Origin of the sequence: Enterococcus sp. 5B3_DIV0040 (assembly GCF_002140755.1) — a bacterium.
GTDB classification, from domain to species: Bacteria; Bacillota; Bacilli; order Lactobacillales; family Enterococcaceae; genus Enterococcus_D; species Enterococcus_D casseliflavus.
The window spans coordinates 1,773,502-1,831,172 of the sequence record NZ_NGLC01000001.1 but is presented as its reverse complement, the minus strand read 5'-3'; the positions used below and the strand labels follow the sequence as shown (position 1 = coordinate 1,831,172).

Genomic DNA, 57,671 nt, shown 5'->3' with positions numbered 1-57,671 from the left:
ATACAGTGGAAGGTTTGCTAAATAATAGTGGTTCAAGTCACTCTTCCAGCTCGGCAAGAAGTGATGGTGCCAACCATAATCAGCAGAAGCTTCTCCCGCAGACGGATGAAGTCTTGAATGATCGGTTGATTTTCTTAGGGATAGTCATACTGTCTATCGTTACCTATATGACGCTAAAAAAATCAATGGGGAAAAGTCCCTTCAACAGATAACAAAAGTCTACAACGGGCAAAAACAAGCATAATTATTCAATGGGGACTTGGGTTAGCAGAAAACAGAATAAAAAGTAGTGACAAAACCGTTCATGTGTTTTGATCGACTGATTCAGTAAAATTTAGTTCTTTTTGCTGAAAGAGGTCATCAAGGGCATTATCGGTTTTTTTTTGCTATTTTCTCGATGGGTTGACCTACCGTTTTTACGCTTGTAGCCCGTCGATTACAGAAAAAATTTGGCTGTTTTGGAATTCTTAAAATGGTTTCTGTAACATTTATCAAGCAGAAACGATGCGGATAACTATCTCACATACCCTTTTTATTCGCGAAGAATATTTGTATTCTTAGAGCAAGTTAATGATCATAAACCGCTTCCATACGCTGACGCTTTTTCGACATATGACTGGAAATGTGCGAGAAATATCAGAAGTTCCCTTAGTCTAGTTAGTGTTTCGGACCCTTCTTTCTAGAAACTGATTTTTGTTTCGATTGCTCGAAAAATGAGCAGAATTCTTCAAAAACATTTACTGACCAATGGATTGTGATTTTGTTAACAAGAATGAGCGAAGAAGGGTTTAGTGGTATGCACAGGAAGCAATTTATAAAAACCTAAAGCGTTTTGATTACGAAGCAAGTTTTTCTTCAAACTGAACAAACCAATAATAATAGAGAAGGTGGAATGAATATGAGTAAAAATGGTTCTCCAAAAGTGACAAAGATGCAGGTGTTTCCGATTGCTGGTTATGACAGTCCGACCCTTACCTTAAGCGGGTGTCATGCACCTTATTTTACGAGGAATATTGTTGTATTAGAAGACGAAACTGGGATTAGAGGCATTGGTGAGATCCATGGCGGTGAAGACATCACCAAAATGCTGGAGAGTTACATTCCTTTTGTCGTGGGTCAAGAAATTGCCAATTATCGTAATGTGATTACAACGATTCGCAAAAATGCAGCGGCGATGAAAGGAAACGGTGGGGAAGGACTTCAAGGGTTGGATTTAAAAAATCTGAAATTTGTCGTCCAAGCGGAGGCAGCGGTTGAATGTGCGATGCTGGATCTGCTTGGCAAGTTTCTAAATAAACCGATGTGTGCATTATTAGGTGATGGTCAGCAGCGTAATGAAGTTGAAGTGTTGGGGTATTTGTTTTATATCGCCGATGCAGGGAAAACTGATCTGCCTTATCGCGTAGAGGAAGAGCCCAAAGATGAGTGGGAGCGCATTAGAAGACAGGAAACCTTAACACCAGAGGGAATGGTGCAGCAAGCAAAAGCACTTGAGGCACGCTATGGGTTCAAAAATTTCAAAGTCAAAGGTGGCGTGCTGAAGGGAACAGAGGAAATGGAAGCAGTAGTTGCTTTACATGAGGCGTTTCCAGAAGCGCGAATCAATATTGATCCTAATGGTGCTTGGTCGTTAGCAGAGGCTATCGAGCTTTGCAAAGACAAACTTGACACGATTTCTTATGTGGAGGATCCATGTGGTCCTGAAGCAGGTTTTTCAAGTCGTGAGATCATGAATGAATTCAAAACAGCCACGAGACATCAAGTGGCAACAAATATGATTGCGACCAACTGGCGACAATTTTATCATGCATTAAATTCAAAAGCAGTAGATATCGTTCTGGCTGATCCGCATTTCTGGACATTAAACGGAAGTGTTCGCATGGCCCAAATCTTGAATGACTGGGGATTGACTTGGGGTTCTCACTCCAATAACCATTTTGATATTACGTTGGCAACATTCGCACAGTGTGCCGCAGCTGCACCAGGAAATATTACACCAATCGATACACACTGGATTTGGCAGGATGGACAAGAACTTTGCGATGACACTGTCTTGATTCAAGATGGCGTGATCAAAATCACCGATAAACCTGGCCTAGGTATTGAAATCAATATGGAGAAATTGCTGGAAGCACATCAATTGTACCAGTCAATGGACCCCAAATACCGTGATCGTGATGATTCAATTGCGATGCAATACTTTATTGAAGATTGGCAGTTTGACGCAAAAAAACCTTGCTTTGTGCGCTAAAGGTATTTATTGAAGGACTACTTGATGTCAGAGATATAGCTGAAATTTTTGCTTGAAGTTTCAGCTATATTCCTCTTTGACTGATCTATTATTCGGAGGGATATAAAAAATGAGCTATTTAGCTATTCTTGGCTTTGTCATGATGACATTGATCACGGGTTTATTACTAAGAAATAAAATTAATATACTTGTCTGTTTTGCATTGATACCTGTCGGATTTTCTTTCTTAAGCGGGGCAAGCTGGACAGCGACGGAAGGATATATCGCTGACGGTCTTGATATGACACGAGACATCTTTTTGATGATCATGTTTTCATTACCTTATTTTTCTCTGATATCTGATGCAGCAGTCTTCGATATTATGGTATTCAAGTTTTTGAAAAAAGTAAAAATCAAAGCACCGATTCTCTGCAGCTTGACTGTGTTTATTTCGGTGATCACCACATTAGATGGAAGTGTCATGTCGACCTATCTAATTGCGATCCCGTTGTTTTTGCCGCTATTTAAGAAGTTGAAAATCGATCCGGTGATACTCGTTTTTCTTTGCTCAGTCGGTATCATGTTAGGATCGATCACACCATGGAACGCACGGATCTTACGGGCTGCAAGTCTGCTTCCAGATGTACCCAATGCACCGATGACCTTATTTACCACCTTGCTACCTGTTTGGATCACTGTCTTTATCGGAACGATGATCCTTGGTTATTTCTTAGGTTTAGGTGTCCATAAAAAGCATCTGGCAAATGGAGAAAAATTTGAAGGGATCGCTGATTCATTAGCGAAAGAGCAAAACTATGGACCGCTTGCTCGTCCCAAGCTATTTTGGTTCAATCTGATCTTGACCATCCTCTTAGTGATCGCTTTGTCGTTTTCAAACCTGCCTTCTTACTATATTTTCGCAGCTGGTTTAATCATTGCTTTGTGCGTGAACTATCCAGACTTCAAAGATCAAAATCAATTGATCAGTAAATATGCTTCAAAAACATATCCGATTGCGCCCATCGTTTTGCTTTCTGGGGTTGTCGTAGGGATCTTGCAAGGAACGGGCATGATGGATGCGATGGTTCAAGTTCTCGTGAATATTATTCCCGCAGCTGTTGGTCCCTATGTTCATATTGCGATCGCTATCTTCAGCACACCATTGATGCTGTTGTTTACCAACGATACTTGGTTTTTTGCGCTCATTCCGATCATTGCAGCTTTAGCAGGAGAATATGGCGTTGCTCCAGATATTGTTGCCTTGACATTATTCTTTAATATTGGTGCGTTTGCTTCACTGATTGCCCAACCACAAATCATCATGGCTTGTGATTTAGGGGAAACCAATGTACGAAAATTCTTGCGTTATTCCTTCTTTAAATTCTGGGGAATCAGCTTGGCATGGACGCTAGTAGGGATCTTATTGGGGATCTTTATTTAAAAATGTTCTTTAGCACATAAATTCACTGTTTTTCGACGAAAAGTCTGCACTCGATACTCTGTATTCTTTTTTGGGGAAACAGTATATTAAAAACTATCAATTTGACTAGGAGAGATTTTGATGATTCCAAAAATCGTAAAAATGGAAGTTGTCCCTGTAGCAGGACATGACAGTATGCTACTAAATCTAAGTGGAGCCCATGGCCCTTTCTTTACTAGAAATATCGTTATTTTAACTGATGACACAGGTAATACAGGTTTAGGAGAAGTGCCAGGTGGTGAGAAAATTCGTCAGACATTGGAAGACTGTCGTGAATTAGTTGTGGGTCGGACTTTGGGCGAATACAAAAACATCGTGAAAGAGATTCACGAACGTTATGCGCAGTTGGATGCTGGTGGGCGCGGGAACCAAACATTTGATTTGCGAACGACGGTTCATGTTATGACTGCTGTTGAAGCGCCATTGTTGGATTTACTAGGACAGCACATGAAGGTGCCCGTTGCCGCTTTGTTAGGTGAAGGACAAGTGCGCGAATCAGTGAAGTTTTTAGGTTATCTGTTTTATGTAGCAGATCGCAACAAAACAGACTTGCCTTATGCTTCTGACAATACGCTCGATGATTCATGGGGAGCACTACGTCGTGAAGAAGCGATGACCCCAGAAGCAATCGTCAAGTTAGCGAAAGCTGCCTATGAGCGCTATGGTTTTGAGGACTTTAAATTAAAAGGCGGCGTGTTATCAGGGCAAGAAGAAGTACAAACCGTCAAAGCGTTGAAAAAAGAATTTCCCAATGCTCGGATTACCCTTGATCCGAATGGCGGATGGTTACTAGATGATGCAATTGCGCTTTGCAAAGACCTTCACGGCGTATTAGCGTATGTAGAAGATCCTTGTGGTGCAGAAGGTCGCTTCTCTGGTAGAGAAACGATGGCAGAATTCCGCCGAAAAACAGGATTGCCGACGGCGACGAATATGGTAGCAACGGATTGGCGAGAAATGAAAGCAGCGATTCGCTTAGATAGTGTGACGATTCCGCTGGCAGATCCGCATTTTTGGACGATGCAAGGCAGTGTACGTGTGGCGCAGTTATGTCATGACTTAGATTTGACTTGGGGTGTGCATTCCAATAATCATTTTGATATTTCTTTGGCGATGGTCGCTCATACTGCAGCGGCAGCACCTGGGGAAGTAAATGCCGCAGATACCCACTGGATTTGGCAAGATGGCGAAGGCTTGACCAAAAATCCGCATCAAATCAAAAACGGTGAAATTACCATTCCAAGAAATTCCCATGGCCTTGGGCTGGAACTTGACCGAGAAAAGCTAGATGCGGCGCATCAACTGTATTTAAAAGAAGGCTTAGGGGCGCGCAATGATGCGATTGCCATGCAGTACTTGATTCCTGGCTGGACATTTGACAATAAGAAACCAGCTTTAGTCAGAGAGTAATCGAGCGAATACAAATTAATCGAAGCTTTGAGTGAGAGGATTGACCATAATGGAAAAAGAAAAGATTAAAGGGATCATTGTTCCTTTACTCACGCCAGTGAATGAAGAAGAAATGATTTGCGAAACTAAGTTGCGAAAGATCGTACGGCATGTGATCGATCATGGTGTTCATGGCATTTTGGCTTTTGGCAGTAATAGTGAGTTTTATATGTTCGAACATGATGAAATGCTTGCAGCAACAGAAATCATTTTAGATGAAGCCGCTGGAAAAGTACCTGTTTTCTTTGGGATGGGCCCAATACGTACGAAACATGCGGTGGCACTTGCCAAACGGGCAGCAAAATTGCCGATCGCTGGTATTTCCGTTTTACACCCAATGTTCATCAAACCCACAGAAGAAGCACTGTACAATCATTTTAAAGCAATCGCAGACGCGGTTTCCGATACGATGGTGCTTTTGTATAACAATCCAGCAAGAGCTGGGTATTCGTTGAGTCAACCATTGATCGAAAAGCTGGCGCATACCGTTGAGAATATCGTAGGGATCAAAGATTCAAGCGGAGATTTGACCTTCCTAAGCGAATTGGTTCGACGGAATGCTGATGTTGGCTTTCGGGTGATTGCAGGAAAAGATACCATTGTTTATCCTTCACTCTGTGTGGGAGCAGTCGGCGGTGTGTGTTCAACGGCAAATATTTATCCTGAATTGGTTTGCGGTATTTATGACCAGTACGTATCTGGTGATTTCCAAGGCGCGCTAAAGAACCAATTTACCCTGAACCCGATCCGTTTATCGCAAGATGCAGCAAGTTTCCCTTCAGCTACCAAAGATATGGCAAACTTGATGGGCTTGAATGTGGGACCTTCGATCTTGCCGACGGAAGCAAGTAAGGGCGTTGTCTTAGACAAGATGATTGATGAAATGAAGAAGGCGGGTTTCTTATAATCAAGCCTAACTATAGAAAAGGGGGTGGATTCATGGAAGAACAGCGAATTGTGATTGCAGCAGATTCTTTCAAAGGAAGTGCCTCCAGTAAAGATATCTCAATGTGGTTAGAAAAAGGGATTCGTCGGGTTTTGCCCCATAGTCCTATCGATAAATTTTCAGTCGCCGATGGTGGAGAAGGCACAGTCGAAGCTTTAGTTGATGCCTTGGCAGGAAAACGAAAAAGGATAACTGTTCAAAATCCATTGGGAAATCCTGTGAAGGCGCAATATGGTGTTTTACCTAATCAAATCGTCGTATTAGAAATGGCAGAAGCAAGTGGGATTACTTTGATCGAGCAAAATGCTGAGAATGCCTTAAATGCTTCGACTTACGGGGTAGGGGAGTTGCTTTTGGCAGCCCTCGATGAAGGCGCAAAAGAGATCTACCTTGGCATAGGCGGCAGTGCAACAAGTGATGGCGGGACTGGAATGGCAAAAGCATTAGGGGTCTCCTTTTACGACGATCAAGGAAAGGACATCCCGAGAGGATTAGCTGGATTAGCAAAGCTTGCTTCGATAGATATTTCTAAGATCGATCCACGATTAAAAGATGTAAAAATCAATATTTTATCGGATGTAACGAATCCGTTAGTCGGTGAAAAAGGTGCCATTGCTATCTATGGTCCTCAAAAAGGCATTCCGATTGACCAAACGAAAACCTATGATCAGTGGATGAAACGTTATGCCTCTGTGATCAAAAAAGAGATGCAGATTGATATTGCTGACGCACCAGGTGCAGGGGCAGCAGGCGGTCTAGGGGCTGCATTGCAAGTGTTTTGCCAAGCCAAAACGTGCAACGGTATTGAAACGATCTTAGATTTAGTAGAAATTGAAAAAAAAATTGCCCAAGCTGCTCTCGTCATAACTGGCGAAGGCAAGCTTGACCAGCAATCGCTGAACGGCAAAGTTCCTGTGGGAATTGCCGAGCTAGCCAAAAAGCACCATAAACCGGTGATTGCTGTGGTCGGTAGTCGGGAGAAAGAGGTTTCGGCAGCTTATGCCGCTGGAATTGACCTTATTTTGCCAATTATCCATCGACCAATGAGTTTGCAAGAAGCAATGACACAAGTAGAGGAAAATGTGGTGATCGCTGGAGAAACCGCGATCCGAGCATATTTATTAAATCAACGAAAGTAGGAGATGGTATTGATGAAAGTAGGATTTGTCGGTTTAGGAATCATGGGAAAACCAATGGTGAAAAATATAGTAAAGAATGGCTATGAGGTTATTGTGTTTGATTTTAACCAATCCGCAATCGATGAAGTTGTTTCAGCTGGTGCACATGCAGCCGAGTCAGGCGCCAAGGTGGCAGAAGCAGCAGAAGTGATTATTACGATGCTGCCGAATTCTCCAAACGTAGAAGCGGCACTATTCAATCCTGGAGGGATCGCTGAAGGCTTGTCAGCTGGTAAAACAGTCATTGATATGAGTTCAATCGCGCCAAAAGCCAGCCAAGACTTTGCGGCTCGTTTGAAAGAACAAGGAGTCCATTTTATTGATGCGCCTGTCTCTGGTGGAGAACCAAAAGCCATTGATGGGACGATCGCGGTAATGGTTGGCGGAGAAAAAGCAGTTTTTGAGAAATATGAAGCTTTATTGAAGACGATGGCTTCTTCTGTGACACGAGTCGGTGAAGTAGGAGCTGGAAATATTACGAAACTTGCCAATCAAATGATTGTAGCAATCAACATCGCAGCTATTTCTGAAGCTTATTGTCTAGCCAAAAAAGCAGGTGTTTCTCCTGAAGCAGTTTATCAAGCCATTCGGACAGGTTTGGCAGGAAGCACAGTCATGGATCAAAAATCAGAAAAGATTTTTTCTGGTAACTTCGATCCTGGTTTCCGTATCGAATTGCATATCAAGGACTTGCAAAATGCATTAGACACCTCACATGATAGTAATGTTTCTACACCATTTACAGCATCTGCAATGGAGATTATGCAATCATTGAAAGCCTACGGATTAGAAAAAAGGGATCATTCTGCAATCGCAAACTATTATGAAACGATTAATGATTTAAAATTGCAAGGTTAACAGTAACAAATCGAGGTCATTTGTTTTCCTTTTCACTGAAAAGAGAGCACAAGCTGTTCACAACTAAAAGACATAATAAAAGAGCGTTTCTTCTCAGAGGAGCGCTCTTTTTGTTATGTGTATTGAAACTCAAAAATACAGTGTAAAAACAATTTTACGTCAACTGGAAGACAGAAAACAGGGAAACGTTGCTGGTGCTATGAGTTAGGCTGTTGATGGATGATCAGGCTGATTGGAAACAGATGACTTGAACAACAAATGATACCATCGATTTTAAATGCGAAGTTTGTTACGCTGAAGCATTTGCTTGTTCAACAAATCATCTCTCTAGATTAGACAAGCGATAACTCATAAAAGCAGCCGACAACACAGTAAAATCACTCAAATTACGTGGATTGTAGCCCGTCTTTTCCGTGATGCGATTCAGTTTGTTTTGAAAAGTATTCTTGTGTAAAAAAAGTGCCTCGGCACACTTCATAATACTACCATTGTAGCGTTTATACGTTTCAAAGATCAATTGGAACTGCTCAATCTCCTCAACTGTCAGACTGCCAAGCACTTTCTTTTGCAATTGTTTATTATCTTCTGTAGAAATCCCGACAAAGAGCAACCCGTAATCCATTTCTTGATAAGAAGAGATGGTCGCACTTTTTTGATTGATCAACCAATTGACGGTTTTTTGCGCCTTTTCATAACTAGACCAATACTCATCGATGGTTTCTGCTAAACCGCCGATCCCAAAGGACATTTGACGATCAAAACGCTTAGAAATATCCTTTTGCATTTGCATCAGTAGGGGGATCAGCGAAGCTTCTTCCTGCTTTTCGAAAAACAGGCAAATTTCTTGATTGATCAACGAGAAGAAACTACCTGGAAAAATGTGCAAATGCGATTGGATGGTATGGAGCAGTTTTTCATAATTCAGATTATTTTTTTCTCTAGTAAAAAGGAATTTCCCTATCACGAGGATGCGAGGTCGTTCCAAATCAATATCCAGGAGCGAGGCTAAATAAGCCGCCAAGCTATCATCTCTTTGAGGAGCGATCAGCATCGTAGCTAGACTGTGGTAGTTTTGCCGTTGATGGAAATTTGTCAATTGAATCCAGTTTTCTCGGATCAAAATCTCCGTCATTTTTTTGATAATATTCCCCAAAGGCTCTACCTTTGTACGCTCGCCAGTAATTCCAATAATTGCTACAACGGATTGATTAAAAAGGACCGGGATATTGATTCCTTTTTTTGCTCCTTTAAACTGATTGTCATGTTCAATCGTTAATGTCTGTTGATTTTTGGCTGCTAAACGGGCGCCTTCATGACTGGTACCAATCCGCACGGTATCTGTACTAGCTATGATCGTACCCGAGGTATCAAAAAGATTGATTTCATGGTTGATGATATCTTTTAAGCTTTTAACAATCAATTTTGCTACTTTTGGCTCTAATTCCATCGATCACGTACTCCTAAAGGTTGATTTGCTTATACCTGAATTTTAGCACAAAAATAGTCATATATTATATATAATATATATTTAAATGATGAATAATAAACTGTTTTATTGGCGGTTTATTTTGTTTAGGGTTCAGTTTATCTAAAATTTCTATCGTGTTTTTATGTATGGAAACATTTCCTGATGTTTGCTGAATCGCTGAATCCCAGTTAGCAAAACTACCGTTGTATTTTCTCTATCGTGCATAAAGAGATTATTCATTGGCACGTGTATACTAACGTTTTATGTATAAAGGAGCGAGAACTTTTCAAATACCTTTGTGGGAATTGGATACACAAAGCTAACTTTTCATATAAATGATTCGTTCGTTTTTATTTGTTATCGTTAGATGGAATGAAAAATGAACAATCAAAAAGTCGCTGAAAACAATATAGTTTCAACGACTTTTTGATTGTTCATTTTCTTTCAGGGATTTGTAGTATTTGTTTCGGTATTGTTGCGGAGACATGTTGACCCACCGCTTAAATTGCTTGCTGAAACTTGCTAGGGAGTTAAAACGCAGTTGTTCACTGATTTCCTCAATCGAAAGGGAGTGGATCTTAAGCAAATTTTTTGCTTCTTTTAAAATCAAGGATGATTCATATTTTTTTGGAGAAAGACCATACACTCTTTTAAAGAGAGTACTGCCATAAGATGCTTGGATACCAATCTCTTCAATCAGCTCCTTGATTGATATATCAGATAAACAGCGCTGCTTTTGAGGATCTTTCCAAATTTTCTGTAATTCCAACTGAATTTTTTTTGAAATAGTTTTTGCATAGTGAATCGTTAAGTTGCTGTTTTCTTGGAAGAGCTGCTGTTGCTTTTTTTTCTCAATCTCATGATTCAATATAAGCAGAAATTGGGATAATAAAATTTGAATGTGCATTTTCTTCTCGAATTCTTTGATAGCGGGGTTATTGATCAATTGAATCCAACGTTGAATCACTTCTTTGATTGCTATAAAAAAACTACTTTGTGGTGTAATCTTAATGTCGCTGTAATTGATCATGTCAGAGACGAAATCTGGGTCGTCAATATCAAAATGCGTGCAAAAATAATGAAGCTTAGGACCGGCCTGGATTTTGTGAAGGCTGTTTGGGGGAATAATGACCATGTCACTTGCTTCTAAGTGGTAACAAGTCTTATCTATAATAACATCTTCACTTCCTTGAATGACATAGATCAATTCAAAAGCCAAGTGCTTGTCCTCAGCTACAGACCATCCCTCATCGACTTCTTGTGTATGCCCCCCGAAGAACGATAATTTCCAATCAATTGCTGGTAATCGCTTAGCATCTTTTAATATACTCATAGATCCACCACCTGAAAAATGTACAAATTCTCTAAATATTTGTCCATATACAGATTAGCAAATGTTTTATAGAATGTAAACACAAATATAAAAGCGGTTTCAAAGAGAGGGGAAGTTTTATGAGTAAGATTCACTACGGCGTTGCTTATTATGATGAGTATATGCCCTACGATCGATTGCAAAAAGATATTGAAATGATGAAAGACGCGAATATCAATGTTGTGCGAATCGCGGAAAGTACTTGGAGTACCCACGAACCACAAGAAGGAGTTTTCGATTTCGAATCGGTCCATCGTGTTTTAGATGCAATGCATGCAGCCGGAATTGATGTAATCGTAGGAACACCGACATATGCTGTACCGACTTGGCTAGTAAAAAAATATCCGGAGGTATTGGTTACTACGAAAGAAGGTAAGAAAACGTACGGCGCGCGACAAATTATGGATATAACAAATCCTCAATACCTTTATTACAGTGAACGAATTATACGAAAGCTGATTGAGGAAGTCATTGATCATCCAGCGGTGATTGGTTTTCAGGTAGATAATGAAACGAAACATTATGGAACTGCAGGAGAAAATATCCAGATTCAATTTCAAAAATATGTAAAAGAAATGTTCAGTCATGATTTGGAGGCAATGAATCAAGCCTTTGGTTTGTCTTATTGGAGCAATCGCATCAATGCTTGGGAAGATTTTCCCTCTGTTAATGGTACGATCAATGGGAGCTTAGGCAGTGAGTTTTCAAAATTCCAAAGAAAACTTGTCACTGACTTTTTAGCATGGCAAGTTTCGATCGTCAATGAATATAAGAAAGATCATCAGTTTGTCATGCACAACTTTGATTTTGAATGGCGTGGCTATTCTTTCGGCATTCAACCAGACGTCAATCATTTTGAAGCTGCAAAACCTCTCGATATTACTGGAATTGATGTTTACCATCCTTCACAGGATGAACTCACGGGCAGAGAGATTTCATTTGCGGGGGATGTTGCTAGGACAACAAAAGATCAAAATTATTTTGTTGTTGAAACAGAAGCACAGGCCTTTAAGGAATGGGTTCCTTATGAAAATCAATTGCGATTGCAAGCGTTCAGCCATATTGCTTCAGGTGCATCAATGATCTGTTATTGGCACTGGCATTCGATTCATAATTCTGCTGAAACCTATTGGAAAGGTTTGTTAAGCCATGATCTGCAACCAAATCCAGTTTATAACGAAGCGAAAATTATTGGCTCAGAGTTGAAAAAATATCAAAAAGAACTTTCTGGGTTACAACAGAAAAATCAAGTTGCCTTTGTTGTCAGTAATGAGAGCTTGACAGCCATTAATGACTGGTTCCCGTTTTCTGGTCATGAATTATATAATAACGGTGCGCATGGCTACAATGATATTTTTCGTCAACTATATGATGAACTTTATAATTTGAATGTTGGCGCTGATGTAATAAGTGTTGGTGATGAACGAATCAACCGTTACAAGTTGCTGATCGTCCCAGCTTTATACACTGCTTCTGACACAGAACTGGCACAGTTAAATCAATTTGTGGAAAATGGAGGACATATTCTTTACACCTTTAAGTCTGGCTTTACGGATGAGCATGTGAAAGTTCGGACCACCGCTCAGCCAGGTTATATCTCGGAAGTTTGTGGGGTCCACTATCAGCAATTTGTTAAGCCAAAGAATGTGACTCTGTCATTCGCGGATGACGAAGCAACAACGTATGATATTTCTGAATGGATGGAACTGCTGGTCCCAACTACTGCAGAGACGATCGCTTCCTACAATCATCAGCATTGGGGAAAATATGCAGCTATCACAAAAAATCATTATGGAAAAGGCACAGCAACATATATTGGGTGCTTTGCTTCAAATAAAGTGATTCGTAAATTACTCATTGAAACGTTGACCCATGCTCAAATTGAAAGACCCTCAGAAGCTTTCCCTGTAATTATCAAAAATTGTTTAAATGACCAAGGACAAAAAGTATCTTTCTACTTTAATTATTGTAATGATCCTCAAAAAATTTGTCTCACCAAAGAATATTATGACCTTTTTGAAAATAAGACAACGATTGCCGGAACGAGTGTTGAGCTAAACCCTTGGGACGTCAAAATATTCATTCAAAAGTAATAAAAGCAATCAAAAAAGGAGTGTTTTTATGGAGAAAACAAGTCCGAGAAGTGCCAGCTTTAAGCTAGCACTTCTCTCAATTTCATTGATGCTACAATCGGGCGGAACAATTGCCATAGCGGTCTCTAAAATGAAAGAAACCTTTGTTGATCATTCGGCGACTGCCGTTGAATCCCTAGTAACTGCACCAAATATTACGATCATGATCTTTGTCTTACTAAGCACATTTTTAGTTAGAAGTTTAGGGACAAAGACGGTTGTATTATTAGGATTGACGATTGCTGGGATCAGTGGGATGGTGCCCATGATTACAGAAAATTATACAATTGTTTATCTGTCGCGTTTAGCGCTTGGTGCAGGGTTAGGAATGTACAATTCATTGGCTGTGAGTCTGATTGATTATTTTTATGAAGGGGAGCTTCGTAATAAAATGCTAGGCTATCAAACTGCTTTTCAAAGTTTAGGTCAGATGATTATGACCTTTTTAGCAAGTCAGTTGGCTGTGATCAGTTGGCAGTATGCATACATCGTTTATGGTTTAGCCTTGGTACCAGTTGTTTTGTTTCTTTTCTTTATTCCAACAATTCACACGAAGACTGAAGGCGATGAGAAAGATAAGGGAACGATCAAAATAAATTCTTTTACCATTCTATCGGCGCTAGGCTTCTTTTTCACCTTTGCATTTATTATGAATTTATACACGAAAGCAACAACGTTTGTTTTAGAAGCAAATTTTTCGAATGCCGAGTTTTTAGGCACTGCTCTATCATTGGCGACGATCGTCGCATTTATTTGTAATTTTTTGTATGGAAACATTGTAAAGTACACGAAACATTACACAATGCCTATTAGTTATCTTATTTTGGGGATCTCATTCTTTTTAATCTCGAACAGTTCGAGCATGTTCTCATTGACCGTAGCAATCTTTTTAGCCAGTGCGGGAGCAGCATTATATACACCCTATTCTTTTGGGATACTAATGCAAAAAGCACCGAGAAATGCGGCAAATTTAGCAGTATCAATTGGCATGGTAGGCGTTAATTTGGGTGTTTTCTTTTCCCCGTATATTATGTCTGCTATCAGCAACTTTTTTACTAACCAGTCAGCAGCATTCAGTATGCTTTCGTCAGGCTATGCCTTTACGGGCTTTGCTTTGATCACATTCTTCTTTAGTAAACAATTGAGAGTGTCAGAAAACTAACAAACTGAACGATTAGTTATGAAATTTAAAAACCAGTTCGATTAAAGAGCAGGAGTGGATAGATGAATTATTTAGGAATTGATGTTGGTGGTTCAGCAATCAAATATGCATTGATCGACTACACAGGAAGCATCGTGGAGAAAAAACAACGTGTAACCCCGAATGATCTGACCGATTTCCTCGAAACGATTTCTTCTATTATTCAAAGCTATCATGACCAAATCAAGGGGGTAGGCATCAGTCTACCAGGTAAAATTGATACCAAAAAAGGAGTTGTGTATTTCGGGGGAGCACTAACGTATCTTCATGAATACCCACTAAAAAAATATATCGAAGAAACACACGGACTTCCTTGTGCATTGTCAAATGATGGAAAAGCCGCCGCGTTAGCAGAATGGTGGATTGGAAATCTAAAAGACTGTTCACACGGGGCAGCGATTGTCTTGGGTACAGGCATTGGTTGTGGTTTGATTCTCGACAACGAGCTTTATCAAGGAAGCAACTTTCAGGCTGGTGAGATAAGTTTTTTAGCAAATATGACTGGAGAACTATCTTTGGAACAACTAATTGGGTTGAAAGGTTCCGCTGTAGGCTTCGTGCAAAGTGGGGCAGCACTTTTAAATATGGACGATCAGTATGACGGGAAAACTGTTTTTGATGAACTAGTCAAAGGTGAGAATGTGGCGTTAAAGAAATTGTTTGTGGACTATTGTCAGCTGATTGCACGAATGATTATTAATTTGCAGGTGACACTTGATCTTGACAAACTAGTGATTGGTGGTGGCATTAGTGCCCAACCGATTTTAATACAAGAAATAAAACACCAGTACCGTTCAGTTCGAAAACAGTTACCACTTTTGGAAATGAATTTTAAAGAAATTAGCATCGAAGCTTGTCTTTACGGGAACGAAGCGAACCTTCTTGGTGCGGTTTATAATTTATTACTATCTATCGAACAAAGGTTTTCTTGAATAGTGGTTTCGATTAAATGGACGTAGAACAATCGTAAAATGTGTGAATAAGCACGCCCAATTTGATTCCGTGGAAGATTATCAACAATTTCAGATGCTTTATAGCAAAGGGAAGATGCCATTTTATGGCCACTTTCCTTTTTTTTTCGGCGCATGTTTTCTCTGAGAATTTATTATAATTTCCTTATCAAGTTATCTTGAAATATTCATTTAGGAAGTGAGGAAATGAGAAAACTGGTTGGAATTGTGTTGATTTTGCTGTTAGCGGGATTATTGCTGCTGGTGTTTGGTTTCGATCATACTTCAGCAAAAGAACGAGCCGGAGGGAATTTATCGTTTTCTGTTCAAACGAACCGTGTGATCTATGATGAAGCCTTGAACGTCATTACGATCCCGGTACGGCCGAACAAAACGCTGACTTCACAAAACGTTTGTATCCGTTTAACTTATGGTTGGGATGGCAATGGACACAGTGAAAAGGTGATTGGTGAAACGTATCTAACAAATGTCGATTGGTTTTCAGGTGTTGAAAACTACTTAAGGATCTATGCTGAGATGGCCATCGATGAGATCAAAAGTGTGGATAAAGTAGATTTAGTTGTGATTTATGACGGTGAAACAACGATTACTGAAAACTTGAAGCCTAGTCAATGGCAGGTAATAACACCCCCGAGCTCTAGTGAGCGCACGAACTCTGAGATAAGCACAAGCGCTAAGGTGTCTGAAGAAACAAGCTCTTCCTTTAGTAGTATCGAACCGAAATTTAGCGACTCTCAATCGACGGATCCAAGGACTTCTACTACGGAAAACACAAGTCTGGATTCTCAAAGTATCGAAAGTAGTCACAATGCAAGTGAGTCAGAAAATTTGAACACCCAACCAGTTAGTGAGAGTGAATCGAGTCAGACAATTAGGAGTCAAGAAACCACCGCAACAACAGGAACAACGACCGTCAGTGAAGCGGCATATGAGAATCTTTCAGATTCAGAAACGAAACCAAACAAATTAGCGCCGAACCAAAGTCAGTCAAGCAAGCGAAGTGTTTCCTCCAATGATCCCGCAGGCAAACAACTCGCTAAAGCATCGTCTTCAGTGAAAATGCAACAGGAACAACGTACGGAGACAAGCAGCGCTAAGGAGGTCAATGGAGCCTTACTACCGAAAACCGGTAGCAAAAATACAAGTATTCGCTATTTACTCTTTGGTCTAGGCGTGGTTATCCTTACTGTCTTCCTTTACTGGCTGAATCGAAAGTTATTTTCTGAGGAGAGGCAGTAAAGAAAAAAGCCGAGGATAATGAGAGAATTGATAACCCACGATTGGAATTTTCTTCCCCAGAAAGCACAATCACGTTTTGTTTTACCGTTTTTAACAAAAAGTCTGACGATCGTTTTGAGGCGTCAGACTTTTTTTATGAAAATATACAGATAACGAAAGGAAAATTTGTTAAAAGTGATTTGACAGAAAAGAGCGCACGGTGGTACGATCACCAAACACTGCCAGCTTACAATTTTGTAAGATGACAAATTTAGGACAAAAACAGCGTTTGCTGATTATACAAGCGAGGGAAATTTCATGTTACAGGCACTTTTGGATACGACAGAAAAACAAATATATGCGTTTCTAAGTTATTGTTACGAAACGAACAAGAAAGACTATACAATTAAAGAGCTCTCAGGTGTTTTCGATAGGAAAACCAACAAAATGCAGTCGATCGTTCAGCAAGTAGAGGTGTTTCGTGCACGCTATCCTCAGTTTACTTTGACCTATGATCGGTTGGAAAAAGAAGTGTCGATTGCTTTTTCTCCACGATTTCTATTGAGCCAAGCCTATAGTGTATTGTTGCAGGGAACCGTTGGGTTTATCTTGCTGGATGCACTCTTTCAGGGGGATTATCATTCCCTTGAACAACTCAGTCACAAAACCTTTAGCAGTCCCCGCACGATTCAACGAAAATTGCAGGAGTTAAATCATGTTTTGGCGAACTATCATTTGTCCTATAGTTTAAAAAAAGGTGATCCTTTGGCAGGTGATGAATATGCGATCCGCTATTTTTATCATCTTACCTATTGGCAAATTTTTGATGAGAAGGACTCACAAGTCTTGGCATCGATCAAGGAGAAAGAGCAGGCTGAAGCGTTGTTTGAAACCCATGCTTCTTATATGAGAAAAATCGATATCGATAAATTTCTTCATCTATTCGCTATCTCCGTGCAAAGAATCCATCAAAAGCATCCGCTTTCGTTTTTACCAAACGAAGTACTTACCTTTGAGCACCCATTAATTGAAAAAAAACAGTTTGATCAGGTCTTTTTGAACCCATTGTTTAACAGGAGTCATCTGCCGTTTTCTGAAATTTCGGAGGTTGAACGCAGCTTCTTGTATTATATGTTCGGGGTAATGAACACCTATCTTGAGGAGGATCTCGATGCTGCTAACATCTCGTGGCTGACTCAGCCAAAGTACCAGCAAGAAGCGCAGCTCGTTGAAAAACTAGCCGTGTATTTTCGGTTGACGTTTACAGAAGCCGAAAAAAACTATTTACTGGTTAATCTGGTCATGATCCATTCCGCCTCTGGCTGTTTTGGTACGCGACAAAAAAGCGATAGTTTTGGCAAAACAACCGACGAGCAAGAGCTGCAAGCCGCTTTTCCAGTGCTTTATCCAACCATGAAACGGTTTTTTTTGGAAGCGACTGTTTCTTTACCAGAGTTGCGTAGATTACTGCAAATAAATGATCGCTTGATTTTCCAATACTGTATGTTACTGAGAGTTATTTTTATCAAATATGAACAGCCGGTCACGTTCTCGATCCATTCGAAATACGGAAAAACGCAAGAGCTTTGGATCAAGAACCGCTTGATGAATGCCACGCATCGAGCGATGGCCCATTATTCGCTGTCTCAAAAACCAGATTTGGTGATCAGCGATTATCCGATCCATCAGGAATTTTCCGAGGAAGAACAGCCTTACCTCTTTTATTGGAATGGTCACCCAAGCGCAAAGGAATGGAAACAGCTCAAGCAAGTGATCAAACAGATCAGAAGTGCCAAGAACAAGGCAGCGTTCGCCCAGCTGGCATTCACCCAAACGGAGTGAGCCCGCTATAAGATCGAGCCAATAGAACTTATAATTTTGCCAAGCGTTTGACTAGCAGCAATAGGGCAAACGTGAAAAGCAACAGTGATAAACGAAGTTGTCAAGAAGCAAAAACAGGAGCATCGATGTTCCTTTTTCGCTTCTTGACTTTTTTTTACAGAGATGGCATGGTATACATATTATCATAACGTTTTTTATTTAAAATCGTTGCAGAAATGGTGTTAGGAAGAAGGGGTAACTTTGACAGAAGTATTAGCACTGCAAAATGTTTCCAAATTGATTGGAACCAAACGAATCATTGATGATGTTTCCTTTGTGGTGGACCAAGGACAAGTCGTTGGTTTATTAGGGCCCAATGGGGCTGGGAAGACGACGATCATCCGAATGATCGTTGGCTTGATGAAGCACAACACAGGATCGATTGCCATTATGGGAAATTTATTGGATTCTTCTTTTAAAACAGCGATTGCCTCAGTCGGAGCGATCGTTGAGAATCCTGAGTTTTATAATTATATGACCGGTTATGAGAATTTGATGCAGTATCAGCGTATGGCGAAGAAAAAAGGCACAGCCTCTGAGCTAGAAGCCCTGATCCGTCAGGTGCATTTAGAAGGACATATCCATCAAAAAGTCAAAACCTATTCATTAGGGATGCGTCAGCGTTTAGGTGTTGCCCAGGCATTAGTCCATCAACCAGACTTATTAGTTTTAGATGAACCGATGAATGGCCTGGATCCTAAAGGCATGCGGGAGTTTCGGGAAATGATTCTTTCTTTGCGAGCAAAAGGGGTCTCTGTTTTAGTTTCCAGTCATCAGTTAAGCGACATCGAACAAATTGCCGATCATTTGATCGTGGTGCAAAAAGGAAAAGTCACCCATCAAGTAGCAATGGCAGAGTTGAAAGCAGAGAAAAATGTGTTGATCATCAAAACCGATGATCACTTGCAAACCGAAGCACTGTTAAAAGCTTCCTTTGACGTCGAGGTCTTGCACGTAGAAGACGAATTGCAAGTCACGTTGCAAACAGATAAGCGTTCAGAAATCGCTGCAGCGATCGTGACGGCGGGTATCGGCTTAAAAGAACTACGGACAAAGCAATCTTCTTTAGAAGATACATTCTTGGCTTGGACCGAAGAAGGAGGTTTGTAAGCATGCTGACATTGATAAAAAATGAATGGATCAAATTAACCAAAAAGCGTTCTACTTGGATCATGCTGCTTTTATTGGTTTTAATGACGTTTGGCTTGACCTATGTTGTACGCTTAGGTAGTCCAGAAATTGGGGCCAATGATTTATTTGCTTCTTTAAGCGATATGACGTCGTTCTTAAACTTATTTGTAGTGATTGTGGCGGCTTCTTCAGTGGCAGAAGAGTTCAGTCGTGGAACGATTAAGTTCTTATTGATTCGGCCTTTTTCCAGAAGCCAAATCTTAGCAGCAAAAGCCATCAACACGTTTTTATTTGCGCTGTTAGGGACCGCTGTTTTACTCATCAGTAGTTTAGCAGCTGCCAATTTATTTTTAGCTGCTGAATCACCTTTTGCTGCTACTGGCTACAACGGGCTAGCGGCGATTCTCGTTGCCCTTGTTTTTGCGGGAACCAACTTGCTATTGATCGTCTTTTATATTGCATTGACCATCTTTATCTCAGCCGTCATTCGCTCTCAAAGCCTGGCGGTAGGCTTAGGCTTGGGTATGTTGTTTGGAAGCAGCATCATCAACTCGATCATGCTTTTTGCGCAAGAAAAATACCCATGGCTGAAGTGGAATCCATTTAATTTTATGAATATCAAAGAGCAGATACCGAGTGTATTAAATAGTCCTGACATGCAGATGACTGCTTTTGATCCGGGATTGGGCTATTGGGAAATGGCGATCGGGATCCTTGTTTACAGTGTTTTAATCTACCTTTTAACAAATTGGTTATTCAACAAAAGAGATGTCGCATTAAGTTGAGGAAACGAGTGAAAGTTTTTGGATAAATCCAGCTTTCACTCTTTCTTTTTGTGTTTTTTTCTAGTAAAATGATTCATTGAGAGTACAAGAGAAAGGAGAGTTTTCGAATGGTTAGTGTAGGAATCGTAATCGTGATCGCTGTTGTTGCAGCATTACTAGGCGCTGTCGGCGGCTTCTTTTTGGCGCGTAAATATATGCAAGATTATCTAAAGAAAAATCCTCCCGTTAATGAGGATATGCTTCGCTCGATGATGATGTCAATGGGTCAAAAACCTTCTGAGAAAAAAATTCGTCAGATGATGCAGCAAATGAAAAACCAAAAGTAGGTTTTTTCTAAAAAGCGGGCTGATTTTATCAGCTCGCTTTTTATTGCGGAAAAACGCAGTAACGAATAAAAAATGTCCCCAAGCTGCTTTTTCTGTTTACGTTCTGTAAATAACGGGGAAGCAATCGAATCTGAATCCAATGAATATTCGGAAAAATCGCAAAATTTAGGCAACAGGTCATAAAGAAATGGAGAGTGTTATGTCAATATTTAGGAAGTTAGGTTGGTTTTTTAAACAAGAAAAGAAACATTATTTGTTAGGCGTAGGCTCTTTAGTCTTGGTCGCCTTGGTACAGTTGGCACCTCCCAAAGTTATCGGGATCATCATCGATGAGATTGCGGAAAAAGAGATCTCGATGCAGACGATCTTTTTTTGGGTCATGATCTTGATTGCTTCAGCCATCGCTCAATACGTGTTTCGTTTTGTCTGGCGAACGCATATCTGGGGCAGTGCCGCTCGGCTAGAAAAAACGTTACGCAGACAGCTATTTGCACATTTTACAAGGATGGATCAGTTGTTTTATCAAAAGCATCGGACAGGTGATTTGATGGCCCATGCCACCAATGACTTGAATGCCATCCAAAATGTGGCAGGGGCAGGGATCTTGACCTTTGCCGATTCCTTCATCTCGGGAGGGGCAACCATCATTGCGATGGTTCTCTTTATCGACTGGCGGTTAACGATCATTGCTCTATTGCCGCTGCCTTTCTTAGCAGTCATGGCACGGGTTCTTGGCAGCAAATTGCATGATGCGTTTCGTGACTCGCAAGAAGCCTTTTCTTCCATCAACGACAAAGCCCAAGAAAGTATTACTGGGATGAAAGTCATCAAAACCTTTGGACAGGAAAAAGAGGACATCGCTGATTTTCAAACCAAAATCGACCATGCCATCATCAAAAACCGCAAAGTCAATTTTCTGGATGCCTTGTTTGATCCGTTTATTACGATCATTATCGGAATCTCCTATGTGCTGACGATCATCGTTGGCGGCAATTATGTTATGGATGGTACCATCTCGATCGGTCAATTGGTATCCTTCATCAGTTATATCGGTATGTTAGTTTGGCCGATGTTTGCCATCGGACGTCTGTTTAATGTGCTGGAACGAGGCAATGCTAGTTATGATCGGGTTGCCGAATTGTTGGCGGCAAAGACCCATATTATTGAAGCTAAAGATGCGGTCGATGCCCCAGCCCAAGGAACGGTGAACGTTCAAATCAATGATTTTCACTATCAAGGAGATGATTTTGCCCTGCAAGACATCCACTTTACTTTGCCAGCGGGTCAGACACTAGGTGTCGTCGGGAAAACCGGTGCTGGAAAAACCTCTTTGATGAAGCTCTTATTGCGAGAGTATGATTCATTTGACGGGGCGATCACCTTCGGGGGCATTGACAGCAAGCAATACTCCTTGAATGCTCTTTTGGGGTCGATCGGTTATGTTCCGCAAGATCATTTCTTATTTTCCATGACGATTCGAGACAATATCCGCTTTGCGCAACCACGGGCTTCTCAAGCAGAAGTGGAAGCAGCTGCTGGATTGGCAGTGATCCACGAGGATATCAGTCAGTTTCCTGAAGGGTACGAAACGATGGTGGGGGAACGTGGTGTTTCTCTTTCTGGCGGACAAAAACAGCGGTTATCCATTGCCCGTGCTTTGATCACTGATCCCGAATTATTGATTTTAGATGACGCCCTTTCAGCAGTAGATGCCAAAACGGAAGAAGCTATTTTACAACAGTTGCGGACGTTCCGTCAGAATAAAACAACGATCATTGCTGCCCACCGCCTAAGTAGTGTCAAGCACGCAGAAGAAATTCTGGTGATCGACAATGGGAAAATCAGTGAACGTGGGACCCATGAACAATTATTGGCTGCAAATGGCTGGTATAAAAAAATGTGGGACAAACAGCAACTAGAAGCCAAAATCGAAGGGAGTGAAGCCTAATGCAAGAATCAGAATGGAGTAAATCGATTCCCTTTAAAGAGCAAAAAAACATCATCAAACGAATGTTTCTTTTTGCCAAGCCATTTCGGAAAACCTTCTATGCAGCGATCTTTTTTGCTTTTGTGTTATCGATCGTCAATATCCTGTTGCCTTTGATCATTCAAACCTTTATGGATAATTATTTGACCAATCAAACGGCGACCCAGCAAGTCATTTATTTCTTTGCTGCATTGTATTTCTTTGGGGTGTTAGTAAAAGCTGTGATTTGGTTTTTCCAATGGTTCCTTTATTCGATGGGTTCTTTAAAAACCTATCAGTATATTCGAGCAAAATTATTTGAAAAATTGCATAGTCTTGGGATGCGCTATTTCGATCAGACGCCAGCGGGTTCGATCGTTTCACGGGTCAGCAACGACACAGAAACGTTGTATGAATTTTGGTATGTCTTCTTGATGGTATTGACAGGAATTTTTGCGGTGGTTTCTTCTTTTGCCGCCATGTTCCGCATCAACGTCAAAATTGCCTTACTGAACTTGATTTTTCTGCCGATCCTAATGGTAGTCATCTGGTATTATCAAAAATTCAGCTCTCGTATCTATCGTCAAATGCGGGAAAAACTGAGTCAGCTGAATACGAAATTGAATGAATCGATTTCTGGTATGCAGATCATTCAGCAATTCCGTCAAGAGGCGCGGCTGAATGAAGAATTCGAAGCGACCAACGATGATTATTTGAAAACTAGATACGCTATGATCCGCACGAATGCGCTGCTATTATCACCAATCATTAGTTTGTTGTATGCCTTAGCGATCGCCTTGTCGTTGACGGTCTTTGGGTTTGATGCCTTAGAATCGCCCATTGAAGTCGGGTTGATTTTCGCCTTTACGACCTATATTCAAGGATTCTTTAATCCCATGACACAGATGATGGATTTTCTCAGCGTCTTTACTGATGGGATGGTCGCCGGCAGCCGTATTCTAAAGATTATGGATAACGAAGAATACACGCCGCAGCAAAACCCCGATGCTAGTCAAACCATCACCAAAGGAAAAATCGAGTTTCGCGATGTCAGTTTTTCCTATGATGGTAAAAACAACGTATTGAATCATATTTCTTTCATCGCCTATCCAGGTGAGACCGTGGCTTTAGTCGGTCACACAGGAAGTGGCAAGAGCTCGATCATCAATGTGTTGATGCGTTTTTACGAATTCGGGGAAGGGCAAATTTTGATCGATGATCAAGATATCCGCGACTTCACGATGGAAGAGCTTCGGAAAAAAGTCGGACTCGTATTGCAAGACGCCTTCATGTTTTATGGGGACATCGCTGACAATATCCGCTTATTGAATCAGGACATTCGTGAGGAACAGATCGAAGCAGCAGCAAAATTTGTTCAAGCAGATGCCTTTATTCAAAAATTACCTGGTAAATACCACGCCAAAGTGATTGAACGGGGCGCCAGCTATTCAAGTGGGCAGCGACAATTGATTTCCTTTGCCCGCACCATGGTGACCGATCCGAAAGTGCTGGTCTTGGATGAGGCGACTGCCAATATCGATACTGAAACAGAAGGACTGATCCAAGAAGGGTTGGCAAATATGCGTCAAGGGCGAACCACGATCGCGATCGCCCATCGATTGTCTACCATCCGCGATGCCGAGTTGATTTTGGTGCTTGATAAAGGCTCGATCGTCGAACGAGGCACCCATGATGAACTTTTGGCTCAAAAAGGGTTGTATGCCGATATGTACCGTTTGCAGGCAAGTGAAGTTTAATAGTTTTGATAGAAACGCTAACCTTAAAGACTTTCGTTTTTAAGGTTTTTTTGTACGAAAAAAGAAAGAAGGGATGAATATAAAAATAACGAACAAAGATTGACAGCGCTTTCTACCTTTGCTATGATAAAGATAATAAAACTGGTTCTAATGGATAGTGATTGTTGATTTTTAACAAGCTAAACCTGATGAAGCTGCGGTATTTGCGCTGCTTTCATGAGGTTTTTTCTGTGTTGACTGTTGGCTCAGCAATAAAGACAAGCAATGAACCATATCCGCAATGATAAAGTAAGTGGGGGTAGGACATGAAAATCAGTAAAGTGTTAAACAATAATGTTGTGATCACTACCGATCAAAGTCAAAACGAGATTATTGTTATGGGGCGGGGGATTGCATTTAAGAAAAAAGTGGGAGATGAAATTTCTTCAGAAACGGTCGATAAAGTGTATCGCTTAGAAAATCAGACGATCTTATCTCAATTTCAAGAGCTGCTTGCTGACTTACCACTGGAATATCTTGAATTATCCAATGAGATCATTGAGTATGCTCGGCGAGAATTGTCATCCCCAATCAATGATTCCATTTACATCTCGTTGACGGATCACATGCACTGTGCCATTGAACGATCGAAAAAAGGAATGACGGTCAAAAATGTCTTGTTGTGGGATATCAAGCGTTTTTTCCCCGATGAGTACCAAATAGGTTGTAAAACAGTAGAGAAAATCAAAGAACATTACGGGATTCAGCTGCCAGATGACGAAGCTGGCTTTATTGCTCTGCATCTCGTCAATGCGCAAACTGAGAATGGTGACCAAGGCAATATTGCTGAACTAACCCAAACGATGCAAGACATCATAAATATTGTTAAATATTTTTTCAAAACAACCTTTGATGAAGAGTCCGTTTATTTTTATCGCTTCACTACGCATTTGAAATTTTTTGTTTCAAGAATGCAAAACCATACTACTCATGTGGATGAAACCGATGAAGATCTTTTGGCTATGGTCAAAGTGAAGTATCGAAATGCGTATCAATGCGTGCAAAAAATCGCTGAGCTATTAGAAAATCAGTATCAGTATCAAATGTCCAGTGACGAAAGTTTGTATTTAACGATTCATATTGCCAGACTTGTGCAAAAAAATCGTTGATTGAAAAAAACAAGAAAGGAGAAGGATTTTTTGATTCATGAGAAGGTGTCGAAAAAGAAAAATTTCTTCGCAATGATTCTTATCAAACATCAGCTTCAAGACATCTGACCATGCAGCAAGAAATCAAAATAAGAAAACATTTTGGATAGTGACATTCAGTTGGCTAAACCTTCAATACAAAAAAATTGGAGGAATCAAAAATGGGAAAATATCGTGAATTAGCAGAAAAAATCGTAGCAAATGTCGGTGGAAAAGAGAACATTAATAGCTTGACGCATTGTATCACACGCCTGCGTTTTAAATTAAAGGATGAAGGCGTCGCAAATGATGAAGTCTTAAAGAACATGGATGGGGTAGTGACGGTCATGAAGAGTGGCGGTCAATACCAGGTGGTTATCGGAAACCATGTACCTGATGTCTATGCAGAAGTGATCGATGTAGCAGGAATCAGTGGTGATGCTGAAGAAACAGCTTCAGGTGGCAACTTGTTTGATCGTTTGATCGATATTTTGAGCGGCTGCTTCCAACCCTTCTTAGGGGCTTTGTGTGCGGCGGGGATGATCAAAGGACTAAACGCACTGTTGCTTTTTATTGGTACAACAGGCTTGATCGATTATACAACGACGACTGGTACCTATGTGATGTTTAATGCGATCGGCGATTCGATCTTCATGTTTATGCCAGTGATTTTAGGATATACGTCAGCGAAAAAGTTTCGCTTAAATCCAATGGTGGGAATCGTGATCGGGTCAGCGCTTTGTTACCCAACAATTCAAGGATCTGCTTTGCAAGCCGCATTTCTTGCAGGCGCTGGCGAGGGAGCTGCTGCACCGTATAGCTTGTTAGGCTTGCCTGCGTACGAAACGTTTTTAGGAATTCCGTGGGTTGGCGCAACGTATACTAGCAGTGTGGTGCCGGTCATCTTTATCATTGCCTTTGCTGCGCAAGTTCAAAAATTTGCGAAAAAAATCATTCCTTCTGTTGTCCAAACGTTCTTAGTGCCGTTCTTGGTTCTCTTGATTGCATTGCCAATTGGTTTTTTGGTGATTGGACCTGTGATCAGTATGTTGACGGATCTTTTGAGCGCAGGATTTGAAGCGCTGATGGACTTTTCACCAGCTGCCTATGGCTTGTTGCTAGGTTTCTTCTGGCAAGTACTGGTTATTTTCGGTTTGCATTGGTCAGTTGTTCCGCTACACATTATGCAAGTGACACAACTAGGCTACAGTCAGATTTTGGTAGCATCATTTGGTGCCAGCTTTGCTCAAACAGCTGTAGTGATGGCGATGTACTTTAAACTGAAAGATAAAAAACTGAAAGCACTATGTCCACCAGCTATTATCTCAGGGCTTTTCGGTGTAACGGAGCCAGCGATTTATGGGATCACGTTACCGAAAAAAATGCCGTTCTTCTACTCAATGATCGGTGGTGCGGTCGCAGGTGCCTTCTTGATGATCAATGGAACAACGAGCTACACCTCTGGTGGGTTAGGGGTCTTTGGCATTTTCAACTACATCACTCCAGAAGGCGACGCTAGTGGCATGTGGTTCTCTGTCTTCGGAATCTTGATCGCTGCAGCGATTGGCTTTGGTTTGACCATGGCTTTCTGGAAAGATGATGCAGTGGAAGAAGAAATCGCAGAAGGACAACCAGCGATGACTGTTCGAAAAGAAGTGATCACTTCTCCAGTAGAAGGAACGATCGCGCCACTAAGCAGTGCCAAAGATGAAGCCTTTGCTCAAGGAGTGCTAGGAAAAGGCATCCTGATCCATCCTTCAAAAGGCGAAGTTGTGGCTCCTTTTGATGGTACTGTGATGACATTGTTCCCAACCAAACATGCCATCGGGTTGATTTCTGAGAATGGTTTAGAACTTTTGATCCATATTGGTTTGGATACTGTTCAATTGAATGGTGAGTTCTTTGAAGCGCATGTGAAGCAAGGCGATAAAGTCACTCGTGGGCAAAAATTGATCAGCTTTGATAAAGATGCATTGATCAAAGCAGGATTCAATATTGAGACCCCAGTGCTAGTGACCAACTCAGCGGATTATTTGGATATCATCGAGTCTGACAAACGAGAAGTTGGTTGTTCCGATGACTTGATCACGGCTTTAGTTTAGGAAATGTTTACTTGCAAAACAGCTATATAAGGATAAAAGCGATCGGTCGTGAAGGCTCGATCGCTTTTTGACAGTCATTTAATTGGGAAACAGTGAGTCTTTATAATGAAGGTTTTTATCATAGGTTGGTTCAGCGATTATCGTTGATGAAGTGGGGCGCTTATCATACGCCATCCCAATATCGATCAAATGCTGCAGATTTTTCTCATAGTGCTCCGAAAAGACGACTGCATACAACAAATCTAGCAAGTAGCAAACTGAGGTATTGATCGTAAAATTCGCGATCTTTGAATACAGCCTTTCTCTTGTTGTGATATTTAAGACACAATCGCTTAATTTCGCTAACGCATTCTCGCCAATACTAGTCATCCCAATGATGGAGACCTGCCGTTCGGCGAGGATCTTACCGATTTCTTTAACCATTTTGTTTTCACCTGTGTAAGAAATCAAAATCGCGGTCGTATCGGAGGTACAGTTGGATGCCTCATAGGCACTTTCGCCGAAGGTATCGCAGACGTGGATACTTTTTCCTAAACGCCGCATCTTCAAAACAAAGTCTTGAGAAATCAAGGTGTTGGCATTGCTGGCGAAAATCCTGATATGATTGGCATTGAGCAACGATTGTTTCGCTTTTTGTAATTCATCATGATGGATCAAGGAAAGCGTATCTTCGATCGTTGTTTGTTCAAGCTTTGCCAACTTTTTGGCGATGGTCATAATCCCGTCATGGGAAGAGAAGGGAAAGTTCGCATCCACATCGGTAAAATGGCTGCTCATATATGTTTGCTCTTCCACAAAGGCCGTTTTTAAGTCGAGCCAACCATTGAAGCCTAATTTTTTGGCGATCCGAATAAAAGTAGAAGGATGAACATAGGTTTTTTCAGATAATTCCTTGATGGTTTGATCCGCCATCGCGGTCGGATTGGCTAATAAATAATCAATCAACGATCGTTCGGCGGGTGCTAGTTTGATTTGGCGCATTTTTTCTTGTAACAACATGGTATATATGCTCCTTTTTACATTTTTTTATTATTATTTGTAAATGGTTTTTACAGAAATTCGTTTTTATTCAGTACCTAGCAAATCGTTTACATCCTAATTATTCCTTATTTTATGCTCTTTGTAAATCTTTTTTACAAAACACCTGCAAGCAGAAGCAAGATTTGCAAACGCTTTTTCTAAATATGCTATTTACATTGAATCAAATGTTTTTATGAATGATAATAAGAATGTAAATAAAATAGCAAAGGAGCAATACAATGACAAAAGGAATTAAAATTGCAACCATTGGTGGCGGCAGCAGCTATACCCCGGAGTTAATGGAAGGCTTTATCAAACGCTATGAAGAATTGCCGATTCGTGAGATTTGGCTAGTAGATATCGAAGCAGGAAAAGAAAAATTAGCAATCGTTGGTGCGATGGCACAACGGATGTGGGATGCGTCACCCTACGATGTAAAAATCCACATGACATTGGATCGAGAAGAAGCGTTAAAAGATGCTGATTTCGTTACGACTCAATTCCGAGTAGGATTGCTGAATGCCCGTATCAAAGATGAACGAATTCCTGCCTATTACGGCATGATTGGTCAAGAAACCAACGGCCCTGGTGGTATGTTCAAAGCGTTTCGTACGGTTCCAATCATTCTTGAAATCGTTGAAGACATGAAACGCTTGTGTCCCGATGCCTGGTTGATCAACTTTGCGAATCCAAGCGGTATGGTGACTGAAGCAATCGTGCGTTACGGAAAATGGGACAAAGTCATCGGGTTGTGTAACGTGCCTGTCATGGCAACGATGGTTGAACCTGCGTTGCTTGGCAAAGAACCTGACGAATTGATTTACAAATTTGCAGGATTGAACCACTTCCACTGGCACAAAGTTACCGACTCACACGGCAATGACGTTACGATGGACATTATTGATAAAATGTATGAAGAAGACAATGGCTTACCGAAGAATATCTTTGATGTACCATTTTACAAAGAACAGCTGGAACAAATGAAGATGATTCCTTGCGGGTATCACCGTTATTACTATCGTCAAGAAGAAATGTTGAATCATGCGATCGAAGAGTACAAGACTGTCGGTACACGCGCACAGCAAGTGAAACAAACCGAAGCCGAATTGTTTGAGTTGTACAAAGATCCTGAATTGGATCATAAACCTGAACAGCTGCAAAAACGTGGTGGTGCTTACTACTCAGATGCAGCGTGTGAAACGATTGCTTCCATTTATGCTAATAAAAATACCCAAATCGTCGTTTCAACCAAAAATGAAGGCGCCGTTCCAGATCTTCCTGCCGATTGCGTAGTCGAAGTAACAGCTTACGTTGGCGGACAAGGTGCTAGAAATGTTGCCTTTGGTGAGTTACCGACAGCTGAAAAAGGTTGGTTACAGGTAATGAAAGCAATGGAATTATTAACGATCGAAGCAGCTGTGACGGGGGATTACAATATCGCATTACAAGCCTTCACCATCAACCCATTGGTTCCATCAGGTGATACGGCAAAACGTGTCATGGACGAACTGTTTATTGCCCACAAAGATCACTTGCCTAAATTTAAGGAAACGATCGCACGTCTTGAAAAAGAAGGCGTAGAAGTACAAGATGAAGTAGCCCGCGAACTTGATCGCGAACTAGTTAAATAAAGAGAAAGTAGGAAAGAAACATGGCATTTAGAAAAGACTTTTTATGGGGCGGCGCAACAGCTGCCAATCAATGTGAAGGAGGCTACCAAGAAGGCGGACGCGGCTTGGCAAACGTTGACGTGGTACCGATCGGCAAAGATCGTTTTCCAGTCATTACTGGTCAAATGAAAATGTTCGATTTTGATGACGAACATTTCTACCCAGCAAAAGAAGCGATCGATATGTATCATCGCTACAAAGAAGACATCGCGCTATTTGGCGAAATGGGCTTTAAAACCTACCGTTTGTCGATCGCTTGGAGTCGGATTTTCCCTAAAGGGGATGAAACAGAACCAAATGAAGACGGCTTGAAGTTCTATGAAGATCTTTTCAAAGAATGCCACAAATATGGGATCGAACCATTAGTAACGATCACTCACTTTGATTGCCCAATGCATTTAGTTGAAAAATACGGGGCATGGCGTTCTCGTGAATTGGTCGGATTCTATGAAAACTTGTGTAACGTGATTTTCAACCGTTACAAAGGATTAGTAAAATACTGGTTGACCTTCAACGAAATCAACATGATTCTCCATGCGCCATTTATGGGAGCAGGTCTTTACTTTGAAGAAGGCGATAACGTTGAGCAAGTGAAATACCAAGCGGCTCACCATGAGCTATTGGCCTCTGCGATTGCAACGAAAATCGCTCATGAAGTCGATCCTGAGAACAAAGTAGGCTGTATGTTAGCTGCTGGCGCATACTATCCATATACAAGCAAACCAGAAGATGTCTGGGAATCACGCAAAGCAGATCGCGAAAACTATTTCTTTATTGATGTTCAATCACGTGGGGAATATCCACAATATGCGCTGAAAGAAATGGAACGCAATGGGATCGAAATCAAAATGGAAGAAGGCGACCTTGAGCTGTTGAAAGCTCACACCGTAGACTTTATTTCCTTCTCTTACTATTCTTCCCGCGTATCAACCACGGACGCTGAATTATTAGAACAAACGGCTGGCAATATTTTTGCCTCTGTGAAAAACCCATACTTGGAAGCAAGTGAGTGGGGGTGGCAGATTGATCCACTTGGTTTGCGCATCACAATGAATGACATTTATGATCGCTACCAAAAACCATTGTTTATCGTTGAAAACGGCTTAGGAGCTGTGGATACACCAGATGCAGATGGCTATGTGGAAGATGACTACCGGATCCAATACTTGGCAGAGCATATTCAAGCAATGAAAGATGCGGTTGAACAAGATGGTGTCGACTTATTGGGTTACACGACTTGGGGTTGTATCGATTTAGTTTCAGCTGGAACAGGTGAAATGAAAAAACGCTATGGTTTCATTTATGTGGACCGTGACAATGAAGGAAATGGCACCTTGAAACGAACAAAGAAAAAATCATTTGATTGGTACAAACAAGTGATTGCTTCAAACGGTGAAGATTTATCGAATAACTAATTGTAAGAAGCTGCAGTTGATCCCTTAGAGAAATCTAAGTAGATCGACTGCAGTTTTTTTAAAGTCTTTTTAAAAACTATTGAAACGAATGATTTGTATAAGTAGAAATGGCTGTTCAGAGATTATTGATAACCGACAATGAAAATGCTGTAAAAGGCTTGCGTTGCAGCAATTACAAAAAAAGGCGACCTTAAGCATGACATGTTTTGTCCTTAAGGTCGCCTTTATCCATTTTTTAAAGAACTTTTTCAATTTCTGGAATCATTTTTTGAGGATTGGTTTGTGGAGCAAAACGCTCCACGACTTTACCTTGGCGGTCCACCAAGAATTTCGTGAAATTCCATTTAATGGCTTTGCCTAATGTACCCGGTGCTTCTGCTTCCAAATAGCGAAACAAGGGATCTGCGTCTTTGCCATTGATCACCGTTAACTTGTGCATCGGAAAATCAACACCATAGGTGGTTCGGCAAGCGGCTGCGGCTTCTTCGGCTGAGTCGACTTCTTGTTTGAACTGGTCAGAAGGAAACCCTAGAACGACCAACCCTTGGTCTTTATAGGTTTCATAAAGACTTTGTAATTCTTTGAACTGCGGGCTCAACCCGCACTTTGTAGCTGTATTGACGATCACCAGCGGTTGACCTTCGTAGTTTGCTAGCGAATAAGTTTCGCCGTTTTCTAATGTTGCTTGGTAGTCATAGATTGACATAGCAAACGCTCCTTTTAATGTAAATCATAGTCGATAGTTTCTGAGATAAGTATAGAGCAAAGTCTTCAAAAAAACCAAGCAAACTTCTTGGCGCATTTTATTTCTTATAAAAAACAAAAAATCCAGCGGCCGTTGGGACCACTGGACTCTTATTATGCTTCTGGTAAGACTTCTGGTTCTGCTTCTTGTGGATGAACGACAGATTTAGTTTTCCATACCCCAGAATGCCAGCGATAGATCATTAAGACGCTGCGCAATGCTTCGTCAATGGCATAAGCGATCCAAACGCCGATCAAGCCAAATTTAAAGACGATGGCCAGTGAGTAGGAAAACGGTAAGCTGATGACCCATAGAACAATTAGGCTGCAGATCAATGGGAACTTCACGTCACCACTTGCATTTAATGAACCAACTAGGATCATATTGACTGCACGCGCTGTTTCTAAGACGATCTCTACTAAAAAGACACCTTTAGCAATCTCGATTACTTCGGTATTGGAAGTAAAGATCCCCATGATCGGTTCAATAAATAGATAGGTCAATAAGCAGATCGTTACCGAGGCGATGATCCCGATCACCATCGTGCGCATGCCTCGCTGATGCGCACGATCGAATTCACCCGCACCGACATTGCGGCCAATCATGATTTGGTTTCCTTGACTTAATGCGGAGGCGATCAAATAAACAAATTGGGTGATAGCTGTTACGTAAGATTTTGCAATCAAGACACTTGCGCCAAGTTGAGCCACGATCATCGTCACCACGACTTGCGCTCCTTGATAGGAAAGAGACTCGCCAGAAGAAGGCAATCCGTAAGTCAAAATGTTTTTCATCACGCCCCAAGAGACATTCGAGAAACGGGCAGATAAAACAGAAAAATTCACATGTTTCTTCAGCAACATGGCGGCAATTAGTAAACCGATCGAATTACCAAAGACGCTAGAAAATGCCAATCCAGTCACACCGAAATTCGGTAAACCAAAGGGGCTGTATAAGACAAAGTAATTGCCAATGACGGCTAGGATACTAGCAAACATCGGTACCAATAACGCAGGTTTTGTGAAACTGTGGCTACGCATGACAGCAATTATGACCGCCGTGATCGATGAAAGGAACAGACTTCCGCCATACACTTTTAAGTATCCATGACCTAAAGCAACTAATTCAGCATCTAAGCCCATGAATCGCAAAAGGTAGGTTGAGCCGAAAAGGAACATCAAGCTGATCAAAATCCCGATGAACAATGACCCAAAAAGAGCGGTATTGATGACTTTCGGTATCTGGTCGCGTTTTTTCGCACCAATCAATTGTGCGATAATGATCTGAGTACCCACGGTGATGAAACCGTAAATAAAGACCGTTAAATTCAATAGTTGATTGGCAGCACTGACGGCCGCTACTGCTGGCTCGGAATAATGAGAAATCATCCAAACGTTGACATTCCCAATAACGACCCGCAAAAATAGCTCAACAAAAATCGGCCAGCTGAGAAAAATCAGTTCACGGTCTGATTTTCCTAAAAGTTTTTTCTTATTCAATTGTAAGGACTCCTTATTTTCTATATAATAGACGTATCGTGAAAATTTTACAAAAATTGAAAAGAAAGTCAATGTAATTTTCAAAAGTAAAAGCAGGAATATCTTATTATTTTTTGTAAGCAGATGAGTTGAAAGAATTTGCTTTTGAAAGTAAAGTATGGGTAGTCCAAATTGGAGGGAAATATATGTATGATGTAATTATCATCGGCGCAGGCCCTGCGGGGATGACAGCAGCGCTTTATGCGTCAAGATCGAATTTATCAGTACTAATGATTGAACGAGGAGCACCTGGCGGACAAATGAACAATACGGCTGAGGTTGAAAACTATCCTGGCTTCGAATCAATATTAGGCCCTGAACTAGCATTTAAAATGTATGAAGGTGCCATTAAATTTGGTGTTGAAAATGCCTATGGGATCGTTCAAAGCATCACGGATCAAGGTGAGTTCAAAGAAGTTGCCACCGAAGACAAAACCTATCAAGGGAAAACAGTCATCATTGCCACAGGATGTGTACATAGAAAGTTAGGCGTCAAAGGCGAAGAAGAATTCGCAGGACGCGGAGTTTCATACTGTGCGGTTTGTGACGGTGCCTTTTTCCGTAACAAACGCTTGATCGTTGTTGGTGGAGGCGACTCAGCAGTCGAAGAAGCTATCTACTTAACGCAATTTGCTTCTGAAGTAACGATCGTTCACCGTCGTGATGAATTACGAGCACAAAAAATCATCCAAGACCGCGCATTTGCCAACGAGAAAATCTCTTTTATTTGGGATTCTGTTGTGGAAGAAATCAAAGGCAATGAGATGGTCGTAACTGGCGTGCAAATCAGAAACGTAAAAACGGATGAAGTGACAGAAGAAGCTGCTGGCGGTGTCTTTATCTATGTTGGTTTAGATCCGTTGACAGAACCATTCAAAGCTAGCGGTATCACGAATGATGCTGGCTGGATCTTAACAAATGATCAGATGGAAACTTCAATTCCTGGTGTTTACGCGATTGGCGATGTTCGTGAAAAAGGCTTGCGTCAAATCACAACGGCAGTCGGCGATGGCAGTATTGCTGGTCAACAAGTGTTTGATTTTATTGAAACACAAAAGGATGCTCAATTAACAAAATAATCTAATGGGGTTAGCTGTTATTTTTAAAGTGTAAATCACTTTTGATAGCAGCTTTTTTTATTTTTCGTTTGGTTATTCTTTGAGAAATCTGTAAGTAGTGTTATACTAATTTTAGAGCATTTTAACGGAAAAAGGAGAGGTTATTTTATGGCATGGGAACAAACATTTAATCAATGGAAAAACAGTGAACACTTAGATCCACAATTAAAAGAACAATTGACCGCATTAGAAGCAGATCCTGCGATGTTAGAAGACGCTTTTTATATGCCTTTGGAATTTGGGACTGCTGGCATGCGAGGGATTTTAGGACCTGGTATCAATCGGATGAACATTTATACGATTCGTCAAGCAACGGAAGGCTTGGCTCGCTTTATGGATACACAAGATCCCGAAACAAGACGTCGTGGCGTAGCGATTGCCTATGATTCCCGTCATTTTTCACCTGAGTTCGCGATGGAAGCAGCAAAAACATTGGCAAAACATGATATTCCAGCCTTTGTCTTTGAAAGCTTACGTCCGACGCCAGAATTATCTTTTGCTGTGCGTTACTTAAAAACCTTTACTGGAATCATGATCACTGCTTCTCACAATCCAGCCGAATACAATGGCTACAAAGTATATGGGGAAGATGGTGGGCAAATGCCACCAGCAGATGCGGATGCATTGACAAAATTTGTTCGGGAAATTGAAAATCCGTTGGAGATTCCTGTATTAAGTGAAGAAGAAGCCAAAAACAGCGGCTTGATCTCTATTATTGGCGAAGAAATCGATACTGCCTATCTGAAAGAAATCAAAGAAGTCACGATCGATCAAGAATTGATCGATACGGTGGGCAAAGATTTGAAACTTGTCTATACACCACTTCACGGAACAGGGCGGATGCTTGGCGAGAAAGCGTTGAAACAAGCTGGTTTCCAACAATTCATTATTGAACCCTCTCAAGCGGTTGCTGATCCAAACTTCAGCACAGTAAAATCACCGAATCCAGAAGAGCACTCTGCCTTTGAATATGCGATTGCTTTAGGAGAAAAAGAAGGTGCTGACCTATTGATCGCAACAGATCCAGATGCCGATCGCTTAGGGGCTGCAGTAAGAATGCCAGATGGCAACTACCAAGTCTTGACAGGTAACCAGTTAGGTGCATTGATGATCCGTTACATTTTAGAAGCCCATAAAACAGCTGGAACATTGCCAGAAAATGCAGCAGTCTTAAAATCGATCGTTTCTAGTGAATTGCCAACAGCGATCGCTAAAGCCTACGATGTTGATATGATCAATGTTTTAACTGGCTTTAAATTTATTGCCGAAAAAATCCAACAATTTGAAAAAGACCATTCTCAAACTTTCATGTTTGGCTTTGAAGAAAGCTATGGCTACTTAGTTAAACCATTTGTACGGGACAAGGACGCGATCCAAGCGCTCGTTTTATTAGCAGAAGTGGCTGCTTTTTACAAACAATCAGACAAAACATTGTATGATGGTCTGCAAGATATTTTTGAAGAGTACGGCTACTATGCAGAAAAAACGATTTCTGTAACGATGAGCGGTATGGAAGGGGCAACTAAGATTGCTGCCTTGATGAAGACTTTCCGTGAAAAAGCACCTTCTGTCTTCGCAGGAACCCCTGTCGTGCAAACAGAAGACTTTAAATTGTTGACTCGTGTGGGCTTAGATGGTCACCAACAAAAAATGACCACACCGCCTTCTGATGTTTTGAAATACACCTTGGAAGATGAAAGCTGGATTGCTGTTCGTCCTTCTGGGACCGAACCTAAAATCAAGTTTTATATTGGTGCAAAAGGCGAAACGGCAGAAGCAGCAGAACAAAAAATTGCTGATCTGCAAGCAGCGATCGAAGAAATCACAGGTGAATAAAGTCATCTGATGTCTTCATAATCAAAAAAATTACAATTGGCTGAATGATCCGAGTGGTAGAAAAAGAAGCGTTCGCTTCCCTCAGCAAACAGCGGTTGAGGGACCGAAGCTTCTAAAGGGAATTTTCTGACGCTTGGATCTATTCTTGTCTTTTAGCTCGTTTCTTCTCCTTGATCGTCGAGCATTGATTGACAAGCTGTCTATCAAGGGCTAAAATGCAAAAGGAAATAAGAGAGGATGTGGCGCGATGACTACGCCGAAACTAGAAGAAATTCAGCAAGTAACACAGATTTTTAAAATGCTTAGTGATCCCACTAGACTAAAAATTTTGTTGTCTCTTCAAGAAGGAGAGCGCAATGTCACTTCGATTGCAGAACAAGTACATATGGAACAATCAGCAGTTTCTCATCAGCTGAAACTTTTGAAAGATAATCGGATCGTAAAGTCGGAAAGACAAGGAAAAACCATCCTTTATAGTCTTGATGACAAACATGTTGTGGATATTTTGCAAAAAACATTCGAACATATCCATCACCGTTAAAACTAGGGCGAGAATTTCTCAAAAGTCCTAGTTTTTTCTTATTGTTTTTGGTATGCTAGTGGAAATATTAAAATTAGATGAACGGTTTTTAATAACGTTTTCAGTTAGGGGGCATTATGGGTAAGCAATTGAACATTGGATTATTAGGAATGGGTGTTGTCGGCAGCGGGGTATGCCAAGTGTTGGCAGAGCAAAAAGAAGCCATTCTGGCACGCACAGGAGTCAGTGTGCAAATCACGAAAGCATTAGCTTCGCCTTACGAGGATAAGTCTGCGTTAGCGGCTAAGTACGGGTTTGCGTTGACGAATGAGGCAAATGAGTTGTTTGAAGATGAGACCATCGACGTAATTGTGGAATTGATCGGGAAGATCGATCCGGCAAAAGCGTTTATTTCAGCTGCTTTAGAAAATAAGAAGCACGTTGTGACGGCAAATAAAGACTTGATTGCCACCCATGGACCTGAACTGCTGGCAATCGCTGAAAAAGCCGGGGTGTCTCTTTATTATGAAGCCAGCGTGGGTGGTGGCATTCCGATCTTGCGTACATTGAGCACCCACTATCTGCCTGATACCATCACAGGAATTTTTGGCATCGTCAATGGGACGACCAATTATATGCTGACAAAAATGACGGAAGATGGCATGACCTATGAAGATGCTTTGTCACAAGCCCAAGTAAAAGGTTTTGCCGAATCAGATCCTACTAATGATGTTGACGGTATCGATGCAGCTTATAAAATGGTGATCCTGACTAAATTTGCTTTTGGGAAAACGATCTATGTTGCTGATGTGGCAACAAAAGGCATCCGCGGCTTAGCTGTGGCAGATATTAAGCAGGCACAAGCCATTGGTTATGAAGTGAAGTTGATCGGTGCAGCACAAAAGACAGTTGACGGTTCCCTTACTGTGTCAGTTGGACCTGTATTAGTGCCGAAAAACCATGCGTTAGCGACGATCCAAAACGAGTTTAATGGCATTTTTATCGAGAGTGAAGGCATCGATCAATCAATGGTTTATGGACCAGGAGCAGGATCACGACCGACGGCCACCAGCGTGGTAGCGGATTTGACCGTTTTAGCAAAAAATAAAAGCTTTGGGATCGTTGAACCTTTTCTAACTTTTGAAAAAGAAACAGCATTAGCATCTGTAGAAGAAGTTCCTAGCCGGCATTATGTGTCGTTTTCAAGTCAAGAGATCAAAGGGAACGCTCTTCCAGAATGGTTTGCGTTTGAGCAAACGGTGTTCAACGAAGCAGAGCAACGAATAGCTGGAATCACCAATCTAATGAGCGAAAAAGAGCTAACAGAAAAACTCGCAACTTATACCGATGCACAAGACATACAAATAATGAAAGTGATGGAGGAATAAACATGTATCAAGGATTATTGCATCAATACAAGGAATATCTGCCAGTCAACGAAAATACACCAGCATTGTCGCTGGCTGAAGGCAACACGCCGTTGATTCCCTTACCAAGCCTTTCCAAGGAATTAGGGATTCAATTGTATGGAAAATACGAAGGGCTGAATCCGACAGGCTCTTTTAAAGACCGAGGGATGGTCATGGCGGTGGCAAAAGCGGTGGAAGAAGGTGCCAAAGCAATCGTCTGTGCATCGACAGGAAATACCAGTGCGGCAGCAGCAGCTTATGCGACCAGAGCGGGGATCAAAGCCTATGTTGTTATTCCAGATGGCAAGATCGCTATGGGAAAATTGGCGCAAGCGATCGTTTATGGAGCCGACATCATTTCGATCCCAGGAAACTTTGATGAAGCGTTAAAAGCAGTACGAGATATTGCAGAAACCGAAGCCGTGGCGCTAGTAAACTCAGTCAATCCTTATCGTTTAGAAGGACAAAAAACAGCGGCCTTTGAAGTATGCGAACAATTAGGACAAGCACCGGATGTTCTTGCGATTCCTGTCGGTAATGCAGGGAATATCTCGGCATATTGGAAAGGGTTCAAAGAATGGCATGAGAAAAAAGGCACCGCGTTGCCAAGAATGCATGGGTTTGAAGCTGAAGGTGCTGCTGCGATCGTCCGTGGTGAAGTCATCGAACAACCAGAAACGATTGCTACAGCGATTCGGATCGGCAATCCAGCCAGCTGGCAGTTGGCAGAAGCCGCTCGTGATGAATCAAATGGACACATCGATGCAGTAACCGATGAGGAAATTTTGAATGCTTACCGTAAAATTGCTGCGCAAGATGGTGTGTTTATTGAACCAGGCTCAGCTGCCTCGCTAGCTGGTGTCATCCAGCACGTGAAAGCAGGGAAAATCAAACCAGGTGAGACTGTCGTTGCCGTCTTTACTGGAAATGGTCTGAAGGATCCTGATACAGCTATCAAAGCGACAGAAGTAACCATCAATAAGATGAGTGATTTAGAAGAAATGCGTCAGCATCTTCGTGAAGGAGTTGCCAATCTATGAAGATCCGCGTTCCTGCAACCAGTGCGAACTTAGGGCCTGGTTTTGATTCCTGCGGGATTGCCCTGTCAAAGTATTTGTTCATTGAAGTTTTAAAAGAAAACGATACGTGGGAAATCATCCATGAGCTAGGTTCAGAGATCCCAACGGATGAAACCAACTTGCTTTTGCGTGTGGCACTGAAATTAGCACCAAACATGAAGCCTTTGAAAATCCGAATGAGTTCGGACATTCCTTTGGCAAGAGGCTTAGGCAGCAGTTCCTCGGTGATCGTCGCCGGGATTGAACTAGCCAACCGCATGGCCCACATGAATCTGAGTGCAGCACAAAAGCTTGAGATCGCAACTGCCATCGAAGGGCATCCTGACAACGTTGGACCAGCGATTTATGGAGATTTTGCGGTTGCTGCTTACGACCATCAGCACAAGCATACGTATTTAGTCAAGCATCATTTTCCAGAGTGTGAGATCATTGCCTATATTCCTCATGAAGAACTGTTGACTGAAGCAAGTCGTCAAGTCTTGCCGCAGACCCTTTCGCACGAGCAAGCTGTCGAAGCCAGTGCGATCGCCAACGTGATGATCGCAGCGGTCATCAATGGCAATCTGCCTCTTGCAGGAAAATTGATGCAACAGGATCGTTTTCATGAAGCCTATCGGGAAAAGCTTGTGCCGCACTTGTCGACCATTCGCCAAATCTGCGAAGAAGAAGGCGGCTATGGCTGTTTCTTAAGCGGCGCAGGTCCTACGGTCTTAGCGATCGTCCCAGAGGAACGGGCAGAACGAATCTCAAAACTTTTGCATGCCTTGGAGAGCAATGCGTATATCGAACAATTACAAATCGATCGTGAAGGGCTGCAAGTGTTCTAAAAGAGAATAATAAATGAGCCACAGACCAAAAATGGTGAGCAGAAGATTTTCTGCTCACCATTTTTCATTGCTTCATCGAGGTTAGTCTTTCGTTTCTGACGTGTAATAACTATGATCTTCTAAGTTTAATGCATTTAAAATCATAGAGGCGGTTTCTTCGATGGAAAGAGAAGCGACATTGATCACGACACAGCCTAGTTTTTCATACAGATCATTGGCAAACGTCAGCTCCGCTTTGATTTTTTCTATATCGGAATACGCAGAATCTGGGTTCAAGCCGTAGGAGCGCATCCGTTCTTTGCGAATACTGTTTAACACATTCGGATCGTTTGTTAGCCCGACGATTTTTTTCGGATCGATTTCCCAGAGCTGTTTTGGGATGTGGGCTTGCGGTACTAAAGGCAGGTTAGCAACTTTTAAATTTTTGTTTGCTAGAAATAGACTCAAAGGTGTTTTTGACGTCCGAGAAACCCCTAGTAACACGACATCTGCTTCCAAGAAGCCACGAGGGTCTTTCCCATCATCGTACATGACCGCAAATTCCATGGCTTTGATGCGTTTGAAATAATTTTCGTTCAAGTGGTGCAAAGCCCCTGGCTCTCGTGAAGGTGCTACGCCAGTTCGGCGTTCTACTTCACTTACTGGAGGGGTCAATACGTCGAAATGGTAAAGGTCAGCTTCTTCACAAAAATGATTCGTCAAATCCACAAGTTCTTCTTTGATCAAGGTATGAAGAATAATGGCGTTGTGTTTTTTTGCATCAGACAAAGCTTTGATCAAATGCTCTTTTGTGTGGATAAATGTGCGTCTAAAAAGGTTAAATTCGACGCTGGGGTATTGGGCCATTGTCGCTTGTGCAAGCTTCGATGCCGTTTCGCCGGCAGAGTCCGACAACACGAACATCGTCACTGCGGCACTGGTTTGCAATTTTTCTTGCAAGTCTGGTTGTTCAGGTTCAGTTGGCTTCATAAGAAAAATCCTCTCTTGCTTTTTTATTGATTTCATTATACCATACTTAAGATCGATAGAATCGGAATGATTTTGATTTATCAGGAGGGCCTACGATGAAAAATCAAACACTTATTGAGCATGCCATGACTACATTGAAAGAAAATGGCTTTAAATACACCAAAAAAAGAGAAGCGATCATCACCTATTTAGTGAAACGCAATCGCTATTTGCCAGCCAAGGAAATTCATGAATACATGTCAGAAAAGTATCCTGGCTTGAGCTATGATACGATCTACCGTAATCTGCATGATTTTTCTGAGATCGGTATTTTAGAAGAAACAGAGCTGAACGGGGAGATGAAGTTTCGCTATAACTGCTGTGCAGAATTAGAGGACCATCATCACCATCACTTTATTTGCACGGTTTGTGGCAAAACAAAAGAACTGCATATTTGCCCGATGGACTTCTTCCAAGAACAGCTTCCTGGCTGCTTGATCGAGGGACATCGCTTCGAGATTTTGGGCCGTTGTGAAGAATGTCAATGAAAACCCACACAAACTTGATGGGATCGAAGACTTTTTTAACAGAATGCCTTGACACTTTTTCAGGGGTTAGCTATAATTTTTAAAGGACAGTCGTGTTTTTTGGGATTTTATTTCAATAACAACTACGGTTACTTTTTAAGCTCGGAGGGAGGGAATTTACATGTCAAAAACAGTCGTTCGCAAAAACGAATCACTTGACGATGCTCTTCGTCGCTTCAAACGTTCCGTGTCAAAAGCGGGTACTTTACAGGAATCTCGTAAACGTGAATTTTACGAAAAACCTAGCGTAAAGCGTAAGAAAAAATCTGAAGCAGCTAGAAAACGCAAAAAATTCTAATTTTCTACTGTTTTGAGAATTGGAGCTGGTAGTGTGACACTACTAAGTACACTGAATGATGACATGAAGACAGCGATGAAAGCCAAAGACAAGGAAACCTTGCAGGTGATCCGCATGTTGAAAGCATCAATTCAAAATGAGCAGATCAAAAAAGGTTCTGACTTGAATGAAGAAGAAGAGTTGACCGTTTTGTCTCGTGAGATGAAACAGCGTCGTGATTCTTTAAATGAGTTTGAGAAAGCTGACCGAAATGATCTAGCAGAGAAAGTCAAAGTTGAAATTGCAGTTGTTGAAAAATATTTGCCAGCACAACTCGATGAAGCGGAAATCCGCCAAATCGTCGCTGGAGCGATTGAAAAGACTGGTGCTTCTTCTTCCAAAGAATTTGGAAAAGTGATGGGTGCTGTAATGCCACAAGTTAAAGGCAAAGCAGACGGCAATCAAGTCAATGCGATCGTTAAAGAATTATTGGATCAAATGTAAGCTCACGCCGCAAGTATGGATGACATGCTTGCGGCTTTTTTTTCTGATTTCGAAAACTTAAAAAAAGCATAAGGACAAGGGGAAACGACTGTTGTACTTGATAAGTAATTTTTCTTTTTTCCATCTTATGTTATTATTAATAAGAACGCCAAAAAAGGAGCTGTAACATATTTGACAGACAAAACAATAACGATCGAGATAACACTTAGTGAAAACGATGACGTTCGTTTATTATTAGGTGCCCACGATAAGAACATCAAAATTATTGAAGACTCCACAGGAACGGTCATTCACACTCGTGGTGAGCTGATCCAAATCGTAGGAGAAACTGAAGCCGCTGAAAAGGCACAATCCGTGATTCGGGCTTTGCAAGAGTTGATCAAACGAGGCATCAATATCAGTACCCCTGATGTGATCACTGCATTGAATATGGTGAATAAGGGCAGTCTTGATTATTTCAAAGATATGTATGAAGAAGAGATCATCAAAGACCGTAACGGCAAACCGATCCGAGTGAAAAATGCTGGACAAAAAAAATATATCGAAGCCGTCCGTAAACATGATGTAGTGTTTGGTGTCGGCCCCGCTGGAACCGGAAAGACCTTCTTAGCAGTCGTAATGGCAATTGCAGCTCTAAAGAAAGGCCAAGTGCAAAAAATCATTTTGACACGTCCCGCCGTTGAAGCAGGAGAAAATCTAGGTTTCCTACCAGGAGACTTGAAAGAAAAAGTCGATCCTTACTTACGCCCCGTTTATGATGCGTTGTATCAAATTTTTGGGATGGATCATACGAACCGTCTCATGGAACGAGGCGTCATTGAGATCGCACCATTGGCATATATGCGTGGACGTACGCTAGAAGATGCCTTTGTCATTTTAGATGAAGCGCAAAATACGACGATCGCTCAAATGAAAATGTTTTTGACCCGTTTAGGATTCAACTCTAAAATGATCGTCAATGGCGATACCAGCCAGATCGATTTGCCAAAAGGGACTTTAAGCGGCCTGATCCACGCCGAACGAACGTTACAAGAGATCCCTAAAATTGCTTTTGCTAATTTTGAAGCAGGAGATGTCGTGCGGCATCCAGTTGTTGCCGAGATCATTCGCGCATATGAAGAAGCAGATCTTAAAGACAAGCGCTGATCGTCTTTTAGGAGGAGAACTATGATCATTCAACCACTACGGAAATTTAGAGAAAGACTTGGGAAATTCTATCTACCAGTTTTGATGTTCCTTTTCTTTCTTTTTTCGATTGGTATCATGTACACCAGCGTCAAACAAAACAATGTCGATTATAGCGAAGGTCAAGTGGCGGAAGAAAATATCCGTGCCAATAAAACGATCGAAAATACCGCTGCGACGGAACAAAAACGTAAACTGGCTGCCGAAGCTGTACCACCAGAGTACACGTATCAGGATACACTGGCGCAAACGCAGCATGATCGTATCGATCATTTATTTGACTTAGTTGCTTCAGTCAAAAAATCAGTGGATGAAGCCCATGAAAAAAAAGTGGCTGAGGCCGATGAGGATGAAAATATCCCTAAACCTAGTACAGATGAATATATCGCAGCCTTAAAACAAGAATTTGAAAAAATGAGTGATGATGAACTGGATTTTTATCAGTCATTTACCAATAATTTTTTGACGACGATGTTCTCATTAAGTGATGATGAATTAAATACAGTGCGTACCTATGCGCTACAATTAGTTGATGAACAAATGGCGAAACAGATCCGCCAAACGGAATTAAGTACGTTTCGTTCTGAGGCGGAAGATAAGATCCAGTTCTTAGACGTTAGCTCAGACATGGCTTCTGTCTTACGTTTCTTAGTCAATCAAGGAATCGTCGTGAACGATATCCCAAATGAAAAACGGACAGAAGAAGCACGGCAAACCGCCATGGATGCTGTTCCTCCAGTGATGATTTATCAAGGAGAGATCATTGTCCGTGAGGGCTCGCAGATCGATGCCAATGCCCTAGAGAAGCTGCAGCTTTTAGGAATGACTAATCAGACCTTTTCTGTTTTTCCATTGATCGCTTTAGTGTTAGCAACAGTCTTACAGATGCTGATGGTGTTTTATTACACGAAACAGACGAAAGACGTGGAAAAACGGATGAATGCGGTCACGTTTTATATTTTGGCAATGGCATTCAGTATTTTGATCATGAAGTTTTTCCAACTTTTCCAATCTGAATTAGTGACCTTTATCCCGCTGTTTTTCCCAGCTGCGTTTACACCGTTGATCCTGAGTATTTTCTCCAGCCGTCGTTTGGGGATTTTGTCTGCGATTTTCCAAGTAATCAGTGCACTCTTTATTTACTTTGATTCTAGCGGAACCAACTTGTTGACGACCGTCTTAGTCACCTATTTGTTCTCTGGCTTGATGGGAACGATGATCAAGCGCGCCCGCATCGCTAGTCAAGGGAAAACGGCAGTAGCGTGGGTGATCGTCTTTCCGCTCTTACTGAGTTTTGTGCTGGTGATTTTCCAAGGAATGGATTTTGCTCGCGGGAACACTTGGACCACGATCATTTGTGGTTTAGCAGGCTCTCTCTTAAGCTATTTGCTAACGATGGGACTACATCCTTACATCGAATTGTTGGTGACGGATGAGAGTATGATCGTGTTAAATGAATTGAGCAACCCGAATCATCCATTATTAAAACAGTTGCTGGAAGAAGCGCCAGGAACATATCATCACAGTATGATGGTTGCCAATCTTAGTGCCAATGCCGTTGCCGAAATCGGCGGGCAAAGCTTACTGACTCGTGTGGCTTGTTATTACCATGATATCGGCAAGGTCAAACATGCCAATTTCTTCGTAGAAAATTTACCTGCTGGTGCCGAAAACCCGCATAATTTCTTGTTGCCTGAAGACAGCAAACAAATTATCTTCGGTCACGTGATCGATGGGGCGGAAATTCTCGAAGAAGCCAAAATGCCCCGCATGGTGATCGACATTTGTCGTCAACACCATGGCACGACCTTGATGCGGTATTTCTACGTGAAAGCCAAAGAGCGTAATCCCGAGGTAACGGAAGAAGATTTCCGTTATCCTGGTCCAAAACCGCAAACACGAGAAGCTGGCGTTGTGAGTATCGCGGATAGTTGTGAAGCAGCTGTTCGAGCGATGGAAAATCCAACAAATCAAAAGATTCAAGAATTTGTTGCAAATCTCATCAATGATCGGATCTTAGACGGTCAACTGGATGAAACAGGCCTGACTTTGAAAGAAATCCGAATGATTGAAAAATCACTGGTCAACGGACTTTGCAGTACCTTCCATTCACGGATCAAATATCCAAAAATGAAGTCGGAAGCAGAGAAAATGAAAGAAGAACAAGAAAGAAGAGAGCGCTAATGGAGATTACCTTTTTAGATGAGACAAATTCAGTGGGGGAAACCAAGATCAAAGAGATCGAAGGACTGTTGCAATTTGCTGCAGGACATTTAGAACTTCCAGAGGATACAGAAATGTCCGTCACATTTATGGACAATGCGGCGATCCAAGAAATCAATCGGGAGTACCGCGGCAAAGATATGCCAACAGATGTCATTAGTTTTGCCTTTGAAGAAGAAACAGACGAAGAGCTGTCGATCATTTTTGACGAAGCCCTTGAAGAGCTGCCGCGTGATCTTGGAGATATTATGATCTCCATTGAACGAGCGAAAGAACAAGCTGCTGAATACGGGCACACCTATGATCGGGAGCTGGGTTTCTTGGCGTTACATGGTTTCTTGCATATCAATGGCTATGATCATATGACACCTGAAGATGAAAAGGAAATGTTTGGATTGCAAAAGGAAATACTGGATGCCTATGGACTCAAAAGATAAGAATATTGGGAAAAACAAACAATTTATTTCGTCGATCGAATTTGCTTTCACTGGTATAAAAACCGTCTTTAAAGAGGAACGCAATATGCGTAAACATGTTGCACTAGGAATCGTTGCGATCATTGCGGGCTTTATTTTCCGTTTGAGTCAAATGGAATGGCTCTGGTTGCTGCTAGCTGTTTTCTTAGTCTGGATCGTTGAGATCATCAACACCGTCTTTGAAAACGTCGTAGATATGTTTACAGATTTCCATTTCCATCCTATCGGAAAAAAAATCAAAGATATGGCTGCTGGTGCCGTGCTGATGACTGCAGTTTTTGCGTTAGTCGTCGCAGCGATCATCTTCTTGCCAAAATTGCTGCAGCTCTTCTGATGCGCACCAAAACACAAGATAAAGGGGAACAATAATGACAACACACAAATCAGGCTTCGTTGCGATCGTCGGGCGGCCAAATGTTGGGAAATCAACACTACTAAATCGAGTCGTAGGACAAAAAATCGCGATCATGAGTGACAAAGCGCAAACGACCCGTAACAAAATCCAAGGGGTCTACACAACGGATGACGCACAGCTGATCTTTATCGATACACCAGGTATCCACAAACCCAAACACCGTTTAGGCGATTTTATGGTTGAAACCGCCTATAGTGCACTGCGAGAAGTTGACGTGACGCTATTTATGATCAGTGCGGACCAAAAGCGTGGGAAGGGCGATGATTTTATTATCGAACGATTGCGCCAAAGTCAGACACCGGTTTTCCTCGTGATCAATAAAATTGATAAAGTCCATCCAGATGCCTTATTGGCAATTATTGAAGACTACTCCTCACAAATGGACTTTGCTGAGATCGTACCGATTTCCGCAACAGAAGGCAATAATTTCGAAACGTTAATGAAGCTACTGATCGATGAAATGCCAGAAGGGCCTCAGTACTTCCCAGAGGATCAAATCACGGATCATCCAGAATACTTTATCGTTTCCGAATTGGTGCGGGAAAAAGTCTTGCTACTGACCAGAGATGAAGTACCTCACTCAGTAGCGGTCGTGGTTGACTCCATGAAACGAGACCACAATGACAAGGTGCATATTCAAGCGACGATCATTGTCGAACGTGACAGTCAAAAAGGCATTATCATCGGCAAAGGCGGAAAAATGCTGAAACAGATCGGTACGAAAGCTCGTTTAGACATTGAACACTTGTTAGATGACAAAGTCTTCTTGGAATTATGGGTAAAAGTTCAAAAAGATTGGCGCGACAAGCAAACATTCTTAACAGATTATGGCTATCGCAAAGATGAGTATTGATGACATGCAGATCAAACATGATCTGTTTTAATGAAGAAAAACTGATGCAGTTAGCGAACTGGATCAGTTTTTTTAAAGAAATGGGGTGCGACGATGAATCTTGTTGAAACAAAAGGAATCTTGCTTTTTTCAAAAGACCATAAAGAAAAAGACAAGCTAGTCAAAATCTTTACGGAATCTGCTGGGAAGCAAATGTTTTATGTCAAGGGTGCCCATCGGAAAAATAACCCCTTGGCACCAGCGCTGCTCTCCTATACTGAAGCCACCTACATGGGAACCATCAAAACGGAAGGCTTGTCCTTTTTAAACAATGCCAAAGACATCCATCCTTTTCGTACGATCCAAAGTGATATTTTTATTGCTGGTTATGCAACCTACTTATTGAATTTGGCTGATTCTGCTATTGATGATCGAGTCTATGACCCACATCTATACCAATTTTTACATGAGGCCTTGCAATTAATGGATCAAGAAAACGACGCAGAGATCATCACCAATATCTTTGAGATCCAGATTTTGCACCGTTTCGGGATCACCCCGAATTGGACCCATTGTGCGATCTGCGGAAAAACCGACGGTCGGTTTGACTATTCCTCAAAATATAGCGGTATTTTATGTGAACAGCACTGGGGGATGGACGAACGTCGTTATCATGCTGATTCTCGGGCGATCCATTTTATTCGCTTATTTTCGCAAATATCCTACGAGCAGATTGCTTCAATCAAATTAAAGCCAGAAACGAAAGCCGCGATCCGACGAGTGATTGATTTATTATATGATGAATATGTGGGCATTCATTTAAAAAGTAAGAAGTTTATCGATCAGATGGGGCAATGGCAAGACGTCTTAAAACCGAAAAATCAATGATAGAGTTGGCGAAACTTCAATGGAGTTAAGCCGACTCTTTTTTTGAATAATGCTGTAAAGTGACTTGCATCTTGAAACCCCACTGCGAAGGCAGCTTGTTGAATGGGCAGATCTGGCTGTGCCACCAAAAGCTCTTTGGCTCGGGTCATGCGGTAGTTCAATAAATATTGTGCAGTAGATTGCCCCAAAAAACGTTGGAACAAACGTGAAAGATACTGTGGTGAAACATAGACGAGCCCTGCTAGTTCTTTGATCGTGATCGCCTGATCGTAATTCGTTTCGATTTCTTGTATAACGGGAACCAGATATTGTTGGAACAGCGGGTGTTTTTCTGTCGGATTCCCTGAGCGTTCTTGCATGATCGCCAATAAAAAGCGGTAACATTCGCTAGAAGCCCGTAGCGGGTCCCAACTGATTTGTTGGTCTTCTTTGATCCGTTGATTGATCCAGGTGACATAAGAAAAGGTTTCTGACTCTTCAGCTAATATATAGGGCTGATTCGTGTACTGCTTTAACACCTCAGCTGCCAAAGGGCCTTGGAATGTGGCGAAGGATGTTTTCCAGTTAGTCAATGGATAATAGCGATGGGGCGTAAAAGGAAAAATCAAAATGCCTTCATTCGGACGTAAGATAAACGATTCCTGACCAAATGTGATTCGGCCTTCCCCTTGCTCGGTTTGCAGCCAATGGAAGTAGGGATAACCATCAGGACGAGCGACGTCATCTTGCGCCCAATCGTTGCCGATGCTTTCAAGAGATAAAGGCAGCTGCTGATTGGTTTGATAAAAGTAGATAGGCATAGCGTACCTCCGTGTTTCGAAAAGTTATAAAATAGTGTTTCATGTATTATACTACAACAGAATGAAAAGCCTTACAATAAGAGAGTAGAAATCATTTTATTTTAAAGGAGCGTTCACTTACATGACAAAATTTTTTGATAGAATACTATTTGGCGGCGATTATAATCCAAATCAGTGGCCGAAAGAGATTTGGGAAGAAGACATTCGGATCTTTAAAAAAGCAAGTATCAATAGCGCGACCGTCAATGTTTTTTCATGGGCAAAGATCCAACCCTCTGAAAATTGTTATGATTTTGAGGAATTGGATCAAATCATCGAAAAATTAAGTACGGAAGGTTTCGACATCGTCTTAGCCACTTCCACAGCTGCTTTGCCAGCTTGGATGTTTAAGAAGTATCCAGAAGTCGCTCGCACCGATTATGATGGACGCCATCATAAGTTTGGGCAACGGCACAATGCCTGTCCCAACAGTTTGGTTTATCAAAAATACGCAGAACGCTTGGCAACGAAATTAGCCGAACGTTACGGCGAAAATCCACAAGTGACTTGTTGGCACATCAATAATGAATACGGCGGCGAATGTTATTGCGACAACTGTGAAAAAGCGTTTCGTGTCTGGTTAAAGGATAAATATCATACGATCGAAGCACTGAATAAAGCCTGGAATATGGAATTTTGGGGGCATACGGTGTATGAATGGGATGAAATCGTGCTGCCAAATGCGCTGTCAGAAGGAATCGGCTATGACAAGACGGCATTTGCAGGTATTTCTATTGACTACCGGCGGTTCAACTCGGATAGTCTTTTAAAAAACTACATGATGGAGCGGGACGCTATTCGGAAAATCGATCCCACAACACCGATTACAACGAATTTGATGGGAACCTTTAAAGGACTGGATTATTTCAAGTGGGCAAAGGAAATGGACCTTGTTTCGTGGGATAATTATCCATCGTACAATACGCCATGGAGCTTAGTAGCCATGACCCATGATTTGATGCGCGGGTTAAAACAGCAACCCTTTATGCTGATGGAACAAACACCTTCCCAACAAAACTGGCAGCCTTATAATTCATTAAAAAAACCAGGACAGATGCGGGCGCAAAGCTATCAAACGATTGCTCATGGGGCAGATACGATCCAATACTTCCAATTGCGACGTTCCATTGGTGCTTGTGAGAAATTCCATGGTGCGGTCATCGAACATGTCGGTCATGAAGACACGCGGGTTTTCCGAGAAACAGCCGCTCTTGGGGCTGAATTAGCGCAGCTTTCAGACATCATTGGCACGCAAACCCAAGCACAGGTTGCTGTGATTTTCGATTGGGACAATTATTGGGCTTTAGAATATACGAGTGGTCCAACCGTTGACCTGAAATATGTGGAACAGATCCATCGCTACTATCGCTATTTTTACGAACAAAATATTGCGGTCGATTTGGTTCCCGTGGATGCTGACTTATCAAAATACAAGCTAGTCGCAGCTCCGGTTCTGTACATGATCAAAGAAGGGATGCAAGAGCGGCTAACTGATTTCGTTATGCAAGGCGGTGCTTTACTTACAACGTATATGAGCGGCATCGTTGATCAATCAGACAATGTTCACTTAGGCGGTTACCCTGGCCCCTTGCGGGAGTTAGCTGGCATCTGGGTGGAAGAAATCGATGCATTAGCGCCAGAACAATCAAACGGGGTTTCGTTAGTCAATGAAGAACTTACAGGAACAAGTAATTTAGTCAGCGATTTGATCCATTTAGAAAACGCCGAAGCGCTAGCGCATTACACGAGCAATTTCTATGCAGGAATGCCGGCAGTGACCAAAAATACATTTGGCGATGGAACCGTCTATTACTTTGGTGGACAGTTGGAAGATCAGCTGCAAGATCAGCTTTTCAAAACGATCGTCAAAGAGACCGATATTACCCCAGTGATCGAGGAGGCAACAAAACTAGAAATTGCCTGTCGTGAAAATGAAGAGGCGAAATTTTTCGTCATCATCAATTTCCACGAAGAAGCACAACCGCTGCCAGAAATGTTTGTTGGAAAAACGGATCTTCTGACGGGTAAGGTTCTTTCTTCAGAAATGATGCTGACGCAATACACCACCTATATCGTCAAAGAGGGGCGTAACTGATGCGAACTTTTGCTATTGAAGATGACTTTTATTTAGACAACAAGCCTTTTAAAGTGATCTCTGGAGCGATCCATTATTTTCGTGTCGTTCCTGAATATTGGCAAGATCGCTTAGAGAAACTACGCTTGATGGGCTGTAATACCGTCGAAACCTATGTTCCTTGGAATCTTCATGAAGCACAGGAAGGTGTCTATCAATTTGATGGGATCCTTGATTTGCGGCGATTTATCCAAACGGCACAAGAAGTAGGGCTTTATGTCATTTTGCGACCAGCACCTTATATTTGTGCGGAGTGGGAATTTGGGGGACTGCCTTATTGGCTATTGCAAGACCCTATGATGAAGCTTCGGTTTGATTATCCCCCATTTATGGAAAAAATCACTCGTTATTTCGCCCATTTGTTTCCACAAGTGCGGGATCTGCAGATCACCCAAGGTGGTCCGATTATAATGATGCAAGTAGAAAATGAATACGGCAGCTACGCCAATGATAAAGAGTATTTGCGGAAAATGGTGGCTGCGATGCGGCAGCATGGTGTAGAAACGCCGTTAGTGACCTCTGACGGACCTTGGCACGATATGCTAGAAAACGGCAGTATCAAAGACTTGGCATTGCCTACGATCAACTGCGGCTCCAACATCAAGGAAAACTTTGAAAAACTTCGAAGATTTCACGGAGAAAAACGGCCACTGATGGTCATGGAATTTTGGATCGGCTGGTTTGATGCCTGGGGTGACGACCAGCACCATACGACCTCAACACAAGATGCAGTAAAGGAATTGCAGGATTGTTTAGCATTAGGTTCTGTCAATATCTATATGTTTCATGGCGGGACCAACTTTGGCTTTATGAACGGGTCAAACTATTATGAACGCTTAGCGCCGGATGTCACTAGCTATGATTACGATGCCTTGTTGACAGAATGGGGAGAACCTACTGCCAAATACCAAGCCTTCAAAAAGGTGATCGCTGACTATGCGGAAATTCCTGAGTTTCCCTTGAGTATGAAAATTGAGCGAAAAGCTTATGGAACATTCTCAGTGAAAGAACGAGTCTCCTTGTTTTCGACGATCGACACAATCAGTCAACCGATCATAAGTAATTTCCCGTTATCGATGGAAGCCTGCAATCAAGCGACAGGCTATATCTATTATCGCTCACTGATTGGGCCTGCTCGGAAGATTGCCGACTACCGTCTGATCAATACGATGGATCGTGCCCATACGTTTATCAACCAGGAACTTTTGCGCATCGATTACGATCAAGAAATCGGTCAAACCCACAGTTTCGATTTATTAGAATCAGAAAACGAGTTGGGGATCTTGGTGGAGAATATGGGGCGGGTCAATTATTCTGTAAAAATGAACCATCAGCACAAAGGCATCAAAGACGGTGTGATCATCAATGGCGCCTTCCAAAGCAACTGGGAAATCTATCCCTTACCGATGGATAATTTGCATGCCATTGATTTCCAAGGAAAATGGCAAAAAGGACAACCAAGTTTCTCACGCTTTGAATGTGTTTTTGATGAATGTGCAGATACCTTTATCGAATTGCCAGGCTGGGGTAAAGGGTTTGTCCAAGTCAATGGTCATACGATCGGCCGTTTCTGGGAAAAAGGACCGCAGCAGCGCTTGTACGTCCCAGCACCGTTTTTAAAAATCGGAATGAATGAGATCATCGTTTTTGAAAGTGATGGGAAAATCGCTGATGAGATCGTCTTTCATGATCAGGCGGATTTAGGCCCAGAAGCATAAAAGTTCAAATTAATCATTGACAAACCCTAGCTTCAACTACTATCATAAGAGTAATCGAATCCGTGCTATGATCGGAAGAAAGAAAGAAGACCATTCCATGAAGCGAACTTGGGAGAGTGAAAGCCAAGTTGGAACCTTATTTCGCAGGCGTCCGTGAGCATGATCAATGAAGCTGCCGACTTGTCGGAAGTAGGGTGGAACCGCGAATTTATCGTCCCTATATCTATACACTTTGTATAGATATAGGGACTTTTTTATGTTTCACACCAAGAATAGCCAAAAACAAAGGAGGTTTTTTATGTTATTTGATATGACGATTCCAGCAAGTGCGTTTACCGAAAAAAAGCTCAAAGTATTAGCAAGTATTCCACTGCAGGTTCGCCTTTTAAAGGATGAACAGCTTATCCATGAATTTACAACGAGTCCAGACCAAATGCTTTACGACTTATCGGATGTTTTAGAAGCAGATGTCGTGGTCGAAGTGAAATTGATCCCTGGATCAGTTGTCGAATTTTATCCTGTCGTCAATGCGTTATAAGAAAGGAAGAAAAAGATGAGTAAACTAACTGTGCAAGAGATGATTTTGACCCTGCAAAAATTCTGGTCTGAAAACGGCTGTATGCTGATGCAGGCCTATGATACAGAAAAAGGGGCTGGAACCATGAGCCCATATACATTTTTACGTGCAATCGGTCCAGAACCATGGAACGCCGCTTACGTAGAACCTTCTCGCCGTCCAGCTGATGGCCGCTACGGGGAAAACCCAAATCGTTTGTATCAGCACCACCAGTTCCAAGTCGTGATGAAGCCTTCTCCTGAAAATATCCAAGAGCTTTATTTAGAAAGCCTGCGTCTTTTAGGGATCGATCCATTAGAACATGATATTCGTTTTGTCGAAGATAACTGGGAAAATCCTTCGATGGGTTGTGCAGGTCTTGGTTGGGAAGTTTGGTTAGACGGGATGGAGATCACTCAGTTTACGTACTTCCAACAAGTCGGCGGCTTAGCATGTAAGCCAGTGACATCAGAGATCACTTACGGCTTAGAACGTCTAGCATCTTATATTCAAGAAGTTGAAAGTGTCTACGATCTTGAATGGTCTGCAGGTGTCAAATATGGTGAGATTTTCCGCCAACCTGAGTATGAACATTCAAAATATTCCTTTGAAGTCAGTGACCAAGACTTGCTTTTAGGAAACTTCGATCGTTTTGAAAAAGAAGCAAAACGCTGTATCGATGAACGCTTAGTTCATCCAGCTTACGACTATATCTTAAAATGCAGCCATACCTTCAACCTGTTGGATGCTCGTGGCGCAGTCTCCGTCACTGAACGTGCTGGGTACCTCGCACGTATCCGTAACATGGCGCGTCAAGTAGCAAAACTCTTTGTAGCAGAACGGGAAAACCTCGGTTATCCATTGCTTGATCCAGAAGTGGCGCAAAAACTGATTGAGGAGGGAAAATAAGATGGCACAAAACCTATTATTAGAAATCGGCTTAGAGGAATTACCAGCGCATGTCGTAACCCCAAGTATGAAACAATTACAAGAAAAAACGGCAGCTTTCTTAGATGCTCATGCGTTGCCTTATACAACGATCGAAGCCTATTCCACACCTCGCCGTTTGGCTGTCTATGTCACCGGTATTCCTGAAAAACAAGCGGATACGCAAGAAGATGTCAAAGGACCAGCGAAAAAAATCGCATTAGATGATGCAGGCAATTGGTCGAAAGCAGCTCAAGGGTTTGTTCGTGGACAAGGATTGACGACTGATGACATCACCTTCCGTGAATTAAAAGGGATTGAGTATGTCTATGTAACGAAACATACCCAAGGTCAACCAACCGTTGAGGTATTGAAAGGATTGCAGGAAGTAATCACGAGTTTGACGTTCCCAGTAACGATGCACTGGGCAGACTACGATTTTGAATATATCCGACCAATTCATTGGATCGTAGCACTCTTTGGTGAGCAAGTCATTCCTTTCCAAATCCTTGATATTGTTACCGGTCGCGAGTCAAAAGGTCATCGTTTCTTAGGTGAGGCAGTCACGTTTGATCACGCGGACGAGTATTTGGAAAAAATGAAGCATCAGTTTGTCATCGCTGATCCAAGCGAACGTCAACAAATGATCACCGCACAAATCAACGCGATCGCTCAAGAAAACAACTGGCGGATCGATTTAGATGAAGACTTACTAGAAGAAGTGACAAATCTAGTTGAATACCCAACAGCCTTTGTAGGGGACTTTGAAGAAAAATATCTTTCTGTCCCTGAAGAAGTATTAGTTACTTCTATGAAAGAACATCAACGTTACTTCGATGTCCGCACCCTTGACGGAGAATTGCTGCCGCACTTCATCTCTGCCCGCAACGGGGATGCTGTGAAGATCGATAATGTCATCAAGGGAAACCAAAAAGTCCTGACCGCTCGTCTAGAAGATGCTGAGTTTTTCTACAATGAAGACAAAAAGCTGACCATTGACCATTGCGTAGAAAAACTTAAGCAAGTCACCTTCCACGAAAAAATCGGCAGCTTGTATGAAAAAATGCAACGTGTCGGACTAGCAGCGCAAATCATCGGGAAGACCGTTGGTTTAACACAAGAAGAACTGACCGACCTTCAACGGGCAGCTCAAATCTATAAATTTGATTTAGTGACCAATATGGTAGGGGAATTCCCTGAATTGCAAGGGATCATGGGGGAAAAATATGCCCTGATCCAAGGAGAAAAACCAACAGTTGCCCAAGCGATTCGTGAACACTACATGCCGATCTCAGCAGAAGGCGAGCTGCCACAATCAAAAATCGGGGCTGTTTTAGCGATTGCGGATAAATTAGACAGCTTACTTGCTTTCTTCGCTGTTGATATGGTTCCAAGCGGTTCAAACGATCCTTATGCACTTCGTCGGCAAACCTACGGGATTATCCGCATCCTAGCTGAAAAGCGCTGGTACTTCCCATTTGCTCAGTTGCAAGAAGAGATTCGTGAAGCCGTTAATGCCCAACCAGAAGTTTTTGGGATTCAACTTGCCGCTGGTCAAGAACAAGTGACCGATTTTGTGAAAGGTCGTCTGCGTCAATTCTTACTCAGCAAAAATACGCGTCATGATGTCATCGAAGCTGTCTTAGGCGCACGTCAAGCAGACATCAGTACGTTGTTTGAAACGGCTCAAATGTTAAGGGAGCATCTGCAAGACACCGACTTCAAACCTTCGATGGAAGCTTTGACACGGGTGATCAATTTAGCGAAGAAAGCTGAATTGGATCAAGCAGCAATTGATCCTGCCTTGTTTGAAAACGACTCTGAAACTGCCTTGTATGAAGCGGTCTTAACAGTAGAGGACAAGTTCCCACATCAAACGATGGAAGAAAACTACCAAAGCTTAGTGGCATTGCGCCCATTGATCGAAGCTTATTTTGATCAAACAATGGTCATGGTGGAAGATGAACAAATTCGCCGCAACCGTTTTGCCTTGTTGGATAAAATCGCGAAGATGAGTCTGGCAGTGGCTAGTTTAGATGCTTTGATTACGAAATAAAAGAAGCTTGCAGTTGCAGGTTTCTAAATAAAAAAAGCTGGAACTGAAGAATCAGTTCTGGCTTTTTTCTATGTTTCTCGATTTACTTGTGTTCAGTCCCAAGAAAACCGTCCTTTTCGTACAATGAAAGGACGGTTTTTGATGTTAAATTTTATAGCCGATCCCCCAAACGGTTTTGATATAAGAGGACTTCTTGTGGGTATCGTGCATTTTTTCCCGAAGGTTTCGAACGTGGACCATGATGGTATTATTGGAAGACGTGTAATATTTTTCGCCCCAAACCTCTTGAAACATTTCCTCAGAGCTTACCAC

49 protein-coding genes (1 of these 49 running past the window's edge) are annotated in these 57,671 nt (G+C 41.8%); 41 read left to right on the top strand and 8 right to left on the bottom strand.

Annotated features, from left to right (window positions below; all coding sequences use genetic code 11):
• The 7 genes from A5883_RS19375 to garR all read left to right on the top strand — a co-directional run.
• Positions 1–21, top strand: part of the annotated coding region (locus tag A5883_RS19375; protein WP_217809238.1) for a hypothetical protein (this coding region is incomplete at its 5' end). Its footprint begins 173 nt before the window's first position; 21 of its 194 annotated nt are in view.
• A gap of 877 nt (positions 22–898) precedes the next feature.
• Positions 899–2,251 (top strand): enolase C-terminal domain-like protein, encoded by a 1,353-nt coding sequence (locus tag A5883_RS08650; RefSeq protein WP_086338340.1) that lies wholly within the window; start codon positions 899–901, stop codon positions 2,249–2,251.
• Positions 2,252–2,360: 109 nt separating this feature from the next.
• Positions 2,361–3,671 carry an SLC13 family permease gene (locus tag A5883_RS08645; protein WP_086338339.1) on the top strand — a complete coding sequence of 437 codons (1,311 nt, stop codon included), beginning with the start codon at positions 2,361–2,363 and terminating at the stop codon, positions 3,669–3,671.
• Between the two features lie 120 nt (positions 3,672–3,791).
• A complete protein-coding gene (locus A5883_RS08640; protein ID WP_176323964.1) occupies positions 3,792–5,120 on the top strand; it encodes an enolase C-terminal domain-like protein in 1,329 nt (442 codons plus the stop codon).
• A gap of 49 nt (positions 5,121–5,169) precedes the next feature.
• Positions 5,170–6,066 carry a dihydrodipicolinate synthase family protein gene (locus tag A5883_RS08635; RefSeq protein ID WP_086338337.1) on the top strand — a complete coding sequence of 299 codons (897 nt, stop codon included), beginning with the start codon at positions 5,170–5,172 and terminating at the stop codon, positions 6,064–6,066.
• 32 nt (positions 6,067–6,098) lie between these two features.
• Positions 6,099–7,244 (top strand): glycerate kinase, encoded by a 1,146-nt coding sequence (locus A5883_RS08630; RefSeq protein ID WP_086338336.1) that lies wholly within the window; start codon positions 6,099–6,101, stop codon positions 7,242–7,244.
• Between the two features lie 12 nt (positions 7,245–7,256).
• Entirely contained in the window at positions 7,257–8,141 is an 885-nt protein-coding gene (gene garR / locus A5883_RS08625; RefSeq protein ID WP_086338335.1) for a 2-hydroxy-3-oxopropionate reductase, read from the top strand.
• Positions 8,142–8,460: 319 nt separating this feature from the next.
• Here the strand turns inward: garR and A5883_RS08620 are convergent, their stop codons facing one another.
• Both A5883_RS08620 and A5883_RS08615 read right to left on the bottom strand, forming a co-directional pair.
• Entirely contained in the window at positions 8,461–9,588 is a 1,128-nt protein-coding gene (locus A5883_RS08620) for a CdaR family transcriptional regulator (protein WP_086338334.1), read from the bottom strand.
• Between the two features lie 436 nt (positions 9,589–10,024).
• Entirely contained in the window at positions 10,025–10,942 is a 918-nt protein-coding gene (locus A5883_RS08615) for an AraC family transcriptional regulator (protein ID WP_086338333.1), read from the bottom strand.
• Between the two features lie 119 nt (positions 10,943–11,061).
• On the opposite strand from A5883_RS08615, the gene A5883_RS08610 reads away from it, so the two are divergent.
• The 12 genes from A5883_RS08610 (at position 11,062) to A5883_RS08555 (ending at position 27,617) form a co-directional block, all read left to right on the top strand.
• The gene (locus tag A5883_RS08610; RefSeq protein WP_086338332.1) at positions 11,062–13,074 is read left to right on the top strand and encodes a beta-galactosidase; all 2,013 of its coding nucleotides are present in this window, start codon (positions 11,062–11,064) and stop codon (positions 13,072–13,074) included.
• A gap of 28 nt (positions 13,075–13,102) precedes the next feature.
• A complete protein-coding gene (locus tag A5883_RS08605; RefSeq protein WP_086338331.1) occupies positions 13,103–14,275 on the top strand; it encodes an MFS transporter in 1,173 nt (390 codons plus the stop codon).
• Between the two features lie 62 nt (positions 14,276–14,337).
• Entirely contained in the window at positions 14,338–15,246 is a 909-nt protein-coding gene (locus A5883_RS08600; RefSeq protein ID WP_086338330.1) for an ROK family protein, read from the top strand.
• 225 nt (positions 15,247–15,471) lie between these two features.
• Positions 15,472–16,524, top strand: a complete 1,053-nt coding sequence (locus A5883_RS08595) for an LPXTG cell wall anchor domain-containing protein (protein ID WP_086338329.1) — start codon at positions 15,472–15,474, stop codon at positions 16,522–16,524.
• A gap of 297 nt (positions 16,525–16,821) precedes the next feature.
• Positions 16,822–18,345 (top strand): helix-turn-helix domain-containing protein, encoded by a 1,524-nt coding sequence (locus A5883_RS08590; protein ID WP_086338328.1) that lies wholly within the window; start codon positions 16,822–16,824, stop codon positions 18,343–18,345.
• A gap of 240 nt (positions 18,346–18,585) precedes the next feature.
• Positions 18,586–19,494: an ABC transporter ATP-binding protein gene (locus A5883_RS08585; protein ID WP_086338327.1), complete on the top strand. Its 909-nt coding sequence runs from the start codon at positions 18,586–18,588 to the stop codon at positions 19,492–19,494.
• Positions 19,495–19,496: 2 nt separating this feature from the next.
• Complete coding sequence (locus A5883_RS08580) at positions 19,497–20,300, top strand: ABC transporter permease (protein ID WP_005225815.1); 804 nt, start codon at positions 19,497–19,499, stop codon at positions 20,298–20,300.
• Positions 20,301–20,407: 107 nt separating this feature from the next.
• Positions 20,408–20,626, top strand: coding sequence for a YneF family protein (locus A5883_RS08575; protein ID WP_005235432.1), 219 nt, complete (start codon positions 20,408–20,410; stop codon positions 20,624–20,626).
• A 199-nt stretch (positions 20,627–20,825) separates the two neighbouring features.
• Entirely contained in the window at positions 20,826–22,574 is a 1,749-nt protein-coding gene (locus tag A5883_RS08570; protein WP_042890950.1) for an ABC transporter ATP-binding protein, read from the top strand.
• On the top strand, positions 22,574–24,349 hold the full coding sequence (locus A5883_RS08565; RefSeq protein WP_010748035.1) for an ABC transporter ATP-binding protein: 1,776 nt from the start codon (positions 22,574–22,576) through the stop codon (positions 24,347–24,349). The genes A5883_RS08570 and A5883_RS08565 overlap by 1 nt, the downstream gene beginning before the upstream one ends.
• Positions 24,350–24,654: 305 nt before the next feature.
• Positions 24,655–25,497: a BglG family transcription antiterminator LicT gene (licT, locus tag A5883_RS08560; RefSeq protein ID WP_005225819.1), complete on the top strand. Its 843-nt coding sequence runs from the start codon at positions 24,655–24,657 to the stop codon at positions 25,495–25,497.
• A gap of 200 nt (positions 25,498–25,697) precedes the next feature.
• Complete coding sequence (locus A5883_RS08555) at positions 25,698–27,617, top strand: beta-glucoside-specific PTS transporter subunit IIABC (RefSeq protein WP_074931551.1); 1,920 nt, start codon at positions 25,698–25,700, stop codon at positions 27,615–27,617.
• Between the two features lie 78 nt (positions 27,618–27,695).
• Here A5883_RS08555 and A5883_RS08550 read toward each other — a convergent pair whose 3' ends face one another.
• Entirely contained in the window at positions 27,696–28,616 is a 921-nt protein-coding gene (locus tag A5883_RS08550) for a MurR/RpiR family transcriptional regulator (protein WP_010748037.1), read from the bottom strand.
• Between the two features lie 260 nt (positions 28,617–28,876).
• Here A5883_RS08550 and A5883_RS08540 point away from each other — a divergent pair, with 260 nt between their 5' ends.
• Both A5883_RS08540 and A5883_RS08535 read left to right on the top strand, forming a co-directional pair.
• Positions 28,877–30,268, top strand: coding sequence for a 6-phospho-beta-glucosidase (locus A5883_RS08540; RefSeq protein WP_005225822.1), 1,392 nt, complete (start codon positions 28,877–28,879; stop codon positions 30,266–30,268).
• Between the two features lie 20 nt (positions 30,269–30,288).
• Positions 30,289–31,722, top strand: coding sequence for a 6-phospho-beta-glucosidase (locus A5883_RS08535; protein ID WP_008378424.1), 1,434 nt, complete (start codon positions 30,289–30,291; stop codon positions 31,720–31,722).
• A gap of 235 nt (positions 31,723–31,957) precedes the next feature.
• Here A5883_RS08535 and A5883_RS08530 read toward each other — a convergent pair whose 3' ends face one another.
• Positions 31,958–32,428 (bottom strand): glutathione peroxidase, encoded by a 471-nt coding sequence (locus A5883_RS08530; RefSeq protein WP_016610263.1) that lies wholly within the window; start codon positions 32,426–32,428, stop codon positions 31,958–31,960.
• 152 nt (positions 32,429–32,580) lie between these two features.
• Positions 32,581–33,966, bottom strand: coding sequence for an MATE family efflux transporter (locus tag A5883_RS08525; RefSeq protein WP_034858018.1), 1,386 nt, complete (start codon positions 33,964–33,966; stop codon positions 32,581–32,583).
• Positions 33,967–34,151: 185 nt separating this feature from the next.
• Between A5883_RS08525 and trxB the strand changes: the two genes are divergently transcribed.
• The 6 genes from trxB (at position 34,152) to thrB (ending at position 40,794) form a co-directional block, all read left to right on the top strand.
• Entirely contained in the window at positions 34,152–35,084 is a 933-nt protein-coding gene (gene trxB / locus A5883_RS08520; RefSeq protein ID WP_015509534.1) for a thioredoxin-disulfide reductase, read from the top strand.
• 147 nt (positions 35,085–35,231) lie between these two features.
• On the top strand, positions 35,232–36,959 hold the full coding sequence (locus A5883_RS08515; RefSeq protein WP_086338326.1) for a phospho-sugar mutase: 1,728 nt from the start codon (positions 35,232–35,234) through the stop codon (positions 36,957–36,959).
• A gap of 247 nt (positions 36,960–37,206) precedes the next feature.
• Positions 37,207–37,500 carry an ArsR/SmtB family transcription factor gene (locus A5883_RS08510; protein WP_005225828.1) on the top strand — a complete coding sequence of 98 codons (294 nt, stop codon included), beginning with the start codon at positions 37,207–37,209 and terminating at the stop codon, positions 37,498–37,500.
• Between the two features lie 116 nt (positions 37,501–37,616).
• Entirely contained in the window at positions 37,617–38,867 is a 1,251-nt protein-coding gene (locus A5883_RS08505) for a homoserine dehydrogenase (RefSeq protein ID WP_086338325.1), read from the top strand.
• A 2-nt stretch (positions 38,868–38,869) separates the two neighbouring features.
• Entirely contained in the window at positions 38,870–39,928 is a 1,059-nt protein-coding gene (gene thrC, locus A5883_RS08500; RefSeq protein ID WP_005225830.1) for a threonine synthase, read from the top strand.
• Complete coding sequence (gene thrB / locus A5883_RS08495) at positions 39,925–40,794, top strand: homoserine kinase (RefSeq protein ID WP_005225831.1); 870 nt, start codon at positions 39,925–39,927, stop codon at positions 40,792–40,794. Before thrC ends, thrB begins: the two co-directional genes overlap by 4 nt.
• Before the next feature lie 81 nt (positions 40,795–40,875).
• On the opposite strand, the gene A5883_RS08490 is transcribed toward thrB, so the two are convergent.
• Positions 40,876–41,763 carry a pyruvate, water dikinase regulatory protein gene (locus A5883_RS08490; RefSeq protein ID WP_010748043.1) on the bottom strand — a complete coding sequence of 296 codons (888 nt, stop codon included), beginning with the start codon at positions 41,761–41,763 and terminating at the stop codon, positions 40,876–40,878.
• A gap of 95 nt (positions 41,764–41,858) precedes the next feature.
• On the opposite strand from A5883_RS08490, the gene A5883_RS08485 reads away from it, so the two are divergent.
• The 9 genes from A5883_RS08485 (at position 41,859) to recO (ending at position 49,129) form a co-directional block, all read left to right on the top strand.
• Entirely contained in the window at positions 41,859–42,290 is a 432-nt protein-coding gene (locus A5883_RS08485) for a Fur family transcriptional regulator (RefSeq protein WP_005225833.1), read from the top strand.
• A gap of 160 nt (positions 42,291–42,450) precedes the next feature.
• The gene (gene rpsU / locus A5883_RS08480; protein WP_002356740.1) at positions 42,451–42,627 is read left to right on the top strand and encodes a 30S ribosomal protein S21; all 177 of its coding nucleotides are present in this window, start codon (positions 42,451–42,453) and stop codon (positions 42,625–42,627) included.
• 33 nt (positions 42,628–42,660) lie between these two features.
• The gene (locus A5883_RS08475) at positions 42,661–43,110 is read left to right on the top strand and encodes a GatB/YqeY domain-containing protein (protein ID WP_005225841.1); all 450 of its coding nucleotides are present in this window, start codon (positions 42,661–42,663) and stop codon (positions 43,108–43,110) included.
• Positions 43,111–43,281: 171 nt separating this feature from the next.
• A complete protein-coding gene (locus A5883_RS08470; RefSeq protein WP_086338324.1) occupies positions 43,282–44,256 on the top strand; it encodes a PhoH family protein in 975 nt (324 codons plus the stop codon).
• Positions 44,257–44,277: 21 nt separating this feature from the next.
• Positions 44,278–46,479 carry an HD family phosphohydrolase gene (locus A5883_RS08465; RefSeq protein WP_010748045.1) on the top strand — a complete coding sequence of 734 codons (2,202 nt, stop codon included), beginning with the start codon at positions 44,278–44,280 and terminating at the stop codon, positions 46,477–46,479.
• On the top strand, positions 46,479–46,955 hold the full coding sequence (gene ybeY, locus A5883_RS08460; protein ID WP_005225844.1) for an rRNA maturation RNase YbeY: 477 nt from the start codon (positions 46,479–46,481) through the stop codon (positions 46,953–46,955). Before A5883_RS08465 ends, ybeY begins: the two co-directional genes overlap by 1 nt.
• A complete protein-coding gene (locus A5883_RS08455; RefSeq protein WP_016610244.1) occupies positions 46,939–47,328 on the top strand; it encodes a diacylglycerol kinase family protein in 390 nt (129 codons plus the stop codon). Before ybeY ends, A5883_RS08455 begins: the two co-directional genes overlap by 17 nt.
• Positions 47,329–47,362: 34 nt before the next feature.
• The gene (gene era, locus A5883_RS08450) at positions 47,363–48,262 is read left to right on the top strand and encodes a GTPase Era (protein ID WP_005225846.1); all 900 of its coding nucleotides are present in this window, start codon (positions 47,363–47,365) and stop codon (positions 48,260–48,262) included.
• A 93-nt stretch (positions 48,263–48,355) separates the two neighbouring features.
• On the top strand, positions 48,356–49,129 hold the full coding sequence (gene recO, locus A5883_RS08445; protein WP_005225847.1) for a DNA repair protein RecO: 774 nt from the start codon (positions 48,356–48,358) through the stop codon (positions 49,127–49,129).
• Here recO and A5883_RS08440 read toward each other — a convergent pair.
• Complete coding sequence (locus A5883_RS08440) at positions 49,123–49,929, bottom strand: AraC family transcriptional regulator (RefSeq protein ID WP_005225848.1); 807 nt, start codon at positions 49,927–49,929, stop codon at positions 49,123–49,125. The two genes, recO and A5883_RS08440, sit on opposite strands and share 7 nt — an antisense overlap.
• A gap of 121 nt (positions 49,930–50,050) precedes the next feature.
• Between A5883_RS08440 and A5883_RS08435 the strand changes: the two genes are divergently transcribed.
• The 5 genes from A5883_RS08435 to glyS all read left to right on the top strand — a co-directional run bounded on the left by A5883_RS08435 (position 50,051) and on the right by glyS (position 57,359).
• Positions 50,051–52,063: a beta-galactosidase gene (locus A5883_RS08435; RefSeq protein WP_086338323.1), complete on the top strand. Its 2,013-nt coding sequence runs from the start codon at positions 50,051–50,053 to the stop codon at positions 52,061–52,063.
• Entirely contained in the window at positions 52,063–53,820 is a 1,758-nt protein-coding gene (locus A5883_RS08430) for a glycoside hydrolase family 35 protein (protein ID WP_086338322.1), read from the top strand. The genes A5883_RS08435 and A5883_RS08430 overlap by 1 nt, the downstream gene beginning before the upstream one ends.
• 298 nt (positions 53,821–54,118) lie before the next feature.
• Entirely contained in the window at positions 54,119–54,358 is a 240-nt protein-coding gene (locus A5883_RS08425) for a hypothetical protein (protein ID WP_081118113.1), read from the top strand.
• 15 nt (positions 54,359–54,373) lie between these two features.
• The gene (gene glyQ, locus A5883_RS08420) at positions 54,374–55,285 is read left to right on the top strand and encodes a glycine--tRNA ligase subunit alpha (RefSeq protein ID WP_005225852.1); all 912 of its coding nucleotides are present in this window, start codon (positions 54,374–54,376) and stop codon (positions 55,283–55,285) included.
• Position 55,286: 1 nt separating this feature from the next.
• Positions 55,287–57,359 (top strand): glycine--tRNA ligase subunit beta, encoded by a 2,073-nt coding sequence (gene glyS / locus A5883_RS08415; RefSeq protein ID WP_086338321.1) that lies wholly within the window; start codon positions 55,287–55,289, stop codon positions 57,357–57,359.
• A 144-nt stretch (positions 57,360–57,503) separates the two neighbouring features.
• Here the strand turns inward: glyS and A5883_RS08410 are convergent.
• Positions 57,504–57,671 (bottom strand): winged helix-turn-helix domain-containing protein (locus tag A5883_RS08410; protein WP_141108399.1); only part of this gene is annotated, 168 nt, incomplete at its 5' end.

What these genes read in the sequence shown, in the direction of transcription:
- A5883_RS08610 (WP_086338332.1), top strand. Translation starts at nt 11,062, where the DNA reads ATGAGTAAGATTCACTACGGCGTTGCTTATTATGATGAGTATATGCCC.
- A5883_RS08490 (WP_010748043.1), bottom strand. Translation starts at nt 41,763, where the DNA reads ATGAAGCCAACTGAACCTGAACAACCAGACTTGCAAGAAAAATTGCAA.
- A5883_RS08510 (WP_005225828.1), top strand. Translation starts at nt 37,207, where the DNA reads ATGACTACGCCGAAACTAGAAGAAATTCAGCAAGTAACACAGATTTTT.
- A5883_RS08535 (WP_008378424.1), top strand. Translation starts at nt 30,289, where the DNA reads ATGGCATTTAGAAAAGACTTTTTATGGGGCGGCGCAACAGCTGCCAAT.
- glyS (WP_086338321.1), top strand. Translation starts at nt 55,287, where the DNA reads ATGGCACAAAACCTATTATTAGAAATCGGCTTAGAGGAATTACCAGCG.
- ybeY (WP_005225844.1), top strand. Translation starts at nt 46,479, where the DNA reads ATGGAGATTACCTTTTTAGATGAGACAAATTCAGTGGGGGAAACCAAG.
- A5883_RS08615 (WP_086338333.1), bottom strand. Translation starts at nt 10,942, where the DNA reads ATGAGTATATTAAAAGATGCTAAGCGATTACCAGCAATTGATTGGAAA.
- licT (WP_005225819.1), top strand. Translation starts at nt 24,655, where the DNA reads ATGAAAATCAGTAAAGTGTTAAACAATAATGTTGTGATCACTACCGAT.
- A5883_RS08595 (WP_086338329.1), top strand. Translation starts at nt 15,472, where the DNA reads ATGAGAAAACTGGTTGGAATTGTGTTGATTTTGCTGTTAGCGGGATTA.
- A5883_RS08430 (WP_086338322.1), top strand. Translation starts at nt 52,063, where the DNA reads ATGCGAACTTTTGCTATTGAAGATGACTTTTATTTAGACAACAAGCCT.
- A5883_RS08645 (WP_086338339.1), top strand. Translation starts at nt 2,361, where the DNA reads ATGAGCTATTTAGCTATTCTTGGCTTTGTCATGATGACATTGATCACG.
- A5883_RS08605 (WP_086338331.1), top strand. Translation starts at nt 13,103, where the DNA reads ATGGAGAAAACAAGTCCGAGAAGTGCCAGCTTTAAGCTAGCACTTCTC.
- thrB (WP_005225831.1), top strand. Translation starts at nt 39,925, where the DNA reads ATGAAGATCCGCGTTCCTGCAACCAGTGCGAACTTAGGGCCTGGTTTT.
- A5883_RS08570 (WP_042890950.1), top strand. Translation starts at nt 20,826, where the DNA reads ATGTCAATATTTAGGAAGTTAGGTTGGTTTTTTAAACAAGAAAAGAAA.
- A5883_RS08555 (WP_074931551.1), top strand. Translation starts at nt 25,698, where the DNA reads ATGGGAAAATATCGTGAATTAGCAGAAAAAATCGTAGCAAATGTCGGT.
- A5883_RS08505 (WP_086338325.1), top strand. Translation starts at nt 37,617, where the DNA reads ATGGGTAAGCAATTGAACATTGGATTATTAGGAATGGGTGTTGTCGGC.
- era (WP_005225846.1), top strand. Translation starts at nt 47,363, where the DNA reads ATGACAACACACAAATCAGGCTTCGTTGCGATCGTCGGGCGGCCAAAT.
- trxB (WP_015509534.1), top strand. Translation starts at nt 34,152, where the DNA reads ATGTATGATGTAATTATCATCGGCGCAGGCCCTGCGGGGATGACAGCA.
- thrC (WP_005225830.1), top strand. Translation starts at nt 38,870, where the DNA reads ATGTATCAAGGATTATTGCATCAATACAAGGAATATCTGCCAGTCAAC.
- garR (WP_086338335.1), top strand. Translation starts at nt 7,257, where the DNA reads ATGAAAGTAGGATTTGTCGGTTTAGGAATCATGGGAAAACCAATGGTG.
- A5883_RS08635 (WP_086338337.1), top strand. Translation starts at nt 5,170, where the DNA reads ATGGAAAAAGAAAAGATTAAAGGGATCATTGTTCCTTTACTCACGCCA.
- A5883_RS08435 (WP_086338323.1), top strand. Translation starts at nt 50,051, where the DNA reads ATGACAAAATTTTTTGATAGAATACTATTTGGCGGCGATTATAATCCA.
- A5883_RS08540 (WP_005225822.1), top strand. Translation starts at nt 28,877, where the DNA reads ATGACAAAAGGAATTAAAATTGCAACCATTGGTGGCGGCAGCAGCTAT.
- A5883_RS08455 (WP_016610244.1), top strand. Translation starts at nt 46,939, where the DNA reads ATGGACTCAAAAGATAAGAATATTGGGAAAAACAAACAATTTATTTCG.
- A5883_RS08465 (WP_010748045.1), top strand. Translation starts at nt 44,278, where the DNA reads ATGATCATTCAACCACTACGGAAATTTAGAGAAAGACTTGGGAAATTC.
- A5883_RS08565 (WP_010748035.1), top strand. Translation starts at nt 22,574, where the DNA reads ATGCAAGAATCAGAATGGAGTAAATCGATTCCCTTTAAAGAGCAAAAA.
- recO (WP_005225847.1), top strand. Translation starts at nt 48,356, where the DNA reads ATGAATCTTGTTGAAACAAAAGGAATCTTGCTTTTTTCAAAAGACCAT.
- A5883_RS08575 (WP_005235432.1), top strand. Translation starts at nt 20,408, where the DNA reads ATGGTTAGTGTAGGAATCGTAATCGTGATCGCTGTTGTTGCAGCATTA.
- A5883_RS08600 (WP_086338330.1), top strand. Translation starts at nt 14,338, where the DNA reads ATGAATTATTTAGGAATTGATGTTGGTGGTTCAGCAATCAAATATGCA.
- A5883_RS08630 (WP_086338336.1), top strand. Translation starts at nt 6,099, where the DNA reads ATGGAAGAACAGCGAATTGTGATTGCAGCAGATTCTTTCAAAGGAAGT.
- A5883_RS08440 (WP_005225848.1), bottom strand. Translation starts at nt 49,929, where the DNA reads ATGCCTATCTACTTTTATCAAACCAATCAGCAGCTGCCTTTATCTCTT.
- A5883_RS08620 (WP_086338334.1), bottom strand. Translation starts at nt 9,588, where the DNA reads ATGGAATTAGAGCCAAAAGTAGCAAAATTGATTGTTAAAAGCTTAAAA.
- A5883_RS08580 (WP_005225815.1), top strand. Translation starts at nt 19,497, where the DNA reads ATGCTGACATTGATAAAAAATGAATGGATCAAATTAACCAAAAAGCGT.
- glyQ (WP_005225852.1), top strand. Translation starts at nt 54,374, where the DNA reads ATGAGTAAACTAACTGTGCAAGAGATGATTTTGACCCTGCAAAAATTC.
- rpsU (WP_002356740.1), top strand. Translation starts at nt 42,451, where the DNA reads ATGTCAAAAACAGTCGTTCGCAAAAACGAATCACTTGACGATGCTCTT.
- A5883_RS08590 (WP_086338328.1), top strand. Translation starts at nt 16,822, where the DNA reads ATGTTACAGGCACTTTTGGATACGACAGAAAAACAAATATATGCGTTT.
- A5883_RS08425 (WP_081118113.1), top strand. Translation starts at nt 54,119, where the DNA reads ATGTTATTTGATATGACGATTCCAGCAAGTGCGTTTACCGAAAAAAAG.
- A5883_RS08485 (WP_005225833.1), top strand. Translation starts at nt 41,859, where the DNA reads ATGAAAAATCAAACACTTATTGAGCATGCCATGACTACATTGAAAGAA.
- A5883_RS08515 (WP_086338326.1), top strand. Translation starts at nt 35,232, where the DNA reads ATGGCATGGGAACAAACATTTAATCAATGGAAAAACAGTGAACACTTA.
- A5883_RS08530 (WP_016610263.1), bottom strand. Translation starts at nt 32,428, where the DNA reads ATGTCAATCTATGACTACCAAGCAACATTAGAAAACGGCGAAACTTAT.
- A5883_RS08650 (WP_086338340.1), top strand. Translation starts at nt 899, where the DNA reads ATGAGTAAAAATGGTTCTCCAAAAGTGACAAAGATGCAGGTGTTTCCG.
- A5883_RS08550 (WP_010748037.1), bottom strand. Translation starts at nt 28,616, where the DNA reads ATGTTGTTACAAGAAAAAATGCGCCAAATCAAACTAGCACCCGCCGAA.
- A5883_RS08640 (WP_176323964.1), top strand. Translation starts at nt 3,792, where the DNA reads ATGATTCCAAAAATCGTAAAAATGGAAGTTGTCCCTGTAGCAGGACAT.